A 55,974-nucleotide genomic window follows, 5' to 3' on the forward strand; every position below is an offset into this window, starting at 1 on the left:
GCGGTGCGCACGACGTTGTTGTAGGGGTCCTGCTCCTGCAGGCTCACGCCCGAGGTCTGGCAGTGCGTGCGCAGCATCATCGAGCCGGGTTTCTTCGGCTCGAATTCCGACATGATGCGATGCCACAGCATCCGCGCCGCGCGCAGCTTCGCGACTTCCATGAAGAAGTTCATCCCGATCGCGAAGAAGAACGACAGACGGCCTGCGAACTTGTCGACATCCATCCCCGCCTTGATCGCGGTGCGCACATATTCGCGCCCGTCAGCCAGCGTGTAGGCGAGCTCCTGCACGAGGTTCGCGCCCGCTTCCTGCATGTGGTAGCCCGAGATCGAGATCGAGTTGAACTTCGGCATCTCGTTCGAGGTGTATTCGATGATATCCGCGATGATCCGCATCGAGGGCTCGGGCGGATAGATATAGGTGTTGCGGACCATGAACTCCTTGAGGATGTCGTTCTGGATCGTGCCCGACAGCACCGCGCGATCATGGCCCTGCTCTTCGCCGGTGACGATGAAATTCGCCAGAACCGGGATCACCGCGCCGTTCATCGTCATCGAGACCGACACCTTGTCGAGCGGAATGCCGTCGAACAGGATCTTCATGTCCTCGACGCTGTCGATCGCCACACCGGCCTTGCCGACATCGCCCACCACGCGCGGGTGATCGGAATCGTAGCCGCGGTGCGTCGCGAGGTCGAAGGCCACCGACACGCCCTGCTGACCGGCAGCGAGCGCCTTGCGATAGAAGGCGTTCGACTCCTCGGCCGTCGAAAAGCCCGCATATTGCCGGATCGTCCAGGGGCGACCAGCATACATCGTCGCGCGCGGACCACGGGTGAAGGGCGCAAGCCCCGGCATCGTGCCGAGATGATCGAGCCCGGCCGTGTCCTCTTCGGTATAGAGCGGCTTGACCTCGATCCCCTCCAGCGTCTGCCAGTTGAGATCCTCGAGCGGCTTGCCGCGCAGCTCCTTCTCGGCGAGGTTACGCCATTCCTCTTTCTTGTCCGTCATGGCCTTGTCCTTCTTCCACTCACGCCGCGGCGGGGTGTGCCCCCGCATCTGCGGTCATCTGGTCTCAGTCAACTTGCTCCGCGTGCCCGAAAGGTGCGGAAAATCGCGATAATTCGTGCCGCCCGGCATGGTGCGAGGCCCCGGGCGTGCCTATATTCAGGATCAAAGAGGAGCCGATGACCCCACGTTTGACCCTTGGAATCGCTGCGTTTCTCGCATGGCTGCCCTTTGGCGCCATGGCGCAGGACGCGCCCGTCCCGCTGGCCGCCCCCTTCGCGCCCATCTCGGGTGCCGACGCAGATCTCGATGCGCTGAAATGGCAGGCCCGGCCCATCGTCGTCTTCGCCGACAGCGCGCTCGATCCCGCCTTCAAGGAACAGATGCGATATCTCGAGACGAGCTGGCCCGAGCTGGCCGCACGCGACGTGGTCGTCATCACCGATACCAGCCCCGATCCGGCCAGCGACATCCGCACCAAGCTGCGCCCGCGCGGCTTCTCGCTCGTGATCATCGCCAAGGACGGCACGGTGAACCTGCGCAAACCCGCCCCCTGGGACGCGCGCGAGATCCTGCGCTCGATCGACAAGATGCCGATCCGGCGCGAGGAGATGCGCGAGATGCGCGGCTTCTGAGCACGCCCCATAGGGGCGCGCCCCGCCGTGGCGGGATCGGCCGGTTGCCCGACCTCCCTATGCCACGGCGCGATCGCCACTTATTCGAACTCCATGATGATGTCGTCCACGGCAAGGCTCGCGCCCGCCTCGGCATTGACCTTCTTCACGATGCCCTTCTTCTCGGCGCGCAGGATGTTTTCCATCTTCATCGCCTCGACGGTGGCCAACGCCTGACCTTCCTGCACCTCGTCGCCCTCGGCCACGTTGATCTTCACCACCAGACCCGGCATCGGGCAGAGCAGGAATTTCGACGTATCCGGCGGCAGTTTCACCGGCATCAGCTGCGCAAGCTCGTGCTGGCGCGGGGTGCGGACATGGACCTTGAGATCGGCACCGCGCACGCGGATGCGGAAGCCCATCGGCACCTTGCCGACCTTGAGCACCAGCGGCGCGCCATCGACGCTCAGTTTCGCCAGCGGTTGGCCCGGGGTCCAGTCGCTCTCGACGCGCATCTCGTCACCATCCTCGAAGATGACGGTAGAGCCCTGCTTGTCGGCATTGACGGTGAGCGGGAAGCTCTCGCCCTGAAGCGAAACGACCCAGTTCTTGCCCACCATGCGCTCGTGATTGCCCAGCGTTCCGGAAATCTTCGTGCGGCGGATCTCGGCCACACGCTCCATCGCGGCGGTGGCGGCGGCGACACGGCGCAGCATGTGCTGCGACAGCGTCACGCCCTCGAAGCCCTCGGGATATTCCTCGGCGATGAAGGCGGTGGTGATATTGCCGGTCACGAAGCGGTCGTGATCCATCACCGCGGCGCAGAACGGCAGGTTGTGACCGATCCCCTCCACCTCGAACGTATCGAGCGCGAGACGCATCTCCTCGATCGCCTCTTCGCGGGTCGGAGCCCAGGTGCAGAGCTTGGCGATCATCGGGTCGTAGAACATCGAGATCTCGCCGCCCTCATAGACGCCGGTATCGTTGCGCACGATGCCACCCGTGGACGACTGGCCTTCCACCGGCGGGCGGTAGCGGGTCAGACGACCGATCGAGGGCAGGAAGTTGCGGTAAGGGTCCTCGGCGTAGAGACGGCTCTCGATCGCCCAGCCGTGGATGCCGATATCCTTCTGCTCGAAGGGCAGCTTCTCGCCATCGGCCACGCGGATCATCTGCTCGACAAGGTCGATGCCGGTGATCAGCTCGGTAACGGGGTGTTCCACCTGCAGACGGGTGTTCATCTCGAGGAAGTAGAAGTTCTTCTCGCCATCGACGATGAATTCCACGGTGCCCGCGCTGGTGTAATCCACGGCCTTGGCCAGAGCCACGGCCTGCTCGCCCATCGCCTTGCGGGTCTCGGGGTCGAGGAAGGGCGAGGGCGCCTCTTCGATGACCTTCTGGTTACGGCGCTGGATCGAGCATTCACGCTCGTTCAGGTAGACGCAGTTGCCGTGCTTGTCGGCCAGCACCTGGATCTCGATGTGGCGCGGCTGCGTGACGAATTTCTCGATGAAGATACGATCGTCGCCGAAGCTGTTCGCGGCTTCGTTCTTCGAGGACTGGAAGCCCTCGCGCGCTTCCTCGGCGTTCCACGCGATCCGCATCCCCTTGCCGCCACCACCGGCGGAGGCCTTGATCATCACCGGGTAGCCGATCTGATCCGAGATCTTCACCGCCTCGTCCGCATCCTCGATCAGCCCCATGTAACCGGGAACGGTCGAGACGCCCGCTTCCTGCGCGAGCTTCTTCGAGGTGATCTTGTCGCCCATCGCCTCGATCGCGCCCGAGGGCGGCCCGATGAAGGCAACGCCCTCTTTCTCGAGCGCTTCGGCGAATTTCATGTTCTCCGACAGGAAGCCGTAGCCCGGGTGCACCGCTTCGGCGCCGGTCTGACGGATCGCGTCCATGATCTTGTCGATCACGATATAAGACTGGTTCGCGGGGGGCGGACCGATATGGACGGCCTCGTCGGCCATCTGGACATGCAGCGCCTGCGCATCGGCATCGGAATAGACGGCGACCGTCTTGATGCCCATCTTCTGCGCCGACTTGATGACGCGGCAGGCGATCTCGCCACGGTTGGCGATCAGGATTTTCTTGAACATGTCAGGTCCTTCCCTTCCGGCGCGGGAGGGGCATCCCCCCGCCCCGCTTGTCGTGTTCTTGATGAGAGACAAAAGAAAAACCGCCACCGGGGCAGTCAGCCCCGATGACGGTCGCATTCGTGATCGACGCGGTCAGAGCCGCGCGGTCGAACTCAGTAGCTCGGCGAACAGACGCCGGCGTCGTCGCAATAGGTGCCCGCGAGCGCGCCGAGGGCCGCACCGGCGACGATGTTGTTGTCGGTCGCATCCGCGATGACCGCGCCGCCGGCCGCACCGGCGAGGGCGCGCTGGCCATCGGTTTGCATGCAGCCCGCGAGAGCGAGACCGGCAACGAGAAGAAGGATCGGGGTTTTGCGCATGAGAGACTGCCTCCGTGAGCGATTATCGTTGCGCCGATTTTTATCGCGATCGCGTGAAAAGCCAACGCAAAAGTGACGCGCGAAAGCGTCGCATCGCGCGCATCGGCAGCACACCGCTCATTCCCCGACCGAACAGAGGAAAAAGTCTGCGGCCCGACCATCAGATCAGGCCGCAGATAAAGGGAAGGGGTAGGGATTTTACGCGGTCCACGAATAAAGGGGACAATGTGGCCCGCCCCTTGAACTTGGGCGCTCGGCTCGCGGATTGCAAAGGCGAAATCGCCACAACCCTGAGGGTCGGCGCTTTGCTGCCAATGCGCGTTTTCCACGAGCGGATTCATGCCCAGTCCTCATCCTCGTCTTCATCGAACTCGAATGCGCCCGGATCGGCGAAAACTTCCGGGAAAGAGGCTTCCGCCCGCTTCACGTCGATGCGCAGCAGCGCCTCGTAGCTTTCGGGATCGAACGGGTCTTCGGCCGGGACGACCTCTCGGCCGAACAGCCAGCTGATCCGGCCCGCGTCGAGATTGCCGCGCTCGAACGGCTCTTCGCCGAAATGGGTCCACAGCGCGGCCATGAAGCCCGCATCGGCCTTGCGATCCGCGCTCGCCCGGTCGGCGTAACGCTCACGGCGGATGATCTTCGTCGCGCCCTTCTTGTTGGCGCGGCGAATGGTGAACTGGAAATCGGTCGAGGGCAGACGCCCCGGGAACCCGCGATGCTTCAGCACGATGCACCCTCCCCTGCGGCCCTGCGCAAACCGCAGCGAGCGACGATGCAGCACGCATCGCGCGTCAACGCATAAGCCAATGGATTTTCATGAGATTTGATCCGCCCACGGCGCTTTGCCCGGGCATGGATCGGGTCAGCCGGGGCGAGGTACAGGCGTCCTCGCCCCGTGCTGGGATTACTTGTACTTGCCGGTGTAGACCGGCTCAGCGGTAACCGGGGCCGCGGGCTCGGGCTTGGGCGCACAAGCTGCGACGAAGGCAACGAGAGCCAGCGCGATGAGAGCTTTCGACATGTCGTTCTCCTGTCCGTGGACGCCATGGGACCAAAACCGGCCACCTGTGCGCCCTCAAGTTCCGGGAAGGGAGGATTCCCGTTCCCGAACGACAGGTTAGCCCGCAAAGCGAAATCACGGAAGCGCGATTTCATCGTGAGCGACCCGGCCCTCCCGATGGCGCGCGACGCCACGGCCGACGCGTCTGCGCCCGCTGCGTGATCTGTCCGGCTTTGCGCCATCAGTAGAACTCCCATACGCATTTCCCGTCCTCGACCGAGAAACTGTCGAAATATTGCACCGCCTCGGGAGCGGCTTCTCCGAACGCGACCACCCTGTCCGAGAGGCTCACGATCACCTGTTCGGGCTCGGGCGCGGGGCTGGCCAGTCGCGGCGCGACCCATCCGTTGCACAGCGCCTCGATATCCCCCAGCGCGATCTCGGGCGCGAGCGGGCTCGGCCCTCCGATCTGCGGCGCGAGAAAGCGGAACCGATAGGTCAGACCATTCGTCCCGGCAGCCGTGTGGATCACGTCGACCCACCAGACCTTCTGCCCCGAAGGCACCGGGATCGCCTTGCCCTGCGTGCCGTCGGGCCCGTCGCCGGGTCCCAGATCGTCCGGGTGCATCAACAGCCCGTAATCGGGAACCGGCGAGACCTCGCGCAGCTCCTGCGCCATGGCGGGGCACGCCAGAACCAGCCCGGCCAGAAGACCGGCAATGCCGTTCAAAGTCGCGCGCCTCGCCTCCATTCGCCTCCTCAGAGCGGGATGTTGTCGTGCTTCTTCCACGGGTTGGTGAGCTTCTTCGAACGCAGCGATGCGAAGGCACGTGCCACCCGGCGGCGCGTCGAGCGCGGCTGGATCACCTCGTCGATGAAGCCCTTCTCGGCCGCCACGAACGGGTTCGCGAAACGGTCCTCGTAGTTCTGCGTCCGCGCCGCGATCTTCTCGGCATCGCCCAGTTCAGACCGGTAGAGGATCTCGACCGCACCCTTCGCGCCCATCACAGCGATCTCGGCAGTGGGCCAGGCGTAGTTGAAATCGCCCCGCAGGTGTTTCGAGGCCATGACGTCGTAAGCGCCGCCATAGGCCTTGCGGGTGATCACGGTCACTTTCGGCACCGTGGCCTCGCCATAGGCGAACAGCAGTTTCGCGCCGTGCTTGATGACGCCGTTATATTCCTGGCTGGTGCCCGGCAGGAAGCCCGGCACGTCCACGAGCGTCAGGATCGGAATTTCGAACGCGTCGCAGAAGCGCACGAAGCGTGCAGCCTTGCGGCTCGAATCGATGTCCAGACAGCCCGCCAGCACCATCGGCTGGTTCGCCACGACACCCACGGTCTGACCTTCGAGACGGATGAAACCGGTGATGATATTGCCCGCGTAATCCTTCTGGATCTCGAAGAAATCACCCTCGTCGGCGATCTTCAGGATGAGTTCCTTCATATCGTAGGGCGTGTTCGGGTTCGACGGGATCAACGTGTCGAGCGACGCCTCGATCCGGTCCACCTCGTCGAAGAACGGACGCACCGGCGCCTTTTCACGGTTCGACAGCGGCAGGAAGTCGATCAGGCGACGGGTTTCGAACAGCGCCTCGACATCGTTTTCATAGGCACCGTCGGCGACCGAGCTTTTCTTGGTATGGGTGGAGGCGCCGCCCAACTCCTCGGCGGTGACGACCTCGTTGGTCACCGTCTTCACCACGTCGGGGCCGGTCACGAACATGTAGGACGAATCCTTCACCATGAAGATGAAGTCGGTCATCGCGGGCGAGTAGACGGCGCCGCCCGCACAGGGGCCCATGATCAGCGAGATCTGCGGAACCACGCCCGAGGCCATGATATTGCGCTGGAACACGTCGGCATAACCTGCGAGCGACGCCACGCCTTCCTGAATGCGCGCCCCGCCCGAATCGTTGATCCCGATGACCGGCGCGCCGTTCTGCACCGCCATATCCATGATCTTGCAGATCTTCTCGGCATGGGTTTCCGACAGCGAACCGCCGAACACGGTGAAGTCCTGCGAGAACACGTAGACCATACGGCCGTTCACGGTTCCCCAGCCGGTGACGACGCCGTCGCCATAGGGCTTGCTCTCTTCCATCCCGAAATCGGTGCAGCGATGGGTCTTGAACATGTCGAACTCTTCGAAAGAGCCCTCGTCCAACAGCAACTCGATGCGCTCGCGCGCGGTCAGCTTGCCCTTCTTGTGCTGCGCTTCGATGCGTTTCTCGCCGCCACCAAGGCGGGCTTCGGCGCGACGGTGCTCCAGCTCGTTCAGGATGTCTCTCATGAGGGTCCTCCGAATATTTTCAGGCACCCTATGCCAGACGCAACAATCTTACAAAGGGGATTCGAGAAAATTTGCAAATTATTGGCAGAAGCACGATCGCGAATTGCATAACTGCGAACACGGCCCTTCTTTGTGCCAGACACAATTTCCGCGATGGACAGGTCCTACGCGCGGCCCTAGCGATTTTCCATGACCTATCTCGACCGCCGCTCACCTCCGCATCTGTCGACCCTCGTGCTCGTCTCGGGGATGGCGGCGTTGTCGCTCAATATCTTCCTGCCCTCCCTGCCCGGCATGGCACGTCATTTCGGCGTCGATTACGCGCTGATGCAACTGTCGGTCTCCGCCTACCTCGCGGTCTCGGCGGGTTTCCAGTTCGTGATCGGCCCGGTCTCGGACCGGTTCGGCCGCCGCCCGGTCCTGATCTCGATGCTGGCGCTGTTCGTGGCCGCGACCATCGGGACGCTTCTGGCGTCGAACGCACATGTCTTCCTCGCCTTCCGATTGCTTCAGGCCTGCGTGACGACGGCCTTCGTCCTGTCGCGCGCTGCCGTGCGGGACATGGTGCCGGGGCCGCAGGCCGCCTCGATGATCGGCTATGTCACGATGGGCATGTCGCTGGTGCCGATGATCGGCCCGGTAATCGGCGGGATTTTCGATCAATGGTTCGGATGGCAGGCGAATTTCCTGATGCTGCTGGTCTGCGGGCTGGCGGTGCTCGCGCTGGTCTGGGCCGATATGGGCGAGACCGCAACCGGCAGCGGACTGGGCTTCGCCGATCAGCTGCGTGCCTATCCGACCCTGCTGCGCTCGCAACGCTTCTGGGGCTATTGCCTCTCGGCGGCCTTCGCCTCGGGGCTGTTCTTCGCCTATCTGGGCGGCGCGCCCTTCGTCGGCACGCGGGTCTTCGGGCTGAGTTCGGCACAGGTCGGGCTCTATTTCGCGCTGCCCGCGGTGGGCTATGGGCTGGGCAACTTCCTCTCCGGGCGCTTCGCGGCGCATCTGGGGATGGACCGGATGGTTCTGATCGGAACGTCGGTCTCGACCTCGGCATTGGTCGCGGCGCTTCTGGCCGAACTGACAGGCGCCTCGCACCCTTTGATCTTCTTCGGCGCGGTCGGCGTCACCGGCCTCGGCAACGGGCTTTCGCTTCCCTCGGCCACCGCCGGATTGATGTCCGTGCGCCCGGAACTCGCAGGAACCGCCTCGGGGCTGGGCGCCACGCTGATGATCGGAGGAGGTGCTGCGCTTTCGGCCCTGTCCGGAGCGCTCCTCCATCCCGGATCCGGTGCGCTGCCGCTGATCCTCGTGATGCTCGCCTCCTCAGCCGCCTCGGTGGCGGCCATCCTCTGGGTCCGCGCCCGTCAGGCCAGGCTCGGGCTGTGACGCCGGATTGACCGGCAATCTTTGCAAAGCTATCAATACCTTTGCAAAGGGAAGGCGGCACACATGGCGACACAGAAACTCTATGCTGGGGTGAAGCTGCGCGAGACCCGCACGCGAATCGGGCTCACGCAGAAAGCCTTCGCCGAGCGCCTGGGTGTCTCATTGCCCTATCTCAACCAGATGGAGAACAATCACCGGCCCGTTTCGGCTCAGGTGGTTCTGGCACTGGCGGGAGAGTTCGGCCTCGACGTGACAGAACTCTCGGCGGGCGATGCGGAACGCCTGGTCTCGGACATGCGCGAGGCGCTGGCCGATCCGATCTTTTCAGATGGCGCGCCGCCGCTCGCCGATCTGCGCCTTGCCGCCTCGAACGCGCCGGCCCTCGCGCGCTCTTTCCTTGAATTGCACCGCGCCTATCGCCAGACCCATGAGCGCCTTGCCTCGCTTGACGAAGCCTTGGGCCGCGAAGGTGCGCAAACGGTGGTTTCGCCTTGGGAAGAGGTGCGTGACTTCTTTCACTATTGCGACAATTACATAGACGCGGTGGATCGCGCCGCCGAGCACTATTCCTGTCGCGATGGAAAACGGTTGGACCCGATTCCTCATGCAATCGACACCCTCGCGAAACGGGGCATCGACGTTCAGTTTTCCGACATTTCCCAGCTGCGCGAACGCGAGGGCAACCGGCTCTTGATTAACGCCCATGCGGGCCGCCCGACACAGGCCTTCCAGCTTCTCCATCAAGTCGCGCTCCTGACGCAAAACGACTTGCTGGAGGCCACGCTCGACCTCGCACGCTTCCAGTCCGATACCGCACGCGCCATCGCCAAGATCGGGCTCGCTAATTATTTCGCGGGCGCGGCGCTCCTGCCCTACCGCCCCTTCCTCGAGGCCGCGCAGGATACCCGTCACGATCTCGAACGGCTTTGCGACATCTTCACCGCCTCGACCGAGCAGGTCGCCCACCGGCTCTCGACCCTCCAACGCCCGGGCGCGAAGGGCATTCCCTTCTTCTTCGTGCGCGTCGATCAGGCCGGCACGATCACCAAGCGCCATTCCGCAACGCGCCTGCAATTCGCCCGGTTCGGCGGCGCCTGCCCGCTCTGGAATGTCCATCAGGCCTTTGAAACACCAACGAAATTCCTCCGCCAACTGGCCGAGACCCCCGATGGCGTGCGCTACCTCTGCCTTGCCCGCGACGTGTCGAAATCGGGCGGCAGCTTCACTGCGCCCGTGCGGCGGTATGCAATCTGTCTGGGCTGCGAGGTGAGCCACGCGAAAGGGCTCGTCTATGCCGATGACATGGAGCTTGGAAACCCGAAGGCCTACCAGCCGATCGGTATTTCCTGCCGGATCTGCGAGCGCAAGGACTGCCATCAGCGCTCCGTTCCGCCGCTCGAACGCCGCTTGCGGGTCGATCCAGACCATCGCGGGCTGCTGCCCTACGATATCGCATGAGAAAACGCCCCGGGACCTCAGCCCCGGGGCGCTCCACTCGTGTCCCTCACTCGCACGTCACTCAGGCGGGGGCGGCACTCAACATCCGCGCGATCTCATCCTTGATCGCAGCCCGCTGCTTGCGCAGCTCGGTCTCGGCAAGCGCCTCCATCGGTTCGACATTGGTCTCTGCCCGATGAACGCGGGTATTGAGCGCGTCATACTCATCAAGCAGTTTTGCAAAATGGGCATTCGCGATTTTCAGCTCGTGAATCTGCTCCAGTTGCGTGGGGAATTCTTCTTGCAGCGTGTGCGGCGTGTTGGCCATCTTGCTCCCTTTCTTTGCTGTCGAGGGTAACTTACCCCGCGCCGGAGCAGATCGCATTGATACGGGTCAAATCAGCCCCCCGCACGCCGCCATCCGGCCGCTTTTGCCTCCGCTTCGGTACAAAACCAGCGCTCGCCCTTGCGCGTGCTGATCCGTGTGGCCGCATAAGAGCGCATTCCGGGCAGATGATAGAGCTTCCCCCGGCCCGAAATGTTGCCCTTGATCGTGCATGTTCCCGGCGCCGCCTGCCCGTTCGATTCGGCCCGGACCTGCGCGGGCCGCTCCGCCGCGCCCTGCCAGATCCCGAGGCCCGCGCGCCGCGCACGCTCCTCCTGAACCACGTAATCGCGCGAATATTTCCGATAGGCGAAGGCCGCCCCGCGCGCGACCATCTCCGCATTCACATCGCGCCCGCCCGCTCGGCAGACCGCGATGAGGCGCCCGTAGCGATCCTCTTCGCTTCCCGAGCAGCGCACCCCCTGCCCGACCAGCGCGCGCAATGTGGCCGTCGCCGCCATGCCGCAAGCCCAGGCCGCGCCGGTCGCCGTCTCGCAGCGCTGCTTCGCCTCGGGCGCATCGATCCCGAACAGCCTAACCCGCGTGTTCTGGACCACCAGCGTATCCCCATCGACAATGCGCGGAACGCCGGTGACGGTCGAGGCCGCTGCGGGCAGCGCCATCAGAACAAGAAGTGAACAAATTCTTAACATGCCCCAGATATGGGGCACAGAGCCGGAACGGGCAAGAGATTTTGTGGGGCAAGGTTAGCGGCCAAAGGGCTGCGCCCGACGGTCACGAAACTCTAACCCACCCGATGCGACGAACCCAAGGCAGCGCCGGGCCTCCTCGCGGGAGGGCGCCACTGCACCAATGCCGCGCGCGTCATCGTCAAACGAACATGATACGGTAAATCGCTTCCCACCGGCGAGGCACCGGCGCCCACCCCAGGCCGCGCGCCGCCCTCTTCGCTCGATTCAAAGCGCGAAGCGCTTACCGCTGCGCCACCTGCCAGTTCGGCCCCATCCAGGGCTCGAGATTCTCCCGCGCCAGCGGCGCCTTGCCCAGCAGGTGATCGGCCATCTTCTCGCCGACCATGATCGAAGGCGCATTGAGATTGCCATTGGTGATACGCGGAAAGACCGAACTGTCGGCCACCCGCAGCCCTTCGACCCCGATCACCCGGCCTTCCGGATCGACCACCGCGCCCGGATCATCCGCCGCCCCCATCCGCGCCGTGCCGCAGGGATGGTAAGCGCTCTCGGCATGCTCGCGAATGAAGGCGTCGATCTGCGCGTCGCTCTCCACGCCCGCGCCCGGCTGGATCTCGTGCTTCACATGCGCCGCCATCGGGGCTTGCGCAAAGATCTCCCGCGTCAGCCGCACGCATTTGCGGAACTCGGCCCAATCGTCGGGATGGCTCATATAGTTGAACTTGATCACCGGGGTGTCGGCGGGATCGCCCGAGCGCAGCCGCACCGTCCCGCGCGACTTCGACCGCATCGGCCCCACATGCGCCTGGAACCCGTGCCCCTCGGCCACCGCCTTGCCGTCATAGCGCACCGCGATCGGCAGGAAGTGATACTGGATGTCCGGATAATCGATCCCGGCCTCCGATCGGATGAAGGCGCAGCTTTCGAACTGGTTCGACGCTCCGACCCCGCCCTTCGACAACAGCCATTGCGCGCCCACCCAGGCCTTACCCGCAAGGTTCCAGTACTTGAACAGCGTCACCGGTTCTTTCGCGGCGAATTGCATGTAGATCTCGAGATGATCTTGAAGGTTCGCGCCCACACCGGAGCGATCCGCCAGCACCTCGACCCCCATTTCGCGCAGATGCCCGGCCGGGCCCACGCCCGAGAGCATCAGGAGCTTCGGCGTATTGATCGAGCTGGCCGCCAGAACCACTTCGCGCTCCGCCGCGATCACCTCGATCCGGCCCTTACGCTCGACCTCGACGCCGACCGCGCGCTTGCCTTCGAACACGACGCGCCGCGCGAGCGCCCGCACGATCCGCAGCTTTCCGGTCTTTTGTGCGGGCCGCAGATAGGCGTTGGCCGCAGACCAGCGCCGCCCCTTCCAGATCGTGGCTTCCATCGGCCCGAAGCCTTCCTGCTGCGCGCCGTTATAGTCCTCGGTCACCGGATAGCCCGCCGCCTTGCCCGCCGCGACGAAGGCATCGAAAAGCGGATTGGCCCGCGGGCCTCGCGTCACATGCAGCGGCCCGGACTCCCCGCGCCACTCGCTCTGCCCGCCATGCCAATGCTCCATCCGCTTGAAATAGGGCAGCACATCCGCATAGCCCCAGCCCCGCGCGCCGCTCTCTTCCCAATGGTCGAAATCGCGCGCATGGCCGCGCACATAGACCATGCCGTTGATGCTCGACGAGCCGCCCAGCACCTTGCCGCGCGGCGTCGCCAGACGGCGGCCGCCCAGATGCTCCTCCGGTTCCGACTGAAACCCCCAGTCGTAGATCCCCATGTTCATCGGATAGCTCAGCGCGCCCGGCATCTGGATGAACGGCCCCGCATCCGAGCCGCCATGCTCGATCACCAGAACCTCGCGCCCCGCCTCGGCGAGCCGATAGGCCAGCGCCGAGCCGCCCGAGCCCGCACCCACGATCACAAACTCTGCACTCTGCGCCATGCTCTTCCTCTTGGCGAAAATATCCCGGGGGTCTGGGGGCAGCGCCCCCAGCCTCTCCAAGGTCACATTCAGTAAGGGCTCTCGACCGGGCCCATGCCCACATAGACCGACTTGAGCTGCGTATAATGCTCGACCGCCGCGCGGGAATTCTCGCGCCCGAAGCCCGATTGCTTCACCGCGCCGAAGGGCATCTCGACCGGGGTGAGGTTATAGGCGTTGATCCAGGTCGTGCCCGCCTGAAGCTGACCGACAACGCGGTGCCCGCGCGCCAGATCGCCGGTGAATACGCCCGCCGCGAGGCCGAACTGCGTGTCATTGGCCCGCGCGATCACTTCCTCTTCGCTCTCGAACTCCAGCACCGACATCACCGGGCCGAAGATTTCCTCGCGCGCGATGGTCATCGCGTCGGTCACATCGGCAAAGACCGTGGGCTGCACGAACAGGGGCCCCTCATTGCCCGCAGACCCGCCGCAGACCAGCCGCGCGCCCTCATCCTTGGCGCTGTCGATATAGGACATCACCTTGTCGAACTGTGCCGCCGAAATGAGCGGACCGAACTGCGTCTCATCCTTCAGCGGATCGCCCGCGACGATGGCCTCGGTGCGCTCTTTCAGCTGCGCGAGGAAGGCCTCCTTGATACCCTTCTGCACGAAGACCCGCGTCCCGTTCGAACAGATCTGACCCGAGGAATAGAAATTCCCCAGCATCGCCGCCCCGATCGCGCTTTCCAGATTGGCGTCGTCGAAGACGATCAGCGGGGATTTGCCCCCCAGCTCCATCGTCACATGCTTCATTCCCGCGGCCGCCGCCTGATAGACCCGCGCGCCCGTCGGCACCGAGCCCGTCAGCGACACTTTTGCAATCCGCGGATCGGTCGAGAGCGCCGCCCCCACCGGCCCAAACCCCTGCACCACGTTGAACACGCCCGCAGGCATGCCCGCCTCGATGAAGATCGCGGCAAGCTCCAGCGCACCCAGCGGCGTCATCTCGGAGGGTTTGAACACCATCGCATTGCCGGTCGACAGCGCCGGCGCCGATTTCCAGCAGGCGATCTGGCTGGGATAGTTCCACGCGCCGATCCCCGCGCAGACGCCCAGCGGCTCGCGCAGCGTATAGGCGAAATCGCCCCCCAGCGGGATCGTCTCGCCGGTCAGCGTCGGCGCGAGCCCCGCGAAATATTCCAGCGCATCCGCCCCCGAGGGCCAGTCGGCCGCGCGGGTTTCCTGAATGGGCTTGCCGGTATCGAGGGTTTCGAGCAGCGCCAGTTCCTCGGCTCGTTCGCGGATGATCGCGACGGCCCGCATCAGGATGCGGGCGCGCTCGACCGGGCGCAACGCCGCCCATGCCTTCTGCGCCTCGACCGCCCCTGCAATCGCCGCGTCGATCACCGCAGGGGTCGCCGCATGCAGCTTGGCGATCACCTCGCCCGTGCCGGGATAGGTGACGATCAGTTCGTCGCCCGCCGTGTCTTCCAGCCAGTCGCCATTGACGAAATGACTTGCTTTCGGTTGTGCTCTCATGGCTTGCACTCCAATTCCTTTTCCAGATGCGCCAGCACCAGATCGCAGGCCGCCTGCCGGTCGGGCTCGCCCTCGACAAGAGCGGCGCGGATATAGACCCCGTCGATCAGCGCGCCCAAACCTTCGGCCACGGGCCCGGCGCGCTCGCCCACCAGCGGGCGGAGCCCGTAGAGCAGGTTCGAGCGCATCCGGCGCTGATAGACATGCAGCAGGCGCCGCGCCTCGGCGCTCGACTGCGCCAGCACGTAGAAATTCAGCCAGGCCGCGATGGCTTCGTGCCGGAACGACCCGGCGGCGAAAGAGCCCATCACAACTGCGCGAACCCGGTCGCGCGGATTGCGCGCCGTGGACAGAGCGCCCCGCACCTCCGCGCCGTAGATCGACAGGATCGAGCGCATCGCGGCGAGGAAAATCTGCTCTTTCGAGCCGAAATAATGATGCGCCAGCGCCGAGGACATGCCCGCGCGCCGCGCGATCTGCGCGACCGTCACGTCGAGCGACCCGGCTGCCCCCACTGTCTCAATGGTGGCTTTCACCAGGGCAGCGCGGCGTATAGGCTCTGCTCCAAGCTTGGGCATCTGAACGGCCTCCTCCGGGTGGCTTGCTTGAATGTCGAGCTAGAACATGTTTATTGACTCGTCAATCAACAACCGCATGATGCGGTTCAATGACGCTGTGACAGGGAGAAAAATATGCAGTTTCGTTCCACCCTCCTCGCACTGGGGGCCGCGCTCTCGCTCGGCTTCGCGGCCAGCGCACCGGCGCAGGCTGCCGATTGCTCGAAAGTGACTTTCTCGGATGTCGGCTGGACCGACATCACCTCGACCACTGCGGTCGCGACCACGATCCTCGAAGCGCTCGGCTACGAGACCGACACCAAGGTTCTCTCGGTTCCGGTGACCTATGAGGCGCTGTCGAAAGGCGATGTCGATGTGTTCCTCGGCAACTGGATGCCCTCGATGGCCGCCAATATCGAGCCCTACACCAAGGACGGCACCGTCGAGACGCTCGGCGTGAACCTCACCGGCGCGAAATACACGCTCGCCACCAACCCCGCCGGCGCCAAGCTCGGCATCAAGGACTTCGCGGACATCGCCAAGCACAAGGACGAGCTTGACGGCCAGATCTACGGCATCGAGCCGGGCAATGACGGCAACGCGCTGATCCTCGACATGATCGAAAAGGACGCGTTCGGCCTGAAGGACTTCAATCTGAAGGAAAGCTCCGAACAGGGCATGCTTGCGCAGGTCGCGCGCGCCGACAAGTCGGACGAGCCGATCATCTTCCTCGCCTGGGAACCCCACCCGATGAACTCGAATTTCGAGATCACCTACCTGTCGGGCGGCGATGATTTCTTCGGCCCGGACTACGGCGGCGCCGAGGTCATGACCAACGTGCGCAAGGGCTATGTCGCCGACTGCCCGAACCCCGGCAAGCTGGTGTCGAACCTGACCTTCACCCTGCAGATGGAAAACGAGATCATGGGCAAGATCCTCGACGATGGCGAGGATCCGATGGACGCTGCGAAAGAATGGCTCAAGGCCCATCCCGCGACTTGGGAAGCCTGGCTCGAAGGCGTGACCACGAAAGACGGCGGCGACGCGCGTGAAGCGGTCGAAAAAGCGCTGGACTCGTGAGCGTGACGCCCCTGAAAACCTGCGCGTGGGCCTCTTTGGCCTGCGCGTTTCTCGTTCCGCTCGCGGCCCGTGCGCAAGACACGGCCCAGCCCGCCTGCCCGACCCGCGCCGATCTGATGGCCCATGGCGTGCAGATGACGCGCAGCTCCCCGCACATGGCGATCGCCTACCGCTACGAGGACGGCACGCTCGTCTCCTACCGCGCAGACGACCCGGCCCTGAGTCGCCCGCCGCAGCGCGAAACCTATGCCAACCCGCTGATCGTAACCCGGCAGGAAGGCGGCGGCGCGAGCTTCGAGCTGCGCTATGCCGAGACGCCCGGCATCGAGGAACTGCTCGGCGCCAAGGGCTGGACCGGTTCGGTCGCCCTCGTGATCGACGACGAGGTGAAGGCCACTGGAGACGCCAGCTACAAGGTCATCGGCGAGGGCAAACTCTCCATCGGCGCGTGCACCTATTCGGTCACGCAGGTCTCCGAAGACATCCAGATGGGCAAGCTCACCTCGCATATCCTGAAGGAATACGCGCCCGAACTCGGCCTCGTCATCCGCACCACCAAGATCGACCCCGAGACCGGCAAACCCATCGGCCAGGTCTCCTTTGACGAGATCGTGGCGCGCGCGCCGAAACAAAAACAAGAAGGACAGTGATGGACTGGTTGACCGACACCAAGATCCCCGTGGGCAAGACGGCCAAACTCGTGATCGACTGGCTGCAAGACCACGCCGCCCCCCTGTTTGACGCGCTCTCCGTGGCCCTTCAGGCGCTGATCGACGCGACACTCTGGGTGCTGCAATCCCCGCCCGCGCTGATCGTGATCGCAGCCTTCGCGGCGCTGGCCTACCTGCTGCAACGCAGCTGGAAGATCGCGCTTCTGGTGGTGCTCGGCTTCCTGTTCATCCTCAATCAGGGCTATTGGGAGGAAACCACCGAAAGCCTCACCCTCGTCATTGCCGCCTGCGTCGTGTGCATGGGGCTCGGCGTGCCGATCGGGATCGCCGCCGCGCACCGCCCGCGCCTCTATGCGGTGCTGCAGCCGGTCCTCGACCTGATGCAGACGCTGCCGGCCTTCGTCTACCTGATCCCCGCGATCGTCTTCTTCGGCATCGGCATGGTGCCCGGCCTGATCGCCACGGTGATCTTCGTGCTGCCCGCGCCGATCCGCCTGACCCATCTGGGCGTCTCCTCGACGCCGGACACGCTGACCGAGGCCGCCCAATCCTTCGGGGCCACCAAAAGCCAGCTGCTGTGGAAGGTCGAGCTGCCCTATGCCACCCCGCAGATCATGGCCGGCCTGAACCAGACCATCATGCTCTCGCTCTCGATGGTGGTCGTGGCCGCGCTGGTGGGCGCCGATGGGCTCGGCGTTCCGGTCGTGCGCGCCCTCAATACCGTCAACACCGCGCTCGGGTTCGAATCCGGCTTCGTCATCGTCGTCGTCGCGATCATCCTCGACCGCATTCTGCGCCGGGGAGGCTCGAAATGACCCAGACCGCCCAGAAAACCGCCGTCCGCTTCGACAATGTCTCCATCGTCTTCGGCGACGAGCCGCAAGAAGCCCTGCCGCTGATGGATCAGGGCCTGTCGCGCCCCGAGATCCAGGAGCGCACGGGCCAGGTGCTCGGCGTGCATGACTGCTCGGTCGAGGTGCCCGAGGGCGAGATCCTCGTGCTCATGGGTCTCTCGGGCTCGGGCAAATCCACGCTGCTGCGCGCGGTCAACGGCCTCAACCCGGTCTGCCGCGGCAAGGTCGAGGTGCATGACGGGCAGGGCCTCGTCGATGTCACCCATGCCGACCCGGCCACCCTGCGCCGGATGCGCCTGACCAAGATCGCGATGGTCTTCCAGCAATTCGGCCTGCTGCCCTGGCGCACGGTGCGCGAGAACGTGGGCCTCGGCCTCGAACTCGCGGGCATGAGCAAGGCCGAACGCCGCGAAAAGGTCGATGCGCAACTGGAACTCGTGGGCCTGTCGGACTGGGCCGAACGGCAGGTGGCCGAGCTTTCGGGCGGCATGCAGCAGCGCGTGGGCCTCGCCCGGGCGTTTGCCACCGACGCCCCGATCCTCTTGATGGACGAGCCCTTCTCGGCCCTCGATCCGCTGATCCGCACGAAGCTGCAAGACGAGCTGCTGGAGCTGCAGGCCAAGCTCAAGCGCACGATCATCTTCGTCAGCCACGACCTCGACGAGGCCTTCAAGATCGGCAACCGGATCGCGTTGATGGAGGGCGGCCGCATCGTCCAATGCGGCACCGCGCGCGACATCATCGCCAAGCCCGCAAACGGCTATGTGGCCGATTTCGTGGCCCATATGAACCCGCTCGGCGTGCTCACCGCCGAAGACCTCGCCGACCCGCCCGGCACGCCCATAGGCGCCGCCACCGGTGCGCCGATGCCCGCCGACGCCCCGGTGCGCGAGGTGATGGAGCGGCTGCGTCACGAGGCGGCCGTTCCGCTCAGCGATGGCCGCGTCGTGACCCGCGAAGGCGTGATCACGCGACTCATCGACCCGCAGGGCAGCGCGAGCGTGAACTGAGGGACGCTTCGCGGAGGATATTTTGACCAAGTCGAAGACAAGGCACGCGCCCCCCTTCGACTTGGATCAAATATCCCCGCCGGAGGCATCCTCGCTTTGCCAGAAGAGCGCCCGTCTCAGATCTTGGAGGCCGGGGCCGGCGGCGTGACGCGGCGCTTGAGCTGCGCCTCGCGCCAGGTCATGTAGCTCACGGACGCAATGATGATCGCGCCGCCGAGAATGACGTAGGGGTCCGGTTTCTCGTCGAAAATCGTCCAACCCGCGATCGCGGCCCAGACCAGCTGCAAAAAGATCACCGGCTGCGTCACCGTCACCGGGGCGGCGGCGAAAGCGCGGGTCATGCAGTAATGCCCGCCCGTCGCAAAGACCGCCACCGCACCGAGCCAGAGGGTTTCCGACAGCGAGATCGGCTGCCATTGCCAGATCGCGACCGGCGCAAGCGCCACCGTCACCACCAGCGTCATCATCGCCACCACCGTGCCCGCGGGCACGTAATCGGTAAGCTTCTTCGCCGCGAGATAGGCGCCGCCGAAAAACAGCGCCGCGCCGAGCTGGGCGACATGGCCGGGCTCGATCTCGCGCATCCCGGGCCGCAGGATGATCAGCGCCCCGATCAGCGCCACGATGACGGCCGTGATGCGCCGCCACGCAAGCCCTTCGCCCAGCAAGAGCGCCCCGCCCACAGTGACCACGATCGGGTTGAGATAGTTGATCGCGGTGACATCGGCGATCGGGATATTGCTCATGGCGAAGAACCAAAGCCCCACCGCCACTGCATGGAGCAACCCGCGCAGCCCGAACAGAGCCCAAACCTCGCGGGGGAAGCTCTGGCGCAGGATGCGCATCAGCGCGGGCGCGAAAAACACGATCCCCCAAAGGAAGCGCACGAAGGCCGATTGCGCGGCGGGCACCTGATCGCCCAGCCAGTGCACGATGATGTTCACCGCCACGAAACAGGCCGTGGTGGCAAGCATCCACAGAATGCCGACCAGAGGTTTGTTGGGTTTTTCTTGCGCGCTCATGGCCCCTCTTGGACGCGCTGTCGCGGGTTTGTGCAAGCGGCGTCTTGTATCGGTTATAATGCGCCCGCAGCAAGCTTCCACGCGATCGACCCCATCAGCACCGCGATCAGCGCATCGAGCACGCGCCAGGCGACAGGTTTCGCGAACAGGGGCGCGAGCAGGCGCGCGCCGTAAGCCAAGGAAAAGAAAAACACAAACGAGGCGAGGATCGCGCCTGACGCGAAACCGACCCCCTGTCCCGGGAACTGCGCCGAGACAGCTCCCAGAAGCACCACTGTATCGAGCCAGACATGCGGATTGGCCCAGGTGAAGGCCGCGACCGTAAGAAGTACCGCGCGCAAGGACGGCGCGCTGCCGGAGCTTGCCTCGAGATGCTCGCCGCCCCGGATCGCCGCGATCAGCGAGCGGATCGCATACCAGCCCAGAAACGCGACCCCGCCCCAGCGCAACAGCTCGGGTAGCCACGGCAACGCGGTCGTGGCAGCGGCGAAGCCCGAGACGCCCAGCGCGATCAGCACCGCATCGGAGAGCGCACAGAACAGCGCGACCGCGAAGACATGCTCGCGCCGCAGCCCCTGACGCAGCACGAACGCGTTCTGCGCGCCGATCGCGACGATCAGCCCGAGGCCAAGTTTCAGTCCGGACCAGAATGGCAGCATGTCTCACCTTCGGGCGGTTAAGGGTGGGCTTCTCTGTGGCGCAGCGCCCGGATAAGCTCAACTTATTTAATCTTATTCTGTATAAGCTGAACTTATGCTGGACTATCCCGCCTTAGAGGCCCTCGCCGCCGTCGCCGATACCGGATCATTCGAGATCGCCGCCGCGCGGATCGGGGTTTCGCAACCCGCGATCTCGCAACGCATCCGCTCGCTGGAAGAGCGGATGGGCGCAGTGTTGGTGATCCGCGGCGCGCCCTGCCGGGTAACCGAGGAAGGCGCGCGGCTGATCCGGCACCTGCGCGAGGTGGCGCTGATGGAGGCGGCGCTAAGCCCGACCAATGCGCCGCCCGTTCTTCGCATCGCGGTGAACGCGGACAGTCTCGCGACCTGGGTGCTCCCGGCGCTGGCGGAGATCGAGGGCGCGCTCTTCGATCTGGTGATCGACGATCAGGACCATTCCGCCGACTGGCTGCGGCGCGGCGATGTGGTCGCGGCGATCACCTCCGATCCGGGGCCGGTCGCGGGCTGCGATACGGTGGCGCTGGGGCGGCTGCGCTACATCGCGACGGCGAGCCCCGATTTCATCGCGCGCCATTTCCGCAAAGGGATCAACAGCGAGAGCCTGCGCGCTGCCCCTGCCCTGCAATTCAATGCCAAGGACCGGCTCCAGGATGCCTGGGCCGCCCAGATCGCGGGCGGTCCGATCAGCCTGCGCGCGCATCGCATCGCCTCGACCGAAGGCTTCGTCGAGGCCACGTTGCGGGGCATGGGTTGGGGACTGAACCCGGAGGTGCTGGTGCGCGCGCATCTGGCCTCGGGCGCGCTCGAAGCGCTTGGACCCGCACCGATCGACGTGCCGCTGCATTGGCAGAGCCAGCGGCGCATGAAGGCCCCGCTTGGCTCCCTTGGGCGGGCGGTGCGCCGGGCGGCGAAGGGTGTGTTGCTCGACACCCCTTGACCGGGCGCAAAAAGCGCGTAGATCGCGCTCGCGGGCAGGTTGGTCCCGTGTTTCTTTTCCGAAATCGCGATGCTCCCCGTTCTGATGTCTTCCGGCGATCTGATCGCCGACCGTCGTGCCGATTATGCCGAAGCGCTGTTGCCCGATGATCCGGGGGCTGCGAGCGAGCTTTATGCGCAGGCGCTGGAACTGGCGCCGGGCTGGGCTGCGGGCTGGTTCCGGCTGGGCGAGATCCGGGCCGAGGCGGGGCTGGCGGGCGCGGCGGAGGCGTTCGAGGCCGCGATTGCGGCCGATCCGGCGGACCGGCTGGGCGCGAGCCTGCGGCGCGATCTCCTGCGTGAGCGTTCACTGGCCGATGCGATGCCCTCGGCCTTTGTCGAGACCCTGTTCGACCAATATGCGCCGGGCTTCGAGGAAGCTCTGGTCGAGAAGCTCGATTACCGCGCGCCGCAATTGCTCGCGGCTGAACTGGCGCAGCCCTTCGGGCGGGTGCTCGATCTGGGCTGCGGGACGGGGCTGATGGGGTTGGAGCTGCGCGAGGGCGCCGCGTGGCTGGAAGGCTGGGACATCTCGGCCGAGATGCTGCGCGAGGCCGAGGCGAAGGGGATCTATGACCGGCTGGAAAAGCGCGACCTTTCGGCGCTGGAGCCCGCTTTCGAGGCATGGGACCTGATCACGGCGGCCGATGTCTTCGCCTATCTCGGTGCGCTCGAACAGATCGTAGGTTGGGTCGCCGCAGCGCTGGCGCCCGGCGGACGGTTCGCCTTTACCGTCGAGGCGCATGACGGCGCCGAGGCTTATGTGCTGCGCGAAAGCCGCCGCTATGCCCATGCGGAGACACATCTGAACGCGCTTATGTCCGAGGCCGGGTTCGAGACGCGCATCCGCCGTGCCGTGCTGCGCCGCGACCGGGGCGCGCCGATCGAGGGATTGGTGGTGCAGGCCCGCAAACTGGGAGAGGCGCGCGGGCAGATCTCCGGGGATATGCGCGAACTCGAGGCCTGAGCGGACGCATTGCGTGCACCGGGCGCGCGGCGCATAGTCGCCCCGCAACGCCCCCGCAAGCAGGAGAGACGCCCATGGAGCTACCCGAATTCATCCAGGCCTTCCCCGCCCTCGATCTGCCCTTTCCGGAGGATCAGGTCCGCAGCCACGCGATCCGGTCTGATGCCGGGCTGGTGGTGTTCTTGCACTTCCTGACCGATTTCGAGCTGCCGCCCCATGCCCATAAGGGGCAATGGGGGACCGTGATCGAGGGCGAGGTAGAGCTGACGATCGACGGCGAAACCCGGCTTTACCGCCCCGGCGAGAGCTATGACATTCCCGCAGGCGCGGTGCATTCGGCGCGGCTCAAGGCGGGCACGAAGGCGATCGACGTCTTCGAGGAGGCCGATCGCTATCCGTTGAAAAGCTGAGCCGCCGCGCTCAGGCGCGGATGACCGAGACGCCTTGATTGATCAGCGTGGCAGGCGCCTGCGATTCCATGAAGGCGATGTCATAGGCATCGCGCCCCACCGCGATCAGCGCCATCGACTCGGGCCCGCACATCCCCGTCGCATCGACCAGGTGCCAGCCGCCATCGAGCCAGACCTCTCCCACCGCGTGAAAATCCTGCGGGGTCACGTCGGGCCCGTAGACCGAGGCCATGCGCGCCGGGATTTGCGCCGCACGCACCATCGCGCAGAACAGATGGGCGTAGTCGCGGCACACGCCCTGACGGCCCGCGAAGGTTTCGAGGACATTGGTGTCGCTGTCGGAGGCTCCCGGCACATAAGAGAGGTTCATCTCGATCCAGTCGCGGATCGCGGCCACCTTCGCCCCGCCCTGCAGATCGAAGAAGCGCTTGCCGACGAAAGAGACGAATTTGTCGGACTGGACGTAGCGCGAGGGGCGGATATAGGGCGCGGCCTCGGTCGGCAGCGCATGGAGCGGCGCGGCCTGCATCCCGCTCAGGTCAGGCCCGGGGCGCGCGATGTCGATCTGAGCCTGATAATGCAGCTGCATCTCGGTGCCGACCTGCGCCCAGATTCGCTGGCCCACCCCGCTATCGCCTGCAATCCGCGTCACGCGGGCATCACCGAGATCGAGGCTTTCGCGCACAATTTGCTGGCCCGGCGCATGCGCTGCCTCGAGCACCAGCGCAACCGTATTGGGCTGGGGGAATTGATAGGTCATCTGCACGTCGACAGAAATGCGCATGTCGGCTCCTTTCGCGACTGGGACGGGGCCCGGACGCGAACGCCCGAGCAAAGGCGCTGTGCCGAAGGAAGGCGCGCGAACGTGGTTCGGTTCCCCTGAAGGCGGCGGAACGCGGCAAGCCTCGCCCCCCTCAGGCAAGCGGGGCACGACATGCGGCCCGGAACGCGAAGGGCGGCGGAGCCTCCAAGGCGCCGCCGCCGCTCGATGGCCGCCAAGTCAGGCCGCGGATCAGTCGATCTTCACCAGTTCCACGTCGAAGGTCAGCGCCTTGCCCGCGAGCGGGTGGTTGGCGTCGAGGAACAGCTCTGTCTCGTTCGCATCCGCGATCACGACATTGATCGTCTGACCATCCTGGGTCTGCACCTGAAGCTGGGTGCCCGGTTCGGTCGGGATGTGATCGGGCACGGCGGCACGGTCGACAGCCTGCACGCGCTCGGGGTGATGGGGGCCGTAAGCCTCGTCGGGCTCGCAGCGCACGGTGCGCTTCTCGCCGACTTCCATGCCGGTCACACCCTTGTCGAGACCGGGGATGATCTGCCCCGAGCCAAGCGTGAAGGCGAGCGGCTCGCGGCCTTGGGAGCTGTCGAAAACGGAGCCGTCATCGAGCTTGCCGGTATAGTGAAGATGCAGGGTATCGCCCGGCTTTGCCTGGGTCATGGTGAGATCCTTTCGGGGGGAGAGGGTGAATTTACCGAGGCCGCGTTCAGCGCGGGTGGCTCGTTGTTTCACCCCCCAAGCTGGCAATTCCGGGCGGGAATGTAAACCGGGGGGCGGGAATTGGGCACGAGCAGGCCGGAACAGGCAGCCGGGCGAGACCATGGCAAAACGTAAAAAGGCGCCCCGCGGGGCGCCTTTCTGCATTCGATCGGTGGGGCGCCTTACAGCTGCGCCGCGACGTCCTCGGGCACGTCGAAATTGGCGGTGACCGACTGCACGTCGTCATCGTCTTCGAGCGTGTCGATCAGTTTCATCAGCTTCTGCGCGGTTTCCAGATCGACCTCGGTACGGTTCTGGGGCTTCCAGATCAGCTTGGCTTCATCGGCTTCGCCGAGTTCTGCCTCGAGCGCCTCGGACACTTCCGACAGGCTCTCCATCGGGCAGTAGATCCAGTGGCCTTCCTCGTCGCTTTCCACGTCCTCGGCACCGGCTTCGATCGCGGCCATCAGAACGGTTTCGGCGTCGCCCACCGAGGCCGGATAGGTGATCTCGCCCACGCGGTCGAACATGAAGCTCACCGAGCCGGTGGTGCCGAGGTTGCCGCCGTTCTTGGTGAAGGTCGAGCGCACGTTGGAGGCGGTGCGGTTGAGGTTGTCGGTCATCGCCTCGACGATCACCGCGATGCCGTTCGGGCCGTAGCCTTCGTAACGGATCTCGGTATAGTCGTCGCCCTCGCCCGCCTGCGATTTCTTGATCGCGCGGTCGATCACGTCCTTGGGCATCGACTGCGACTTGGCCGCCTTCACGGCAAGGCGCAGACGCGGGTTCTTCTCGGGATCGGGGTCACCCATCTTCGCGGCAACCGTGATCTCCTTCGAGAGCTTGGAAAACATCTTCGAGCGCGCCGCATCCTGCTTGCCTTTGCGGTGCTGGATATTGGCCCATTTGGAATGGCCTGCCATGGGTATCTCCGTCGGATAATCGCGAAATCGCGCCCGATATAGTGCGGTTTGGGGGGGCGCTGCAAGCGCGATGGGTCAGCCGGGCAGTTTGAGCTGGCCCGCGCCCTGATCCTTGGTGGGGATCGGCTGGGGCGTCTCGAAGCGCCAGCTCATCCCCGTGGGCGTGGTGAGGCGCACCTTGGCATAGGGTTCGAACAGATCACCCAGCCCGCCCGGGGCGGTGGCGAGGTAGCTCGGTTTATAGCCCGTCACCTCGTAGCTCATCGGATAGGGACAGTCGTTCAGCGTGCCGGCAAACGTGCCCTCGATCTCGGCGTGGCAGAGCGTTCCGTCATTGAACGAGACCTCCATCCGCGTCCCCGTGAGATGCACCTTGTCGGGCCAGGACGGCGCGCGCGTTCCGGTCGCACATGCGGCCAGTGCAAGCGGCAGGATCAGCATGAAACGCATCGGCTTTCTCCTCAGAAGGGCCAGATCAGCGGGATCAGCAGGCAGGCGGTGAGGCCGGTCACGATATCCATCGGGATGCCGAAGCGCAGGAAATCGGAGAATTTGTAGCCGCCGGGCCCGTAGACCATCATGTGAGTCTGATAGCCGATCGGGGTGGCGAAAGCCACCGAGGCCGAGAACATCACCGCCACCGCGAAGGGCCGCGGATCGAGCCCGAGCGCCGCCGCGAGCGAGATCGCAATCGGCGTGTAGATCACCGCAACCGCGTTGTTCGACAGCAATTCCGTCATGAAAAGGCCGAGGAAATAGACCACGATCAGCGCGGCCTGCGGGGGCAAGGTCTGGAGCCAGGGCGCGACGCCGCTCACGATGAGTTGTACCGCGCCCGAATGTTCCAGCCCCACGCCCACCACGAGCATCGCGAAGATCAGCGCAAGCAGGCGGCCCTCGATGAAGGTGAAGGCCTCGTCGGTGTCGATGCAGCGCAGGATGAGGATGCCCGCGACCGCGACCATGGCGAGCGCGAGGATGGGCGCCACGCCAAGCGCCGAGAGGATCACCACCGCCGCGAGCGCGCCGATGGCGGCGGGCATATGCGAGCGGCGATAGGCGCGGGCCTGCGGTTTGGATACATCGACGAGATCCATATCCGCGGCAAGGCGCGCGATATCCTCGGGCGCGCCCTCGAGGAGCAGCGTGTCGCCCACCACGACCACGAGATCGTCGAGCTGGCGGCCGATATTCTGGTTCCGGCGATGGGCTGCGAGCACATAGACGCCGTAGCGGCGGCGCAGGCGCATGTCGCCCAGACGCTGCCCGATCATCCGGCAGCCGGGCGAGATCAGCACTTCGACCGTCTCGGTGCGTACCGAGGACAGCTTGTCGACCATGCGCAGGTCGCGGTTCTTCTGCATCCCGAGCAGCTCTTCCATTTCGGAGCGCAGCACGACGCGGTCGCCCGCCTCGAGTTCGACCGAGGGCAGATCGCGCCGGAGCGAGGCATCGCCGCGCAGCACGTCGATCACACGCACGCCCTCGCGTTTGAACGTGTCGGTTTCGAGAACCTTCTCACCGATCAGGCCGCTTTCCTCGGGGATCGCGACCTCGGTGAAATATTTCATCTTCGGGCGATCGCCGAGCAGGAAGGAGAGCGACTGACGCTCGGGGATGAGGCGGCGCGCGAAGAGCATCATGAACGCCCCGCCGACAAGGCAGATGGCGAAGCCGAGCGGCGCGATCTCGAAGATCGAGAAGGGCTCGATCCCGCGGGCGCGTACCACACCGTCGACGAGAATGTTCGTCGAGGTGCCGATCAGGGTGATCATGCCGCCCATCACGGTCACGTAGCTCAGCGGCATCAGGAAGCGCGAGGGCGAGATATTGAGCTTGCGCGCGACCTGGATGAAGACCGGGATCATCACCGCGACGACGGGCGTGTTGTTCATCACCGCGCTGGCCAGCATGGTGATGACGAACATCAGCAGGATCGTGAGCTTGGGGCTGTCGTCAATGCGCGCCTCGGCATAGCGGGTCATCGCGTCGAGCGCGCCGGTGCGCACCAGCGCCCCCATGATCAGGAACATGAAGGCGATGGTCCAGGGCGCGGGGTTCGCCAGCACCGCCGAGGCGCTCTCGTAAGGGGTCAGCCCGAAGACCAGCATCAGGGCCGCGCCCGCGATCGCGGTAACCTCGGGCGGCCAGGTCTCGCGGATGAACATCACGAACATCCAGGCCACGACCAACAGCGCCAGAATGGCCATGCCGGTTTCACTGAAGGGCAGTTGGATCATTTGTGAGGCTCGCGCAGACGCATCGCGCCGATACTACAAGTGCAGCGCGCCCGGGCAAGCGTGGCGTGACAGGCGGGATACGCTTTTGGAGGCAAATGCATGGTTTTCGGGCGATTTGTCGCGCTGGAGATGGGAGCTGGGATCAGAACGGGCTTGCCTGCGCGAGACGCCCGCCGATGCGGACCGCCTCGCAGCGCTTGGCGCGGCCCGAGCGGTCGTCGGTCTCGATATAGAAGCCGCAGATCGTGACATCGCCGCGTGCGGGGCTGAAGCGCTCCTTTGCCATGCCGGTCACGAAACGGCGCATCGGTTCGGCCTTCTCCATGCCGATGACCGAGTTGTAATCGCCGCACATGCCCGCATCCGACAGGAAGGCGGTGCCGCCTTCGAGGATCTGCGCATCGCCGGTGGGCACGTGGGTATGGGTGCCCACGACCACCGAGGCGCGCCCGTCGCACCAATGGCCCATCGCCATCTTCTCCGAGGTCGCCTCGCAATGCATGTCGACCAGCGCCGCCTGCACCGCGCCGCCCAGCGGAAAGCGCTTCAGCTCGGCCTCGATGGCGGAGAAGGGATCGTCGAAGGCGCGTTTCATGAACACATTGCCCAGCACCTGCGCCACCAGCACCTTGCGGCCACGGCGATCGGAGAACACCCGCGCCCCTTTGCCCGGTGCCTCCTTGGCGTAGTTCAGCGGGCGGATGATGCGCGGCTCGCCCTCGATGAAACGCATCATGTCCTTCTGGTCGAACGCATGATCGCCAAGGGTCACCACATCGGCGCCCGCCTGCAACAGGGTCTTCGCATGATCGCCGGTCAGCCCCATGCCGCCCGAGGCGTTCTCGCCATTGACCACGACGAAATCGAGGCCCCAGTCATCGCGCAGTTTCGGAAGGCGATCGGTGATCGCGGCGCGGCCCGCGCGGCCCATCACATCGCCAAGGAAAAGTATCTTCATGGCGCATGGGTTTAGGGCCTGAGCGCGCGCAAGGCAACGGCATTGATGCAGGCGCGGGCGATGGCGGGCTGCTTCGGGTGCAAGATCATCATGACGATTTCTCATGCGCGCGCGTCGGTTGCGGGCTTTGCTCCGGCGCGCGCGCGCCCTAGAACGGGGGCAAGCGAATGCGGGAGCAGGACATGAGTGACGACGTTCAGGTGATCTTTACCCCCTCGGGCAAGCGCGGCCGTGTGGCGCGCGGCACGAAGGTGCTGGCTGCGGCGCGCAAGCTGGGCGTCGATCTGGACTCGGTCTGCGGCGGGCGCGGTGTCTGCTCGAAATGCCAGTGCACGCCGTCGTTCGGCGATTTCCCCAAGCTCGGGTTGCATGTGGACCCCGACGCGGTGAGCCCGCTCAACGCGGTCGAGGAGCGCTATGACCGGGTGCGCGGGCTCAAGCCCGGGCGGCGTCTGGGCTGCCAGACCGAAATCCTGGACGATGTGGTGATCGACGTGCCGCCTGAAAGCCAGGTCCACAAGCAGGTCGTGCGCAAGGCCGCCTCCGAGCGCGTGATGGAAATGGATCCGGCAACCCGGCCCGTCTATGTCGAGGTCGAGGAGCCCGACATGCACCGGCCCGAGGGCGACTTCCAGCGGCTGGCGCAGGCGCTCGAAAAACAGTGGCAGGTCAAGGGCGTGCGCGCCGACCTTGAGGTTTTGCGCGTGCTTCAGCCGCTGCTGCGCAAGGGCGATTGGAAGGTGACCGTCGCGCTGCATGACGCGGGCGACGGACCGCGCGTCACGGGCGTCTTCCCGGGGCTGCGAGAGGCGCCGCTTTACGGGCTGGCGATCGACCTCGGCTCGACCACCATCGCGGGGCATCTGGTCGCGCTCGATGACGGGCGGGTGCTGGCGAGCGCGGGCGTGATGAACCCGCAGATCCGCTTCGGCGAAGATCTGATGAGCCGGGTGAGCTATGCGATGATGAACCCCGGCGGCGATCAGGAAATGACGCAGGCGGTGCGCGACGCGATGGGCGATCTGGCACGCGAGCTTGCAGGCGAGGCGCAGGTCGAAACGTCCGAGATCGTCGAGGCGGTCGTGGTCTGCAACCCGGTGATGCATCACCTGCTGCTCGGCATCGACCCGGTCGAACTGGGTCAGGCGCCCTTCGCGCTTGCGACCTCGGACAGCCTCGACTTCCCCGCCCGCGAGATCGGGATCGAAGCCAGCCCCGGCGCGCGCGTCTATATCCTGCCGCTGATCGCGGGCCATGTGGGCGCGGATGCGGCCGCGGTGGCGCTGTCGGAAGCCCCGCAGCGCCGCAAGGATCTCTCGCTGATCGTCGATGTCGGCACCAATGCCGAGATCCTTCTGGGCAACGAGAGCCGCGTGCTCGCCTGCTCCTCGCCCACCGGTCCGGCCTTCGAGGGCGCGCAGATCTCGAGCGGGCAGCGTGCCGCTCCCGGCGCGATCGAGCGCATCGAGATCGACCCCGCGACCAAGGAGCCGCGCTTCAAGATCATCGGCAACGAGCACTGGTCGACCGATCCCGAGTTCGGCACGCCGCGCATCACCGGCATCTGCGGCTCGGGCATCATCGAGGCGGTGGCGGAGATGCGCATGGCCGGGATCGTCGATGCCTCGGGGCTGATCGGTTCGGCCGAACAGGTCGGCACGCCGCGCTGCGTACCCAATGGGCGCACCCATGAATACGTGATCTTCGATGGCGGCAGCGAGGGCCCGCGCGTCACCGTCACCCAAGGCGATATCCGCGCGATCCAGCTGGCGAAATCCGCGCTTTATGCGGGCGCACGTCTGCTGATGGACGAGATGGGCGTGGACACGGTGGACCGGGTGGTGCTCGCGGGCGCGTTCGGGGCGCATATCTCGCCCAAGCACGCGATGGTGCTCGGGATGATCCCCGATGCGCCTCTGGACCATGTCACCTCTGCGGGCAACGCGGCGGGCACGGGCGCGCATATGGCGCTGTGTTCGGTGAAGGCGCGGCGCGAGATCGAGGATCAGGTGAAGAAGATCACCAAGGTCGAGACCGCGATCGAGCCGCGCTTTCAGGAGCATTTCGTGGCTGCCAACGCCCTGCCCCACGCAACCGCCCCCTTCCCCGAGCTGCGCAAGGTGGCGACGCTTCCCGATGTCAGCTTCAACACCGGCGGATCGGGCGAGGATGGCGGCGGGCGCAGGCGGCGGCGTCGGGGCTGAAGCGACGGGCGGGCAAGGTCAGGGATCGGCACGGGCGCTATCGCGCGTTGGTGCACTACCACCTGCCCGCGTCCTCCTGCACGACCATTTTCAGGGCCGGGCGGCAATTGCGGCAATGCGCAGCCGGAGGCAGGCTCAGAGAGCCGCCAGCAGCATCCCCACCATCGCGAGCATCGCGAGGATCTGCGCGAAGTAGAAAGCGAAGCGCACGAAAATCACGGTATCGCTCTGCTCCAGCACGATATGGACGGTGCTTTGCAGGATACGCGCACCCAGAACGATCAGCGCCAGCGCATCGAGGGCGGGGCTCTCCAGGCCAACCCGGTCGATCACGTAGACGATCGTGCCGAAGACGGGAAGGTTCTCGATACAGTTCATATGCGCGCGCATCGCCCTCGGGTAGAGACCGGCGCCAGCGTTCGGATCGGCCGTCCAGTGGCTCGCGCGCGTGCGACCGCTGAGAATGCGCACCCAGCGATAGGGGCCGACGAAGGCAAAGAGAATGAGAAGAGTCCAGAGCGCGAAGCCAAGGAGTGCCAGAAGGGGGATTGTCATCTTCGTCCTTTCCTGTGCGCGAAAACCCGAGCCAGTGTCGTCCGCGACTTGGCCTCGGGCGCGGGTCGCGTCACTATTGGACCGCCCCTCCCCCGGAGGCCAAGCGACAACCTTTCCAGAGCGGAAACGTCAGGAAGTGACAGATGACCCGGAACCGAGCCGAGACGATCTACGACACCCCTCTCCCCGAGGAGTTGCGCCTTGCGGTGCGCGCGCAGACGCAGGCGCAGATCATCGAATGCCTCAACCGGTTCTACATGCTCGAGACCGAGATGTGGGGCAAACCGGTGGATGCGCTGATCGTGCGGATGGTGGTGCAGGGGCGGCTTCAGGGGCGGCTTTATGATCTCAGCGCGCTCTCGGCCGCGCTCGGGCTTCCGATCGCCACGCTGCATCGCAAGGTCGCGGATCTTGTCGAAGGCGGGCATCTGCGCCGGGAGCGGCGGGGAAAATCCGTTTACCTCGTGCCGACCGACGAAACCTGCGGGGCGCTCGATGAATCCTTCGAGGCCATGGTTGCGGCGCTGCGCCGCCTCTATCGCGGGGGCGTGCTGAAGGAGGGCGAAGGGGACGGGCCTTTCTGTCCGCCCTGACGATCGCGACAGAGACCGGGGCGGGCGAAGAGGCGTCACGGATTTGCGTGCCCCGAGAGACGGCGGACGCGCCCGCTGCCCTCGATCGAACGGGGCGAGGTAGCTACGTGCGCCGACTGCGTTCGAGCCCCCCCGCGAAAAGCGGGAGGCTGGTCTGGTTTCGGGCAGGCCACGGCCCTATCGCTTTGCCGGTCCTGCTTGCGCCCTCAGGCGTTGAGAATGACTTTCATCGCCTTCTCGCGCGCGGCATTCGAGAACACCTCATAGGCGTCGAGGATCTCATCGAGCTTGAAGCGGTGTGTCACGAGCTTGGCCGGGTCGACCTTGCCCGAACCCAGCGTCTTGAGAAGCATGGGCGTCGTGTTGGTGCTGACCAGCCCCATCGAGATGTTGATGTTCTTGATCCAGAGCTCTTCGATATGCAGCTCGACCGGCTTGCCATGCACGCCGACATTGGCGATCGAGCCACCGGCGGAGACGATCTTCTGACAGGTATCGAAGGTCGCTGGCACGCCCACCGCCTCGATGGCGACATCCACGCCAAGCCCTCCGGTCATCTCCATGATCCGTGCGACGACATCATCCGCCCCCACCTGAAGCGTGTCGGTCGCGCCGAATTGCTTCGCGAGTTCAAGACGCGCCGGGTCCATGTCGATCATCACGATCCGGCCCGGGGAATAGAACTGCGCGGTCAGGAGAACCGACATCCCCACCGGCCCCGCGCCGATGATGGCAATCGTATCACCCGGTTTGACGCGGCCGTATTGCACACCGATCTCAAGCCCGGTCGGCATGATGTCGGAAAGCATCACCAGCGCCTCTTCATCGGCACCTTCCGGGATCGGATAAAGCGAGTTGTCGCCATGCGGGATGCGGACATATTCCGCCTGCGTGCCGTCGATCAGGTGCCCGAGGATCCAGCCGCCATCGGAGCAATGGGCATAGAGCTGACGCTTGCAATTCGCGCATTTCCCGCAAGAGGTCACGCAGGAGATCAGCACCGGATCGCCGGGCTTGAAATTCGCCACGGCATCGCCGACCGCCTCGACGATACCGACGCCTTCGTGGCCCAGGGTGCGCCCGGGCGTGACCGCGGGCACATCGCCCTTGAGAATGTGAAGATCCGTGCCGCAGATCGTCGTCTTGGTGATCCGCACGATCACGTCGGTCGGTTTCTCGATTTCGGGTTTTTCCTTTTCGACCCAGCTTTTCTGCCCCGGTCCGTTGTAAACAAGCGCCTTCATGACACGCCTCCCAGCCTGTGTTCGCGGGCCGGTTCACCGGCCCCGGATGCGACCCTAGCGGCACCAGCGGCAGCGCGCCTGTCCGGTTTTCGGACAGCCCGTGCGAGAGCCGTCGGACACCAAAAAGCGCCGCGCATCCTGAAGATGCGCGGCGCCAGTCTCGGGGCGCCCGATCAGGCGGCCCGCTCGGGGATCTTGAGGCCCAGCCAGTCGGTGTAGAAGGCGTCGATATCGGGCTCGAAATCATGGATCACCGGATACCAGGGCGTCGGCGCCTCGACATCGAGCAGATCGCCCGATTTCGGACAGTAATATTCCCGGATCACCTGCCAGTCCGAAGAAGGCGCCATCAGCTTGGGATAGAGCTCTTCCATTTCCTCGGGGGTTTCTCGGACGCGCATCACCGCGTGCAGCTTCCAGTTCTCGCGCCAGTCGCAGAATTCGTGACCGGCCTGCGATTTGACCACCCATTTCTTGTCCGAGGCCCGCTGTACGATATAGAGCTTGGGCCCGAGCGGCAGAATGATCCTGTCATCCCACGGGACCTGCTCTTGCAGGATCTCGAGATATTTGACGAAGCGATCCGCATCCTTGGGCGTGGAGAGCATCGTCTGCAGGGTGTCGCGGTCGATCTTGCCATCGACCAGATCTTTGATCTTCGCTTTCGTGTAAGCCATTGCTTTTCTCCTGAGTTTCTCGGGGCGCCGTGCGGGGAGGCGGATACGGCGCCCCGCGGGATCATTCCTCGACGAACTTGACGGTCTTCACGTCCGGCAGATCGGAGAGGTCCATGGAATATTCGCGACCATAGGAGGGGATCGGCAGATCCTCTTCCTTCAGTTGCCACTCCTCGGGCAGATCCCAGAACTTGCGGAACCCTTCCTCCCATTTCGGGCCGAGCTTGAAGCTCGCCGCGAACATCTGCTGGACATGGGTGCCTGCGTCCTTCGCGAGGATGCGTTCGCGTTCCCTAGCCATCCACTCGCGGGTCGGCTGGGCCTTGGCCAGACGGTCCTTGCGGATTTGCGCGCGCAACGCCTCGGTGCCCGCCTCATCCGCCGCGAACAGGCCATCGGCCCCTTTCGCGAGCACGACGCCGTAGACCGTCTCGGCGAAGCGTTCGAGCAGGTAGCCGCCATTCACATCCTCGGCCACCGACTGCGCCTCGCGATCAAGCGGATCGCCGAAGCCCGGACCACCACGCATGTAGTTGAGGTAGAGGTCGTAATCCTTGAACATCTCCTCGGTGGTGATCGCCTGCTTGTCGCGCTTGATGCCCTCGGGGTTCACCATCGCGTCATAGGTCGGGTGTTCGGGATCGGTATCGCCGCCGAAGGGAATGGGATCACCGTTGGCGATCTTTTCCTTCAGCCCCGTGTCATGGGCCGCGAAGCGATAGCCCGAAGCCGCCGGATAGCCGCCCATCAGCCCCCAGTCGGAGCTGATATGGCCGTTGCCCATGAAGAACATCGTCCAGTCCTTCGCATTCCAGACCATGCGCAGGGATTCAAAGCCGCAGCCGCCGCGATACTTGCCCGCGCCGCCCGAACTGGCCTTGATCTGGCGACCCAGATAGACCAGCGGTTCGGCCAGCTCCCAGATCTCCATATCGCCCATGTCGCCTTCGGGGTTCCAGATCGCCGCCGCGTGGCTGATGCCGTCGGCGATGGCGCTGGCGCCGACCCCGTTGGCCGCGCATTCGAAGGAGTTCACCGCATGGATCTCGTCATACTGGTTGAACCCGCCGCCCTGCAGCCAGTTCGAGGTATTGGCGTTGCCCGCGTTCACCTCTTCGAGATAGCCGCGCCCGAAATAGCTGCGCGAGAGCCCGCGCCAGAGCGCCGTCCAGCTTGAGACCAGGAAGTGCCAGCTATAGGCGAAGGCCACGCGCCGGTCGTCGGGGTTCATCCAGGTGCCCTTGGGCAGGCGAAACTCGGTCCCGTAGGCGGCCCCGTCATTGATCATCTCGGTCGGGATCAGGGTCTGGGTCATCATCACCCAGATACCCGAGGTGAACGAGACCGAATGGGCGTTGTAGGTGTGCCAGCCCCAGCGTGACGAGCCCTCGAAATCGAGCCGCCAAGTCCCGTCCTTGCGGATCGTCATCTCGGAGGGAGTGTGCATGATCGTGTCGACCTTGGCGAAATCCGAAGGCACGCGCACGTCTTCATGGTTGTAGGGCACGTCGACGAAGCCGACCTGACGATAGGTGCCCGGGATGGTCATCGCCTTGATCCGGTTCTGCAGACCGATCCGGCCATGCTCGACCGCCTCATAGGCGAATTTCCAATAGGCCTCGATCCCCTCCTCGGCGATCACCTCCTCGACCAGCTTGCGGATCATGTGGCAGCCGGCGACGCGGGTGCGTTCGTCTAGCATCCAGTAGCGCGTGGTGCGCACCGCGCGCTGGCTCTCATGCAGCCAGTCGCGTTTCAGCTCGTCATTCTCGCCGATCTTGCGGCAGGTCACCGAATAGCCGTCGCCGAAGCGCTGCACCTGACCCGTCGTCATCGAGCCCGGGCCGACCGCGCCGGTGTCGATCACATGGGTCACGCCGCCGACCCAGCCGATCAGCTCGCCCTCGTGGAAGATCGGCACGATGGTGTGGATGTCGCACGGATGGACATTGCCGATCAGGCTGTCATTGTTGCAGAAGATATCCTTGTCCTTGATCCCCGGATTACTCTCCCAGTCGTTCTCGATCATGTATTTGATCGCGGCGCCCATGGTGCCGACATGGATGATGATCCCGGTCGAGGTCAGGATGGAATCCCCGGCCGCGTTATAGAGGGTGAAGCACAGCTCGCCCTCCTGCTCCACGATCGGGGACGCGGCGATCTTCTTCGCGGTTTCGCGCGCATCGACAACGCCGGCCCGCAAGCGCGAGAACAGCTTGTTGTAGAGGATCGGGCTTTCCTTGTGCAGCGCCCGTTCCGTGAGCCCGGCATAATGCCCGGTGCCCTTGGTCTTGGCCATGATCTCGTCGCGGTGCTGCTTGAGCGTTTGACCGCCACGGACGATGCCCTTGATGTCAGTTTGCATATTCATTGGTTCTTCCTCCCTTGGCCGTCACACTTCTTTCAGATGGAACAGGCGGTGACCGTCGAGCCATGTCTCGAACCCTCCCGGCACGACGAAGGTCGTGGCGTCGGATTCGATGATCGCGGGACCGGTGACCCGGTTGCCGGGCACGAGCCTTTCCATCTGGTAGAGCTGCGCATCGACCCATTTGCCCTTGCGATAGAATTTGCGGGTGCCGAGCTTGGCCTCGTCCGGCGGGGTCGGGCTACCTTCTTCCTCCTTGGGGATGTTGGGTTTCGGGATCGGCACGGTGCCGCGCATGATCGCGCCGGTGATCGAATAGCCCAGCTCGGGCGAACGCGCCGAGGCGGCATAGACCCGCCCGTAAGTGTCGTTGAACGCATCGACGAGCTTGTCCCAGTCCGCCGCCGTCTTTGCCGACTCGATCGGGCTTTCGATCTCGAGATCGTTGAGCTGGCCGCGATACTGCATCCGGTAGCCGGGTTGCAGCGTGACCTGATCGCGCGAATAGCCGTTGAGTTCGAACTCCTCGAGCACGCGCTCAGCCAGTTCGTGCCAGGCGTCGTTCAGGGTCTTCGCCTCGATCTCCTTGGCATCGTCCGACGCCTCTTCGGCGATGTTCACGTCGAGCGACTTGTCGTAGCGATATTCGAAATCCGCCGCGGCGCAGCCGAAGGCCGAGAAGCCCGCAGCCCAGGCCGGAACGATCACGTCCTCGAAGCCCAGGCCTTCGGTATAGCCATAGGTATGGACCGGACCGGCCCCGCCATAGCTGAAGCAGGTGAAGGAGGACGGCGAATAGCCCTTGCCCGAGATCATCGAGCGCAGATAATCGCGCAGGTCGCTGTCCAGAAGCTCGATGACGCCCGCCGCCGCTTCCTCGACCGTCAACCCGAGCGGATCGGCGATCTGTTCCTTCATGGCATCATAGGCGCGCTGCCGGTCGAGCTTGACCTGACCGCCGAGGAAGTTGTCGGGGTTCAGGTAACCCAGAATGACGTGGCAATCCGAGATCGTCACCGTGTCGATGCCGCTATCGGCCCAGCACACGCCGACCCGATAGCCCGCGCTGTCGGGACCAAGCTTGATCGCCTTGGTATACGGATCGAGGCGGATGAAGCTGCCCGCTCCTGCGCCCACGGAATCAAGCCCCACGAGCGGCAGCGACAGCACCAGCCGCGCCATGTCGGGGTCGTTCTGGATCGTCAGTTCGCCTTGCGTGATCAGCGCCACGTCGAAGGAGGTCCCGCCGATATCCGAGCAGGCGATGTTCTTGTAGCCCAGAACCTCGCCGAGATATTTCGCGCCGATCACGCCGCCGATCGGCCCCGAGACGATGGTGCGCGCCAGCTCCTTCGCCTTCCAGCTGATCGTGCCGCCATGCGTGGCCATCACCCGGAAATCGAATTTCGAGCCATTGTCCTTGAACGCGGCCGAGATCTTCTTGAGCGTCTGGCGCGAGGGCTCGGCGGCGAAGGCCTCGAGCACGGTGGTATTGGTGCGGTGGGTCTCCTTGCGCACCGGGTAGTAATCGGTCGAGGCGAAGACCGGGATCTGCTTGCCCGATTTCTCGACCTCCTCGGCCACGATATCGCGCACCCGGCGCTCATGCGCGGGGTTCTTGTAGCTGTGCAGAAGCGAGATCACGATGCCCTCGACATCCTGCGCGATCAGCTCCTGCGCCGCGCTGCGCGCCGTGTCCTCGCGCAGCGGAATGACCACGTCGCCGAACATGTCCACGCGCTCCATCACGCCGCGCGTCAGGTGACGCGGCACGAGCGGATCGTCATAGTAATGGGTGTTGAGGTGGATGCGGTCCTCGTAGGCCATCCCCAGATAGGCCTGACAGGCGCGACCCATGCGGTGGAAATCCTCCATCCCCGCATTGACGATCAGCCCGGTCTTGAGCCCCTTGCGCTGCACCACGCGATTGAGCATCGCGGTGCCGGAATAAACCCCGGTCTGGATCGAGCCCAGCGCCTCCTCCAGCGACAAGCCCCAGTGCTCCAGCCCTTCGCGGCTCGACTCGATGAGGCCGCGCGCTTCGTTATCCGGCGTCGATTGCGCCTTGCCGACGACGAATTCCCCATCCGCATCGACAAAAAACGTGTCAGTCATCGTCCCGCCCGCGTCGATGCCCAGCACCTGCACGGAACGGCTGTTTTTCTTGTCCAGTGGCACGAAAAACTCCTCCCTTAGCCAAAGCCGGCCCGACCTGGGCGCGGCTGAGTCACAGGATGGCGGCGTGATTTCAGGTCGCGGTGTCCGATTTTCGACGGGTCTGACGGACACGCTGCGGACACGAAATCGCGGCGAAGGTCGGCCCGATACGGCCATATCGAGGGCCACCCGGGAAGAGCTGTCGAAACGTTCAGCTCGGAATGTCTTCAATGATAGGAAAATCCCGTGAGTGATCGTCACTCACGGGTCGCAGGGGGATTGCCGCCCCATAGGCCTTCAGACCTTTTGCGATCGCGCGATCCCGAAACTGTCGAGCTTGAGATAGAGCGTCGAGCGCGCGATCCCGAGGCGGCGCGCGACCTGAGAGAGATTGCCGTTCTCGGCAGCGATCGCGCTGATGATTTCGGCCCGTTCCAGATCACGCAAAGTCGTCTCCGCCCCGTTTCGCGTGTCGCGCTGACGGAACTCCGGCGGGAGCGTCCGGTCATCAATGAGCCCGGTCGGGGACAAGGCGTCGAGTGTTGCGACAAGGTTGCGCATCTCGCGGATATTGCCGGGCCAGGCATAGGCTTTCAGAGCATCCATCGCACCGGACGTGAAGCGAATTTCGCGACCGCATTGCCTTGCGCTGTGACAACGGACGAGCTGCTGGAGAAGCGGCGCGATCTCTTCGGGGCGCTCACGCAGAGGCGGAATGTGGAGCCGCACCCCGGCGATCCGATAGTAGAGATCGCTTCGGAAAGCCCCTTTGCGCATTTCGTCATAGAGCGAACGCTGCGACAGGGAGATGATACGCATTCCACGCAAGGAGGCCTGCTCGACCGCCGCCAGCAAGAGCTTCTGAACGGGCGCGATCGCGGCGCCCGGGCTGTTGAGGCACAGCACCCCGACTTCCAATCCGTAGCGAGCCTCGGCGAGATCCTCGCGAAGCCCCGCTTCCGTCAGTTGCGGGCAATCGATGAGGGTGAAGGGACCCTCGGCTTCGGTGCTCGCGTGATGAATGGCTTCCGCCAGATAGGTCTTCCCGGTTCCCGTCTCGCCTTCGATGAGGATCGGGATCGTGGTCTGCGCGAGCTTTCGGGCCTGAGCGCAAAGCCGCGCGCTCGCCTCTCCGAGCTTGCTTGCCTGATCCAGCTGCGCCGACATATCGAGGGCCTTCGCGCGGCGTTGCCGCATGCAGAGCATGACACCGATCGCCTCGCCCTGATCCTCGATCACCTCCAGATCCGCGCCATGCAGGCAATCGGAAAGAGTTTCGGCGATCGTGTCCGGGGTCTGGTCGATGATTTGGGGCACCTGACCGCGCAGCCATGTGAGCGCTTCATCATCCTCGCAGAACCGCGCGAAATCCTCGGTCGCGAAGACATCCGCGCCGCTGCGATCCATGATCAGCAACGGATCATTCCCCCGACGCAGACGCCGCAAGTGGATGCGTTCGGCCAGAGTTTCGCGTTCACGCGAAACCATGCGGGTCAGTTCCGTCTCCACCTGCAATGCCAGCGCGGCGGACAAGGCGGCCGCGCTGGTCTGATGAAGAGCTTCCGGCCAGGAGATATCGACCACCCCGAGGAGCCGGCCGGTCCCCGGCTCGGCGATCGGCGTCGCGACACAGTTCCATCTCTGGATCGCTTCGCAGAAATGTTCCGCCTCGCGGATCATGACCGGAAGCCCCAGCTTGATCGACGTTCCGATCGCGTTGGTCCCGATGGCCTCCTCGGTCCATTGCCCGCCAAGGTTCAGATGGTTTTCGCTGCCGCGCGCGAGTGTCCGGCTGTCGCCGACGGCGTCGAGCACCACCCCCGCATCATCGCAGAGCAACAGGATCTCGCCGCTTTTGTTCAGCAGTCGCCCGGCGCGCTGCAGCGCCGTGTGCGCGCCGCGGCGCAACCGGCGCGCAGATGTTCGCTGCGCCGCCAATTCATCTTCCGTCAGGGTCGGCGCAAATCTGAGATGGGAAAAGGAATGGCGCGCGGAACGCTTCCAGCTCTCGAGAACCTCAAGGCGGATCTGGCGTGGAACCCGCCCTACGGCCATGAAGTCTTCCCAATCTCCCTTCTGTACTGTCTGCTCCATCTTCTCCTCCCCGAAAAGACAGGTCATCAGAGCAAGCCAACGGACCTTCTCGCTCCGGAAAGCCTCCGCACTGATTCAGAATACACGAATCATGCGGCCGTGGATGCTGGACACTTTCATAGCAAAGACGATGAAATCCGAGTGTCCGATTTTCGGACGCCCGCAGCATCCCCCCAAATGACGGCTGTCGGCCGGAGCGTCTTCTTCCGCCACCTTTTTTCGCGGTGCACCTGCGTCGCGTCTGACGCCCCGTCACGGCCGCGCGATGGCCGCGCTCCGTGCGCGCCGAAAGGGAGCCCCGCCCCCTCTGCGACGAAGCCCCCGAGAGGTCTGACACTGGTATTGGATCTGCGCTCACGCCTTCGTGATCGCGCCCGAGTGATCGCTATCCCGCCTCTCCTGCGTAGCCCTTGCACCAGACGGAAACACTCCGTCACATCACAGGGAGAACCACTATGTCTTTGAACTTCCGCGCATTTGTCGCGTCGATTTCGGCTGCCGCAACGCTTGCTGTCGCGGGCCCTGCCCTTGCGGACGATCACATGAACCCGATGGTCGGCGGCGCCAAGATGTACGAGAGCAAGCCGATCGCGGCCAATGCCTCGGCGGCGCCGAACCTGACCACGCTCGTCGCGGCCGTGAAAGCTGCGGGCCTCGTCGAGACCCTGTCCGGCCCCGGCCCCTTCACCGTCTTCGCGCCGACCAATGACGCGTTCGACAAGCTGCCCGCGGGCACCGTCGAGACGCTGGTCAAGCCCGAGAACAAGGAGACGCTGACGAAGATCCTGACCTGCCATGTGGCATCGGGCGTGATCACCGCCGAGAACATCGTGGCGACGATCGAAAAGGGCAAAGGCATGGCCAAGATCGAGACGCTTGGCGGGTGCGAGCTGACGGCCACGATGAAGGATGGCATGGTGATGCTCACCGCTCCCAAGGGCGATGTCGCGACCGTCGAGACGGCCGATGTGCGCCAGTCGAACGGCATGGTCCACGTGATCTCGACCGTGATGCTGCCGAAGATGTAAGCCCGCTCCCTTAGGGTTTGCGAGAAACGCCCGGTCGGCCTCTGGCCTTCCGGGCGTTTTGCTGCGCGATCCCTCTTGACCGGGCGCGGCGCCTGACTTACCTCTGCGCTCGCACCATGCGGGTATGATGTAATGGTAGCCTGTCAGCTTCCCAAGCTGAACGCGCGGGTTCGATTCCCGCTACCCGCTCCAAGCTCCCCTCAGTTCGGAACCAGCCGGTAGAGCGTGCCGTCATCGGCGTCTTCGATGATCCAGACCTGCCCCTGTGGACCGACCGCAACATCGCGCACGCGCATCTCGAGATCCCAGCGCGCAAGCTGGTCCGAGCCATCTCCAGCGATCAGCGCCACGCCGCTCCCCGCCAATCCACCGATCAGCATATCGCCTTGCCATTGCGGGAAGTCGCCGCCCTCGTAGACCGCCATCCCGGAGGGTGCGATAACCGGCGTCCACCACAGCTTCGGCGGCTCGAACTCGGGCCGGGTATTGTGATCGGGGATCGGCAGACCCGAATAGTGCGTCCCGTTGGAGACTTCGTTCCATCCGTAATTCTTCCCCGGCTCGATCAGGTTCAGCTCGTCGCCGCCGCGCGGGCCCATCTCATGCTCCCAAAGCTTGCCATCGGGGGTGAAGGCAAGGCCGTAGGCATTGCGATGCCCCTCGGTCCAGGTCTCGGCGCGAACGCCGCCTTTGTCGTAGTTCGGATTGCCCGGCGCGGCTTTGCCGTCGCGGGTGAGCCTCAGGATCTTGCCGCGCGGATTGTCGGGATCTTGCGCGGTGTCGGGCTGCATCCGGTCGCCCACGCTGAGATAGAGCATCCCGTCCGGCCCGAAAGCGATGATCCCGCCGGGCTGACCGCGTCCTCCGGGCGTCTGCTGCCAGAGCGTCTTCAGGCCCGCGATCCGGTCGCCGTCGAGCGTCCCGCGCGCCAGAACAAGCGCGTTCCCGCGCGAGACATAGGTCAGATAGACTTCGCGCGTCGCATCGAAATCAGGCGGCACCGCCACGTCGAGCAAGCCGTTCTGGCCGCGATACTGGACCTTCGGCAGGCCCGACAACTCCCGCGCCCCCGAAGGGCCGACATGCCACATCCGCCCCGCCTTGCCCGTGACCAGCACCGAAGCATCGGGCAGCGCCGCGATCGCCCAGGGGTTCTGCAATTCGGCCACGGCTTTGAGCGTAAAGGGCCAGTCGCGCGTAGCCGGTTTCTCGCCCACGTTTTGCGCGAAAGCGGGTGCGGCCAGCGCAAGGCTCAGTAACAAACTCGAGAAACGGGTCATCGGCACACCTCCTGTCCCTTCAAAGATGGGACCGATCTTCCTGAGGAAAACCCCTTGCTTCTTCTTGAATTAAATATCTCGGGGGGCTGCCGCCAGGCAGCGGGGGCGGCGCCCCCTGCCCGGTCACAATTTGTCGCCCTCCGGCGACGGGGGCAGCGCCCCCTGCCCGCTTCCCCGCTCCTGCGCGCTGTGGCAGAATTGCAAGGTATGCCGATGCATGCCCCCAAAGCCTTGATCGCGGCGGGTTTTCGCAGCAGGCAAAGGTGTAACAGCCGCGTGATCGGGAACCGCCGCAGATGAGCCAAAGACCAGACCATCCCCAGCGCTATGCGCTCGTCAACGAACTTCATGCCCGGCCCTACCCGAAGCTGGGCGTGCCGGGCCATGCAGTCTATCTCGCTTTCAAGGAGCCCCGCGACGCGGCGAACCGGGATCGTTCGAAGGACCAGGCGCATCTGGCCGAGCTGCTCACGCTCAACGGCGCGGCCCAGCCCGAAGCCGGGATTACCCATTACACCGGCAAGATCGGGCGGCACGAGCTGAAATGGGAGAGCCATACCGAGTTCACCACCTATCTCGCCTTCGGCAAGGGCGTGTCCTCGCGCGCCTTCGACCCGGCCGAGACAGAGATCTTCCCCGACGCCTGGATCGAGAAAGGCCCCGGCGGACGCATCGCCGCGGTACAGATCCGCATCGTGGACCTGCCCGAAAACCCCGACGATATCGCGCCGATGCTCGAACAGTGGTTCGTGGCCGAAAGCCTCGTCTGCACCTGGGTGCTGGATGGCGCGGCGGTGGTCGCGGGCGATTTCCGGATCGACCCGAACGGGCAGATGCGCTTTGCGATCTTCGCGCGGCCCGGCACCGGACCGGGGCGGATCGGGCGCACGGTGCAGCGGCTGTGCGAGCTGGAAACCTACCGCGCCATGTCGATGCTGGGGCTTGCGCGCGCGCGTGATCTGTCGAAGCGGCTCAACGCGCTCGACCCGCGCCTGACCGAGATCGTCGAGGGGATGGGCGACGATGCCAATTCCGCCGAAGAGACCCTGCACGAGCTGCTGGAAATCTCGGCCGAGCTGGAAAGCCTCGCGGTGCAGCATTCCTTCCGCTTCTCCGCCACAGGCGCCTATGAGGCGATCGTGCGCGAGCGGGTCGAGAGCTTGCGCGAAAGCCGGTTCGAGGGGCGCCAGAAACTCAGCGAGTTCATGGCACGACGTTACGATCCGGCGGTGCGCACAGTGAAATCGGCGGAAACACGGCTGCGCCAGATGGTGACACGGGCGGCGCGCGCGGGCGAGCTCTTGCGCACGCGGGTCGATGTCGAACGCTCGGCGCAGAACCAGAAACTGCTCGAAAGCATGGACCGCCGGTCCGACCTGCAACTACGCCTGCAACACACGGTCGAAGGGCTCTCGGTCGTCGCGATCAGCTATTACGCGATCTCGGTCGCGGGCTATCTCGCCTATCCGGTCTCGAAGAAGATCGGGCTGACGAAAGAGATCATGATGGCGGGGCTGACCCCGATCGTGATCCTCGCGGTCTGGCTGATGATCCGGCGCATCCGCAAGGGTGTGGGCGGTCACTGATCGGCGATCAGCGGCTTGGCCTCTGCCTTGGCGGCGCTGAGCGCGTCGGCGGGCGCAAGTTCGATCATCAACCCGCGTTTGCCGCCATTGACGATGATCCGCTCAACCCCGAGCGCACTCTGTTCAAACGCCACCGGGCTTGCGCGTTTCTGGCCGAACGGGCTGATGCCCCCGGTGTGGAACCCGGTCAGTTTCTCGGCCTTCGCGGACTCCATCATCTTCGCGGATTTACCCCCGAAGGCCGCCGCCACCTTCTTCATCGAGAGCGACGCATCCGACGGGATCACCGCGCAGGCGGGCTTGCCATCCACCTCGACCATCAGGGTCTTTAGAACCCGCGCGGGCTCGGCCCCGATCGCCTCGGCCGCATGAAGGCCGATCTGCGCCAGACCGGCCTCATAGGCATATTCGTGCAGATCGAAGGCGAGCTTGGCGCGGCTGAGCGCCTGTGTCGCCGGGGTGGCATGGCCCATCGGCTCCTCTCAGAACTTGGCGGTGGCCGGGTCCGGCCCGATCCGGCCCTCGGCGCTGTCGAGACCCTTGATCTGCGCCATCTCCGCCTCGGTCAACTCGAAATCGAAGATCGAGATATTCTCGCGCATCCGGTCATGGTTCGCCGATTTCGGGATCGTCACGAGGCCCAGCTGCACCTGCCAGCGCAGGATCACCTGCGCCGCCGACTTGCCGTAGCGGCTCGCGATCTCGGTCAGGATCGGGTCCGAGAGCGCCTCGCCCTGACCCAGCGGCGACCAGCATTCGGTGGCGATCCCGAGTTTCGCATGCACCTCGCGCTGCTTGGACTGCTGGAAATAGGGATGCAGCTCGATCTGGTTGATCGCGGGCGCCTCGCCGGTCTCCTCGATAAGCCGCTCCAGATGATCGGGCAGGAAATTCGACACGCCGATCGCGCGGATACGGCCCTCCTCCCGCAACCGGATCAACGCCTTCCAGCTGTCGACATACTGATCCTGCGCCGGCATCGGCCAGTGGATCAGGTAAAGATCGAGAGTGTCGAAGCCGAGCTTGTCCATCGTCTCGTCAAAAGCTCGCAGCGCCGCGTCATATCCCTGCCGGTCGTTCCAGAGCTTCGAGGTCACGAAAATCTCTTCGCGTGGCACGTCGCTTTCCGCGATACCCCGCCCGACGCCCGCCTCGTTGCCATAGGCGGCGGCGGTGTCGATATGACGATAGCCCGCGTTGAGCGCGCTGAGGATGATGCCGGGGGCCTCGTCATCGGGCATCTTCCAGACGCCAAGGCCAAGTTGCGGGATCTTCGTTCCGTCGTTGAGGGTGAGGATGGGAGTGCTCATGGTCGTCTCCTTTTGCCTGAGGGCTGTGCATCAGACTAGGGCGCGGCGGACCGGAGGAAAGGCGTTCAAAAACTCTTGAAAGCAATGGCCCGCGACCGGGCGGTCAGTGCGAACTTCATCTCGCCAGAGCGAAGATCGCGCACCCCTCGCGAAATGGGTTTCGGCCTCACTCTGTGCGCGGGAAACGTTTGCGCTCTTCGAGGTCGTTCAGGTCCATGTGGTTGCGCATATATTGCTCGGAGGCGCGCTTGAGCGGCTGGTAGTCCCACGGGTAATAGCCGCCCTGCCGCAGGGCCTCATAGACCACCCAGCGCCGTGCCTGAGAGGCGCGCACATCGGCGTCGAACCGCTCCAGATCCCAGCGCTCGCGCGCCTCGGCCTTCAATGCAGCCAGTGTCTCGGCATGGGCCGGATCGCCCGCGAGGTTCGTCAGCTCATGGGGGTCGGCCGCAAGGTCGAAAAGCTGATCTGGATCGAGCGCGCAGAGGTTCAGCTTCCAGCGACCCTTGCGCAGCGAGACGAGCGGCGCGTAGGAGGCCTCGGCGGCATATTCCATCGCCACGGGCTCGGCGCGCGGAATGCCTTTTGCCGTCGGCAGAAGACTTTGCCCGTCAATCCAGGGCGCGATTTCGTCGAGCGAGATCCCCGCCAGATCGCACAGCGTCGGCGTCACGTCGATGGTCGAGACCGGATCGGTCACGACACCCGGTTCAAGACCGGGGCCCGCGATCATCATCGGCACGCGCGACGAGCCCTCGTAGAAGCTCATCTTGAACCAAAGCCCGCGCTCGCCCAGCATGTCGCCGTGATCGGATACGAACAGGATCGTGGCCTCCTGCCGGGTGTCCTCGAGTACCTGCAACAGCGCGCCGATCTTGTCATCGAGATAGGACAGGTTCGAGAAATAGGCGCGGCGCGAGCGGCGGATGTCTTCCGTGGTGATGTCGTATTCACGCCAGTCATTGGCGTCGAAAATGCGTTTGGAATGCGCATCCTGCTCGTCATATGGGATCGCGTCGATCTCGGGGTCCAGATGCGCGCAATCCTCGTAGAGATCCCAGTATTTCTTGCGCGCGACGTAGGGATCATGCGGATGGGTGAAGCTCACCGTCAGCATCCACGGGCGCGCATCATTGCCGCGCGCCAGATCGTAGAGCTTCATCTTCGCCTCATGGGCGACGTTGTCGTCATACTCCATCTGGTTCGAGATCTCGGCCACCCCCGCCCCGGTCACCGAGCCCATGTTGTGATACCACCAGTCGATCCGCTCGCCGAGCTTGCGATAGTCCGGCGTCCAGCCGAAATCGGCGGGATAGATATCGGTGGTCAGGCGCTCCTCGAACCCGTGGAGCTGGTCGGGGCCCACGAAATGCATCTTTCCCGACAGGCAGGTCTGATAACCCGCACGGCGCAGGTGGTGAGCATAGGTGGGAATGTCCGAGCGAAACTCGGCCGCGTTGTCATAGACGCCGTTGCGCGAGGGGAGCTGACCCGACATGAAGGCGGCACGCCCCGGCGCGCAGAGCGGCGAGCCGGTATAGGCGTTCTGGAACCGCACCGATTTCGCGGCGAGCTTCTTCAGATTTGGTACATGCAGCCATTCGGCCGGGCCATCGGGAAAAAGCGTCCCATTGAGCTGATCGACCATCAGGACGAGAAAATTGGGTCGGCGCATCGCGGGGCTCCTTCACGTCACGGGGGCTGGGCTCCCGGTGTAGCGAGGAGCGGAGCAGGGAAGCAACCCCGGCCCCGCAGCGCACGGATCACGCCGCAGCGATGATACGCGCCTCATGGCGCTTCAGGCTGGGCCGTGCCGCAGGGTAACTGCCTTCGGCATCGGCAAGCTCGGGGAAGAGCGCGAGGATCTCGTCGCGCTGCGCGCGGCCCATCTCGGAGAGCGTGGCGCGACCGGGCTGGAAGCTCTCGGTCCAGAGCCCGTCCGAGAAGACGATCTCATGCATGTCGAACATGATGTGGATATAGGTGACCTCTTCGGCGGCGCGATCGACCTCGATTCCCGGGAGGCCTTCAAGATGGCGTGCCGCTGCCAACGCCTCGGGCTCGCCCGAGATCAGCTCGGCACGCACCCCGCTCAACAGCACCCTGTGCTGCGGCGAGACGCGCATCTCGCGCTCGGGCTGGTTCGAGCCGAGCGCGCCGGGCGCGATGCGAACGGGACAGAACTCGGGGCGCTCGTCCAGTTCAGCGCGGGTGAGGCTGCGCCGCCCGATCCAGCGGATCGGCTGATAGCCATTGTCGCGGGTAAGAACCCGGTCGCCCAGACACAGATCCTCCACCGCGATCTCGCCGTGCAGTGTCGCGACCCGGGTTCCCGGGGTGAAACAGGGGATGACCTTTTCGATATTGGTGTAGGTCATCGTGCCCACGACAGCGCCGGTGCCGTCGAGGAAGTTGATCGTGCCGTTCTCGGGGTTGGCCGTGTCGCGATTGACGACGACATTGCTCCAGCCCCAGTCGCTGAGGTCGAGCACGTCGTAATCCGCCCCGCCCTCGCCGCCGTCGATGACCGCGCCATCGGTGAGATTGACGAACGTATCCTGATCGTCGCCACCGATCAGGGTATCGGCCCCGCCACCGCCGGTGAGCGTGTCATTGCCGGTGCCGCCCTCGACGAGGTCGTTGCCCGCGCCACCGTCGAGGCTGTCATTCCCCTCGTCGCCCGCGACATAATCATTGCCCGCCCCGCCCAGCACCGTGTCATTGCCGGTGCCGCCGTAGAGGCTGTCATCCGCGCCCAGACCGTCGATGTAATCGTCGCCGCCGTTGCCATAGATGACGTTGGTATACCCGTCGACCGGATCGGAGGAGAAACCATCGAAACCGATCAGCGTGTCGTTGAACTCCGAGCCGATGATCCCGTCAACGCCGCTGAGCACGTCGCCCGCCGCATCCCCGCCCGAGGCAGTGCCGTTGCTCAGGTTGATCGAGACGCCCGACCCGCTGTCGCTATAGGAGACGTAATCCATCCCCGTTCCGCCCGAAAGCGTATCCGCCCCGGCCCCGCCATGCAGCGTGTCGTTGCCGCCGTTGCCGATGAGCGAGTCATTGCCGGAGCCGCCGTCGAGACTGTCATTGCCAAGCCCGCCATCGAGCGTGTCGTTCTCGGTCCCGCCGAGCAGCGTGTCGTCCCCCGCACCGCCGAGCAGGCTGTCGAAGCCCGCGCCGCCGACGAGCAGATCGTTGCCCGCGCCGCCATTGAGCGTGTCGTTGCCGGTATTGCCGATCAGCGTGTCGTTGCCGTCCTCGCCCAGAAGCGAGTCGTTGCCCGAGCCCCCATCGACGTAATCGTTGCCGGTGCCGGCCGTGACCGTGTCGTTGCCGAGCCCCGCGAACACGGTGTCGTTGCCGTCGCCCGCGCGGATGTAGTCGTCATTGCCGCTGGTTCCGGCGAGACCGGCATCATTGTTGTCGACCTTGTCCGAGCCATTCGCGATAGGCTCGACATAGTTGTTGTCGATCAGGTCGTCGCCTGCGGTGCCGTCGACATAGCCGTCATCGAACCCGGTCACCCAGCGGTCGGCGGCCATGTTGGTATTGGTCGCGTTGCTGACGCTGTTGAGCCGGATCGACTGGATCGGCTTGGCCTCATAGGCCGTGGTGTCGGCATTTGCCGTGATCTCCGGCGCGAGGAAGACGCTGCCATCGGTGGTCTGCACGATCACCGCGGTCACATTAGCGGTGGTGCCATCGACATAGGTGATCGTGGCGTTGTAGACGGCCAGACCATCATAGGTGAGCGTCGTCGGACCCGAGCCGATATCGGTGACGATCTGGTCGTTCGAGACGTTGTTATTGGTGTCGAGCGCGCCAACCGTGCCGCCGTTGTCGATCGTGGTGGCCGAAACGATATTCTGGAACAGCGGATTCGTGGTGGAGCCTGCGGTCGCGCCGACAAAGCGGCTCGCATTCTCCATATCGGAATTTCCCTCGTTCGGGTCGAGCATCGTGCTCGAATATCCGAGGTAGATCCAATTAAACGTCGTCGCCATTCGTTACTCGTCCTTGCACACAACACGCCCCGGCGACAAACAAGCGGCTCGCCCCCATCGCGATAGGGACGATACGGGCATCACACACACCCGGAGCTCTGAAGTTGTCGCCAAGAAACTCAGCTGCTCGTCTACACGTTTTTTTTCAACGGTTAACGCTCCTGCTCACTGAAATGCAATGGTGATTTCAGTTGGGCAGCTTTGTGACGAAGCTGTGAACTTCTCATGTGTGGGACAAAGATCACACGCTTGCGCGCGCACCCGCAAAATCCCGGGCGACGCACCGCCGGATTGCAGGCTTTTGCGGCCCCGCCTGACGAGCGGTGTTCCTCTAGACCCGCTCTTCGAACGGTTCGGGCTGGCGCCAGGTCTCGCGGTGATAGGCGCTGTCCCAGAACCGCCATTCGTGCCAGCAACTGCGTGCGAAGGCCCGATGCATCCGGGCGCGGACCGCGTCATCGGCCGCCGCGCCCAGCCGGTCGGTGAGGTCCAGCATTCGGGCTACGCTCTGGTCGAAGGCATCGCCCGAATAGGTCGCGATCCAGGCCGCATAGGGGTTTTCCGAGCCGCTGTGCTGCGCGATCTCGTGACCGATATCGCGATAGATCCAGAAGCACGGCAAAAGGGCCGCTACCGCTTCGGGAAAATCCCCGATGGTGGCAGAGCGCAGCAGGAAAGAGACATAGTGATCGCAGGCGGCCGAGGGCGCGATGGCGGCGAAATCGTCCGCGGACACGCCGAATAACCCCATGTAATGGTTGTGCAATTCTCGCTCGACCGCGATCGCGCCCGCCGCCGATCCCGCAAGCTGCGCCACGCTCGGCGCATCGGGGGCCTTGGATGCGGCCAAAGCGAGGGCGCGGGCAAAACCTTCGAGGTAATGCGCGTCCTGAATGATGTACCCCTGGAAGATCGCCGGATCGAGCTGCCCCTCGGCCAGCTCCCGATTGAAGGGCATCGCGTGGATCTGGCGGCGCAGCGAGGCCGTCTCGCGTGCGAGGTCTCGGGTGAAGCTCATTGGTCGTCCTCGTGATATGCGTGGAAATGATGCACCGGCCCATGCCCCGACCCGACCGAGAGACGGTCGGCGGCGGCGAGTGCTCCGCTCAGATAGGCTTTGGCGCGCCGCGTCGCCTCGGGCAGAGGCAACCCCATGCCAAGCCCCGTCGCGAGCGCGGAGGACAGGGTGCAGCCTGTGCCATGGGTATTGCGCGTGGCGATCCGGGGCGCGTCGAAGCGGAGTTCATCGTGCCTGGTGACCAGCATGTCGGGGCTCTGATCGCCTTTCAGATGTCCCCCCTTCATCAGAACCGCACGCGGGCCGAGCGCCAGCAGCGCATGGGCCTGCTCGCGCATCTGTTCGAGGGTTTCCGCCTCGTCGCAGCCCAGCAGGTCGGCGGCCTCGGGCAGGTTCGGGGTGATCAGATCGGCGCGCGGCAGAAGGGTTCGCAACGCGCTCACGGCCGCCTCCTCCAGAAGACGGTCGCCACCCTTGGCCACCATCACCGGGTCGAGCACTACCGGGCAGTCGAGCCCGTCGATCCCCCCGGCCACGCACTCGATGATCGCGGCGTCTCCCAGCATCCCGATCTTGATCGCGTCGATCCGGATGTCGTCGCGCAGAGCTGCGATCTGCGCCGCAATCAGATCCGTGTCGCAAAGGCTGACCGCCCGCACTCCGCGCGTGTTCTGTGCGGTCAGAGCGGTGAGCACGCTCATCGCATAGCCGCCATTGGCCGAGATCGCCTTGATATCGGCCTGGATACCGGCGCCGCCGGAGGGATCGGAACCGGCGATGGAAAGAATGTTGGGGATCATGTGTCGCTCCATGCGTTGCACAGGGTTCTGGCGGCAAGCGCCATGTCGGGGGCACGCGAGATCGCCGAGATCACCGCCATCCCGGCACCGCCAGCCGCGCGTATCGCGGCGGCGTCGGCTTTGGTGATGCCGCCGATCGCGAGGCAAGGGAGCTCCGTACGCGCGACGATCGCCGCGAAGCCCTCATGCCCGATCGGCGGGGCGTGATCGGGCTTCGATCCCGTGGCATGGACCGGCCCAACGCCGAGATAGTCCACGCCCGCAGGCACGGCGGAGATTTGCGCCTCGGCCTCGATCGAGAGACCAAGGATCATCTCCGGCCCGATCCGGCTGCGGATCGCCGCCGGATCGCCGTCGCTCTGGCCGATATGGAGCCCCGGCGCACCGACGGAGATCGCAATCTCCACCCGATCATTGACGATGAGTGGCACCTCATGAGGCGCAAGCGCTGCGATCAGCGCCCGGGCGAGCGCCGCGAACTCCGTATCCGGCAGGGTCTTGTCGCGCAGCTGCACCCAGCCCGCACCGCCCTCGGCCGCGGCGAGGGCCTGAGCGATCACCGGCTGCGGCGCGACCGGATCGGTGACGAAACAAAGCGGCGGGATCATGCGAGTTCGATCCTCGCACCGGCGTTCAGAGCTGCCGGATCAATTGCATGGAGCGCATCCAGGAAAGCCGGCTGGAAGGTTCCGGGGCCCTCGCTCGCGGCCCCCGCGCGTTCCCCCGCAAGGCCGTAATAGGCCAGCGCCGCGACCGTCGCCTCGAAGGGCGACTGACCTGCGGCAAACGCGGCCACCACCCCGGTCAGCGAACACCCCAGGGCCGTCACGCGCGGCATCATCGCATCGCCATTCGCGATCCGCACCGCACGCGTGCCATCGGTCACGAAATCGACCGCACCCGTCACCGCGACCACCGCGCCGCCATGCCGGGCGAGCGCGCGCGCGGCGTTCTCTGCGGTCTCGACGCTTTCGCCCGCATCCACCCCTTTGCCTGCCGAGACCGCCCCCGCGAGCGCGAGGATCTCTGACGCATTCCCACGGATCACCGTGGGGCGGAGCGCCAGGAGCCGCGCGCCTAGCGCGCGCCGATACCCCGTCGCGCCGACCGCGACCGGGTCAAGCACCCAAGGCACATCCTTTTCGCCCGCGACCGTTGCCGCCGCCTCCATCGCCTCGGCCCAGGGCGGCGAGACCGTCCCGATATTGACACTCAGCGCCTGCGCGATGCCCGCGAACTCGGCCGCCTCCTCGCGGGCATGGATCATCGCGGGCGAAGCCCCCGCCGCGAGCAGAACATTCGCCATCACGTTCATCGCGACGTAATTGGTGATGTTGTGAACGAGCGGCGCGGTCTGTCGCATCATCGCGAGATATTGGCCGGGATCTTCCATCGCACTCTCCTTGAGCATTTGGCGTCAGGAAGGGTGCGAGAGGGAAGGCGGGAACGCGCCGGACCGTCTCGTGCGCCTCCCTCCGCCGGCATTATCCGGTTCAGGTTCTAAGGGTTCGTCTCAGCCCGGTTGCCCGAGCGCCCCTGTCGCTTCGCGCTCAGAGGTGACATTCTCGCGCGCGCCCGTCAAGCGGGTGTGCCGGGTCAGGCGTCGCGCGGCGCCGAAAAAGTGGCTGGAATGGTCATGAAAGGCGCTTCCGCCTCCCGAAAACTTGCGGGCCAGCCGATCCCCCGTTCGCAGTCGCACAGGCGAGGTCTCGCAGGTTCAACCGATCCGGCGCAGCAGATAGATATCCATCACCCAGCCGTTTTCCGCCCGCAGGGTCTCCCGGACCTTTACGATCTCCGCAGCGACATCGGACAGAACTCCGGCGACAAGGCGCTCTTGCGGCATCGCCACGCACCCACCCCACCAAATCCGGAATCCCTCGGGATCGAGCGACCGGAACGAGCACTCTCCATCGAGCATCACGACGATGGTTTCCGCATCACCCGGCCAACCGTGGTCGCGCAGCTGCCGCCCCGTCGTGATCATGACCGGCGCCCCCACCTCGTTGAGCGGAATGGCATGGGCTGCGCAAAGCGCCTGTATCGCGGTGATGCCGGGAATGACGCGCGGTCTCAGCGGAATGCGACGCCCCAATATCCCGGCGATACGCAGGCTGCTGTCGTAGAGCATCGGATCGCCCCAGACCAGCAGGGCGACCCTGCCGGGGGTTCCGGGGTCGAGCGTGTCGACGATCACCGTCTCCCAGGCCTCGGCAATCGCGCCATGCCAATCCGCGACGGTCGCGCCATAGCTGGTCGTAACCACGTCGCGCACCGGCAGGTCGAACTCGACCACGCGCGTTTCGGGATTTTTCAGATGCGTCGCGAGCAATGTCCGGCGCAGTTCGGCCAGTTCGGTTTTCTCGGGGCCTTTGACCGGGATCATGATGAGGTCCGCAGCGTTCATCGCCTCGATCGCCTGCAAGGTGACGTGATCAGGGTTTCCGGTGCCGATACCGATCAGGGCAAGTTCGATCATGCGTCTCTCCAGGGGAAAGGGGGCCATTGGCGGCCCCCTTTCGTCGTCGTTCAGCGGACGTCGCTCAGGCGTAGAGGCGCGGCGTGACGAAGCCGCTGCCGCGCAGGGCGGACGCACGCTTCGCAAGCGCCAGCACCGCCAGATCGACAAGCGGCTCGAGAAGGATCACCGACATATAGGCCGCCCCGAAGGTCAGCACCTGCCCCACCTCGGCAAACCCCTGACCGTAGAGCGCCCAGAACGCGACCCATGCCACGATCCCGCCCTGATAGGCCGTCGAAAGCGCCAGAGCCTGACCGTATTTCAGGTCGACGTAAGCCGTGCCCGGCGCGATCAGACGCTTGGCAAGAAGTTGCAGCCCGAAGAGCGGCACGAGAAGCGTCGTCACGTTCATCCCGTATTGCGGCAGGTCGAAGGGCGCGAAGAACAGGCCCTGAATGAGAAGCCCCAGCGCCAGCCCGATCGCCGCAGGCGCGGCACCAAGCAGTAGAAACAGCGTCGAACCGAGGATCAAATGCACCTCGGAAACGCCAACCGCATGATGCGGCAATATCTGGAAGAAGGTGAAGACCGCGCCGGTGGCGATGGCGGCGCGGGCGATCAGTGAAACGGGGCCCTGTTCGCGTACGGCCTGCGCGGCGATCTTGAGGGTATAAAGACCGGCGGTGGCCGCCGTGGCATAGCTCAGGACGATCTTGGCACCGGTGACGATGCCGGGTTCGATATGCATATCGCGTTCTCCTTGCCGTCACACCCGACGGCGGTTGATGTGGCTGCTGGCCGGTTTCCTGGCTCGCGGGTCGAAGCGCCACTCCACCTTCCCGGGGGCAATCCCCAGTGGTCTTGTCGGAGCGCGCTCACCGCATACAGTCGCGGGGGCGGCCGGGGCTTCGGGTGCCGCAATTTGGTCCACCCTTCCCCGTTCCCGATTGAGCCCTGCGCTTTGCGCATCTGCGGGCACCAAACAGGGTTTCAGGTAAACGCGACCCGCCGGGCCGCGTCAAGTTTCGATCACTCTTCATGCGCGCTTTTCGCGCCTCCATCAGGGGCAAGCGGGCCGTAAAGGATCAGCGCGGGCTGGTCGGATCGGCTTTGTGCCAATCGCTCCGCCAGTTCAGACACGGTGGTGCGGATGAGGTGCTGCTGCGGGTGCCCCACGGCCTCGGCCAGAAGCGCGGGCGTCTCGCCCGGCAGGCCGTGATCGCGCAGGCTCGCGGCGAGGCGCGGGAAGGTGCGCTTGCCCATGAAGACGACCGTCGTCGCCCCCGGATCGGCCAGCGCGGACCAGTTCAACGCCTCGGGCAGATCCCCGGTGATATCGGCCCCGGTCACGAACTGCACCCTGCGCGCCGTCAGCCGCCGCGTGAGCGGCAGACCCGCCGCCGCCGCCGCCGCGCAGGCCGAGGGCACGCCGGGAATGATCTCGTATTCGATCCCCGCCGCATCAAGTGCGCGAAGTTCTTCCTCGAGGCGACCGAAAATCCCGCTATCGCCCGATTTGAGCCGCACGATGCGGGGCGCGGCGCGCGCGTGATCGACCAGAAGCCGGCTGACATGATCCTGTTTCGGCGAGGGCCGCCCCGCCCGTTTGCCGACCGCGATCAGCTCGGCCCGAGCGCTCGCATGTGCGAGGATGGGGCCCGAGGCGAGATCGTCGAACAGGATCACATCGGCGCGCTGGAGCCGATCGACCGCTTTGAGGGTCAGAAGCTCGGGATCGCCCGGCCCCGCCGAGACGAAGGAAACAAAACCGCTCATGCGCTGGCCTCCGCAATGAGGTGAAAGAAAGTGCCGGTGACGCGCCCGCCGCCCGGCATCTCGCACAGCGATCCGGTTTCGGGCACCGCGTCGCCATTGGGATCGAAGACACGGGCGAGCGGCGCATCGGGCTGCGACAGGATCGAGGCATAGTGAAACTCGTGGCCACGCAATGCCGACCCCGCGCGATGGCCCGGCAGCGGCGCGATCAGCTCGGCGCGGCGATAGCCCAGATGCATCTTGCGTTTGGCAAAGCTGGTCGCGAGCCCCAGAAGCCCCAGCATCTCGTGGC

52 protein-coding genes, 1 tRNA gene and 2 riboswitches (2 of these 55 running past the window's edge) are annotated in these 55,974 nt (G+C 65.0%); of the genes, 15 read left to right on the forward strand and 38 right to left on the reverse strand.

From position 1 onward, the window contains the following. A protein-coding gene (gene scpA / locus BMG00_RS03730; RefSeq protein WP_078528854.1) for a methylmalonyl-CoA mutase crosses the window boundary here: on the reverse strand, positions 1 to 1,010 show its start. It extends 1,120 nt beyond the left edge of the window; only the first 1,010 of its 2,130 coding nucleotides appear in the window; it begins with the start codon at positions 1,008 to 1,010; its stop codon lies beyond the left edge, outside the window. Positions 1,011 to 1,186: 176 nt separating this feature from the next. Between scpA and BMG00_RS03735 the strand changes: the two genes are divergently transcribed. Further along, positions 1,187 to 1,642 carry a DUF4174 domain-containing protein gene (locus tag BMG00_RS03735; protein ID WP_078528856.1) on the forward strand — a complete coding sequence of 152 codons (456 nt, stop codon included), beginning with the start codon at positions 1,187 to 1,189 and terminating at the stop codon, positions 1,640 to 1,642. Between the two features lie 80 nt (positions 1,643 to 1,722). Here BMG00_RS03735 and BMG00_RS03740 read toward each other — a convergent pair whose 3' ends face one another. From BMG00_RS03740 to BMG00_RS03760, 5 genes are all read right to left on the reverse strand, one after another. Then, positions 1,723 to 3,726, reverse strand: a complete 2,004-nt coding sequence (locus BMG00_RS03740; protein ID WP_078528858.1) for an acetyl-CoA carboxylase biotin carboxylase subunit — start codon at positions 3,724 to 3,726, stop codon at positions 1,723 to 1,725. Between the two features lie 152 nt (positions 3,727 to 3,878). After that, on the reverse strand, positions 3,879 to 4,085 hold the full coding sequence (locus BMG00_RS03745) for a hypothetical protein (RefSeq protein ID WP_038072482.1): 207 nt from the start codon (positions 4,083 to 4,085) through the stop codon (positions 3,879 to 3,881). 337 nt (positions 4,086 to 4,422) lie between these two features. Then, on the reverse strand, positions 4,423 to 4,815 hold the full coding sequence (locus BMG00_RS03750; RefSeq protein ID WP_078573420.1) for a hypothetical protein: 393 nt from the start codon (positions 4,813 to 4,815) through the stop codon (positions 4,423 to 4,425). 514 nt (positions 4,816 to 5,329) lie between these two features. Further along, a complete protein-coding gene (locus BMG00_RS03755) occupies positions 5,330 to 5,839 on the reverse strand; it encodes a DUF6497 family protein (RefSeq protein ID WP_245794943.1) in 510 nt (169 codons plus the stop codon). A gap of 8 nt (positions 5,840 to 5,847) precedes the next feature. Beyond that, on the reverse strand, positions 5,848 to 7,380 hold the full coding sequence (locus BMG00_RS03760) for an acyl-CoA carboxylase subunit beta (protein ID WP_078573421.1): 1,533 nt from the start codon (positions 7,378 to 7,380) through the stop codon (positions 5,848 to 5,850). A gap of 189 nt (positions 7,381 to 7,569) precedes the next feature. On the opposite strand from BMG00_RS03760, the gene BMG00_RS03765 reads away from it, so the two are divergent. Both BMG00_RS03765 and BMG00_RS03770 read left to right on the forward strand, forming a co-directional pair. Continuing rightward, entirely contained in the window at positions 7,570 to 8,766 is a 1,197-nt protein-coding gene (locus tag BMG00_RS03765) for a multidrug effflux MFS transporter (RefSeq protein ID WP_078573422.1), read from the forward strand. A gap of 63 nt (positions 8,767 to 8,829) precedes the next feature. After that, complete coding sequence (locus tag BMG00_RS03770; protein WP_078528864.1) at positions 8,830 to 10,224, forward strand: helix-turn-helix domain-containing protein; 1,395 nt, start codon at positions 8,830 to 8,832, stop codon at positions 10,222 to 10,224. A gap of 61 nt (positions 10,225 to 10,285) precedes the next feature. Here BMG00_RS03770 and BMG00_RS03775 read toward each other — a convergent pair whose 3' ends face one another. The 5 genes from BMG00_RS03775 to betI all read right to left on the reverse strand — a co-directional run bounded on the left by BMG00_RS03775 (position 10,286) and on the right by betI (position 15,272). Beyond that, complete coding sequence (locus tag BMG00_RS03775) at positions 10,286 to 10,531, reverse strand: HP1242/YdcH family protein (protein WP_078528866.1); 246 nt, start codon at positions 10,529 to 10,531, stop codon at positions 10,286 to 10,288. A gap of 71 nt (positions 10,532 to 10,602) precedes the next feature. Further along, positions 10,603 to 11,211 carry a thermonuclease family protein gene (locus BMG00_RS03780; RefSeq protein ID WP_245794944.1) on the reverse strand — a complete coding sequence of 203 codons (609 nt, stop codon included), beginning with the start codon at positions 11,209 to 11,211 and terminating at the stop codon, positions 10,603 to 10,605. A 310-nt stretch (positions 11,212 to 11,521) separates the two neighbouring features. Continuing rightward, complete coding sequence (gene betA, locus BMG00_RS03785) at positions 11,522 to 13,174, reverse strand: choline dehydrogenase (RefSeq protein WP_078573423.1); 1,653 nt, start codon at positions 13,172 to 13,174, stop codon at positions 11,522 to 11,524. 68 nt (positions 13,175 to 13,242) lie between these two features. Next, entirely contained in the window at positions 13,243 to 14,694 is a 1,452-nt protein-coding gene (gene betB / locus BMG00_RS03790) for a betaine-aldehyde dehydrogenase (protein WP_078573424.1), read from the reverse strand. Continuing rightward, a complete protein-coding gene (betI, locus tag BMG00_RS03795) occupies positions 14,691 to 15,272 on the reverse strand; it encodes a choline-binding transcriptional repressor BetI (protein WP_078573425.1) in 582 nt (193 codons plus the stop codon). Before betI ends, betB begins: the two co-directional genes overlap by 4 nt. A 114-nt stretch (positions 15,273 to 15,386) precedes the next feature. Here betI and BMG00_RS03800 point away from each other — a divergent pair, with 114 nt between their 5' ends. The 4 genes from BMG00_RS03800 to choV are packed head-to-tail and all read left to right on the forward strand — an operon-like array spanning position 15,387 to position 18,866. Further along, a complete protein-coding gene (locus tag BMG00_RS03800) occupies positions 15,387 to 16,331 on the forward strand; it encodes a choline ABC transporter substrate-binding protein (RefSeq protein ID WP_078528879.1) in 945 nt (314 codons plus the stop codon). After that, positions 16,328 to 16,981 carry a hypothetical protein gene (locus BMG00_RS03805; RefSeq protein WP_078573426.1) on the forward strand — a complete coding sequence of 218 codons (654 nt, stop codon included), beginning with the start codon at positions 16,328 to 16,330 and terminating at the stop codon, positions 16,979 to 16,981. The genes BMG00_RS03800 and BMG00_RS03805 overlap by 4 nt, the downstream gene beginning before the upstream one ends. Beyond that, positions 16,981 to 17,817, forward strand: a complete 837-nt coding sequence (choW, locus tag BMG00_RS03810; RefSeq protein ID WP_078528881.1) for a choline ABC transporter permease subunit — start codon at positions 16,981 to 16,983, stop codon at positions 17,815 to 17,817. The genes BMG00_RS03805 and choW overlap by 1 nt, the downstream gene beginning before the upstream one ends. Continuing rightward, the gene (gene choV, locus BMG00_RS03815; protein WP_078528883.1) at positions 17,814 to 18,866 is read left to right on the forward strand and encodes a choline ABC transporter ATP-binding protein; all 1,053 of its coding nucleotides are present in this window, start codon (positions 17,814 to 17,816) and stop codon (positions 18,864 to 18,866) included. The genes choW and choV overlap by 4 nt, the downstream gene beginning before the upstream one ends. 116 nt (positions 18,867 to 18,982) lie before the next feature. On the opposite strand, the gene BMG00_RS03820 is transcribed toward choV, so the two are convergent. Both BMG00_RS03820 and BMG00_RS03825 read right to left on the reverse strand, forming a co-directional pair. Further along, positions 18,983 to 19,888 carry a DMT family transporter gene (locus BMG00_RS03820; protein ID WP_245794945.1) on the reverse strand — a complete coding sequence of 302 codons (906 nt, stop codon included), beginning with the start codon at positions 19,886 to 19,888 and terminating at the stop codon, positions 18,983 to 18,985. Positions 19,889 to 19,941: 53 nt separating this feature from the next. Further along, complete coding sequence (locus tag BMG00_RS03825; RefSeq protein ID WP_078528885.1) at positions 19,942 to 20,547, reverse strand: LysE/ArgO family amino acid transporter; 606 nt, start codon at positions 20,545 to 20,547, stop codon at positions 19,942 to 19,944. Positions 20,548 to 20,641: 94 nt separating this feature from the next. On the opposite strand from BMG00_RS03825, the gene BMG00_RS03830 reads away from it, so the two are divergent. From BMG00_RS03830 to BMG00_RS03840, 3 genes are all read left to right on the forward strand, one after another. Next, on the forward strand, positions 20,642 to 21,505 hold the full coding sequence (locus BMG00_RS03830) for a LysR family transcriptional regulator ArgP (RefSeq protein ID WP_078573427.1): 864 nt from the start codon (positions 20,642 to 20,644) through the stop codon (positions 21,503 to 21,505). A 69-nt stretch (positions 21,506 to 21,574) separates the two neighbouring features. Next, positions 21,575 to 22,510, forward strand: coding sequence for a class I SAM-dependent DNA methyltransferase (locus BMG00_RS03835; RefSeq protein WP_078528896.1), 936 nt, complete (start codon positions 21,575 to 21,577; stop codon positions 22,508 to 22,510). A gap of 74 nt (positions 22,511 to 22,584) precedes the next feature. Continuing rightward, positions 22,585 to 22,920: a cupin domain-containing protein gene (locus BMG00_RS03840; protein ID WP_078528898.1), complete on the forward strand. Its 336-nt coding sequence runs from the start codon at positions 22,585 to 22,587 to the stop codon at positions 22,918 to 22,920. Between the two features lie 10 nt (positions 22,921 to 22,930). Here BMG00_RS03840 and BMG00_RS03845 read toward each other — a convergent pair whose 3' ends face one another. The 6 genes from BMG00_RS03845 to BMG00_RS03870 form a co-directional block, all read right to left on the reverse strand. Then, the gene (locus tag BMG00_RS03845; protein WP_078573428.1) at positions 22,931 to 23,704 is read right to left on the reverse strand and encodes a transglutaminase-like domain-containing protein; all 774 of its coding nucleotides are present in this window, start codon (positions 23,702 to 23,704) and stop codon (positions 22,931 to 22,933) included. A 228-nt stretch (positions 23,705 to 23,932) separates the two neighbouring features. Continuing rightward, on the reverse strand, positions 23,933 to 24,361 hold the full coding sequence (locus tag BMG00_RS03850) for an FKBP-type peptidyl-prolyl cis-trans isomerase (protein WP_078528903.1): 429 nt from the start codon (positions 24,359 to 24,361) through the stop codon (positions 23,933 to 23,935). Between the two features lie 221 nt (positions 24,362 to 24,582). Further along, entirely contained in the window at positions 24,583 to 25,323 is a 741-nt protein-coding gene (locus tag BMG00_RS03855; RefSeq protein WP_078573429.1) for a YebC/PmpR family DNA-binding transcriptional regulator, read from the reverse strand. 75 nt (positions 25,324 to 25,398) lie between these two features. Then, positions 25,399 to 25,773: a hypothetical protein gene (locus tag BMG00_RS03860; RefSeq protein ID WP_078528909.1), complete on the reverse strand. Its 375-nt coding sequence runs from the start codon at positions 25,771 to 25,773 to the stop codon at positions 25,399 to 25,401. An 11-nt stretch (positions 25,774 to 25,784) separates the two neighbouring features. Next, entirely contained in the window at positions 25,785 to 27,563 is a 1,779-nt protein-coding gene (locus BMG00_RS03865) for an SLC13 family permease (RefSeq protein WP_078528911.1), read from the reverse strand. Between the two features lie 142 nt (positions 27,564 to 27,705). Then, a complete protein-coding gene (locus BMG00_RS03870; protein ID WP_078528913.1) occupies positions 27,706 to 28,521 on the reverse strand; it encodes a TIGR00282 family metallophosphoesterase in 816 nt (271 codons plus the stop codon). Positions 28,522 to 28,703: 182 nt separating this feature from the next. Here BMG00_RS03870 and BMG00_RS03875 point away from each other — a divergent pair, with 182 nt between their 5' ends. Continuing rightward, positions 28,704 to 30,725, forward strand: coding sequence for an ASKHA domain-containing protein (locus BMG00_RS03875; protein WP_078573430.1), 2,022 nt, complete (start codon positions 28,704 to 28,706; stop codon positions 30,723 to 30,725). Between the two features lie 135 nt (positions 30,726 to 30,860). Here BMG00_RS03875 and BMG00_RS03880 read toward each other — a convergent pair whose 3' ends face one another. Continuing rightward, positions 30,861 to 31,280, reverse strand: coding sequence for an MAPEG family protein (locus BMG00_RS03880; RefSeq protein WP_078528917.1), 420 nt, complete (start codon positions 31,278 to 31,280; stop codon positions 30,861 to 30,863). Between the two features lie 143 nt (positions 31,281 to 31,423). On the opposite strand from BMG00_RS03880, the gene BMG00_RS03885 reads away from it, so the two are divergent. After that, a complete protein-coding gene (locus BMG00_RS03885) occupies positions 31,424 to 31,873 on the forward strand; it encodes a hypothetical protein (RefSeq protein ID WP_078573431.1) in 450 nt (149 codons plus the stop codon). A gap of 206 nt (positions 31,874 to 32,079) precedes the next feature. On the opposite strand, the gene BMG00_RS03890 is transcribed toward BMG00_RS03885, so the two are convergent. The 5 genes from BMG00_RS03890 to BMG00_RS03910 all read right to left on the reverse strand — a co-directional run bounded on the left by BMG00_RS03890 (position 32,080) and on the right by BMG00_RS03910 (position 40,413). Continuing rightward, positions 32,080 to 33,117, reverse strand: coding sequence for a zinc-dependent alcohol dehydrogenase family protein (locus BMG00_RS03890; RefSeq protein WP_078573432.1), 1,038 nt, complete (start codon positions 33,115 to 33,117; stop codon positions 32,080 to 32,082). Positions 33,118 to 33,290: 173 nt separating this feature from the next. Beyond that, positions 33,291 to 33,794, reverse strand: coding sequence for an acetone carboxylase subunit gamma (locus tag BMG00_RS03895; protein WP_078528923.1), 504 nt, complete (start codon positions 33,792 to 33,794; stop codon positions 33,291 to 33,293). A gap of 61 nt (positions 33,795 to 33,855) precedes the next feature. Beyond that, positions 33,856 to 36,165, reverse strand: a complete 2,310-nt coding sequence (locus BMG00_RS03900; protein WP_078528925.1) for a hydantoinase B/oxoprolinase family protein — start codon at positions 36,163 to 36,165, stop codon at positions 33,856 to 33,858. Between the two features lie 21 nt (positions 36,166 to 36,186). Continuing rightward, a complete protein-coding gene (locus BMG00_RS03905; RefSeq protein ID WP_245794946.1) occupies positions 36,187 to 38,340 on the reverse strand; it encodes a hydantoinase/oxoprolinase family protein in 2,154 nt (717 codons plus the stop codon). A gap of 276 nt (positions 38,341 to 38,616) precedes the next feature. Then, positions 38,617 to 40,413 carry a sigma-54-dependent Fis family transcriptional regulator gene (locus tag BMG00_RS03910; RefSeq protein WP_078574243.1) on the reverse strand — a complete coding sequence of 599 codons (1,797 nt, stop codon included), beginning with the start codon at positions 40,411 to 40,413 and terminating at the stop codon, positions 38,617 to 38,619. A gap of 455 nt (positions 40,414 to 40,868) precedes the next feature. Between BMG00_RS03910 and BMG00_RS03915 the strand changes: the two genes are divergently transcribed. Next, a complete protein-coding gene (locus BMG00_RS03915) occupies positions 40,869 to 41,441 on the forward strand; it encodes a fasciclin domain-containing protein (RefSeq protein WP_078573433.1) in 573 nt (190 codons plus the stop codon). 118 nt (positions 41,442 to 41,559) lie between these two features. Beyond that, positions 41,560 to 41,633 (forward strand) — tRNA-Gly (locus tag BMG00_RS03920). Between the two features lie 8 nt (positions 41,634 to 41,641). Here the strand turns inward: BMG00_RS03920 and BMG00_RS03925 are convergent. After that, entirely contained in the window at positions 41,642 to 42,721 is a 1,080-nt protein-coding gene (locus tag BMG00_RS03925; protein ID WP_078573434.1) for a PQQ-dependent sugar dehydrogenase, read from the reverse strand. 296 nt (positions 42,722 to 43,017) lie between these two features. On the opposite strand from BMG00_RS03925, the gene BMG00_RS03930 reads away from it, so the two are divergent. After that, entirely contained in the window at positions 43,018 to 44,307 is a 1,290-nt protein-coding gene (locus BMG00_RS03930) for a DUF3422 family protein (protein ID WP_078573435.1), read from the forward strand. Here the strand turns inward: BMG00_RS03930 and ybaK are convergent. The 12 genes from ybaK to BMG00_RS03990 form a co-directional block, all read right to left on the reverse strand. After that, positions 44,301 to 44,780, reverse strand: a complete 480-nt coding sequence (ybaK, locus tag BMG00_RS03935) for a Cys-tRNA(Pro) deacylase (protein WP_078573436.1) — start codon at positions 44,778 to 44,780, stop codon at positions 44,301 to 44,303. The genes BMG00_RS03930 and ybaK overlap by 7 nt on opposite strands. A 9-nt stretch (positions 44,781 to 44,789) precedes the next feature. Beyond that, positions 44,790 to 45,617 (reverse strand): aldo/keto reductase, encoded by an 828-nt coding sequence (locus tag BMG00_RS03940; RefSeq protein ID WP_078573437.1) that lies wholly within the window; start codon positions 45,615 to 45,617, stop codon positions 44,790 to 44,792. Positions 45,618 to 45,783: 166 nt separating this feature from the next. After that, complete coding sequence (gene betC / locus BMG00_RS03945) at positions 45,784 to 47,292, reverse strand: choline-sulfatase (protein ID WP_078573438.1); 1,509 nt, start codon at positions 47,290 to 47,292, stop codon at positions 45,784 to 45,786. 88 nt (positions 47,293 to 47,380) lie between these two features. Further along, entirely contained in the window at positions 47,381 to 49,627 is a 2,247-nt protein-coding gene (locus tag BMG00_RS03950) for a Hint domain-containing protein (RefSeq protein ID WP_078528938.1), read from the reverse strand. 331 nt (positions 49,628 to 49,958) lie between these two features. Beyond that, positions 49,959 to 50,645: a thiaminase II gene (tenA, locus tag BMG00_RS03955; RefSeq protein ID WP_078573439.1), complete on the reverse strand. Its 687-nt coding sequence runs from the start codon at positions 50,643 to 50,645 to the stop codon at positions 49,959 to 49,961. Next, entirely contained in the window at positions 50,642 to 51,445 is an 804-nt protein-coding gene (gene thiD, locus BMG00_RS03960) for a bifunctional hydroxymethylpyrimidine kinase/phosphomethylpyrimidine kinase (RefSeq protein ID WP_078573440.1), read from the reverse strand. Before thiD ends, tenA begins: the two co-directional genes overlap by 4 nt. Next, positions 51,442 to 52,053 carry a thiamine phosphate synthase gene (gene thiE, locus BMG00_RS03965; protein ID WP_078573441.1) on the reverse strand — a complete coding sequence of 204 codons (612 nt, stop codon included), beginning with the start codon at positions 52,051 to 52,053 and terminating at the stop codon, positions 51,442 to 51,444. The genes thiD and thiE overlap by 4 nt, the downstream gene beginning before the upstream one ends. Further along, complete coding sequence (gene thiM / locus BMG00_RS03970; protein ID WP_078528947.1) at positions 52,050 to 52,838, reverse strand: hydroxyethylthiazole kinase; 789 nt, start codon at positions 52,836 to 52,838, stop codon at positions 52,050 to 52,052. The genes thiE and thiM overlap by 4 nt, the downstream gene beginning before the upstream one ends. A 60-nt stretch (positions 52,839 to 52,898) precedes the next feature. Continuing rightward, a riboswitch (TPP riboswitch) is annotated at positions 52,899 to 52,993 on the reverse strand. A 169-nt stretch (positions 52,994 to 53,162) separates the two neighbouring features. Beyond that, positions 53,163 to 53,924, reverse strand: a complete 762-nt coding sequence (gene cobF / locus BMG00_RS03975) for a precorrin-6A synthase (deacetylating) (RefSeq protein ID WP_078528949.1) — start codon at positions 53,922 to 53,924, stop codon at positions 53,163 to 53,165. A gap of 64 nt (positions 53,925 to 53,988) precedes the next feature. Next, positions 53,989 to 54,654, reverse strand: a complete 666-nt coding sequence (locus BMG00_RS03980; protein WP_078528951.1) for an energy-coupling factor ABC transporter permease — start codon at positions 54,652 to 54,654, stop codon at positions 53,989 to 53,991. Positions 54,655 to 54,685: 31 nt separating this feature from the next. Beyond that, positions 54,686 to 54,905: riboswitch (cobalamin riboswitch) on the reverse strand. Between the two features lie 30 nt (positions 54,906 to 54,935). Then, on the reverse strand, positions 54,936 to 55,682 hold the full coding sequence (gene cobA / locus BMG00_RS03985) for a uroporphyrinogen-III C-methyltransferase (RefSeq protein ID WP_078528953.1): 747 nt from the start codon (positions 55,680 to 55,682) through the stop codon (positions 54,936 to 54,938). Then, positions 55,679 to 55,974 carry the 3' end of a cobyrinic acid a,c-diamide synthase CobB gene (locus tag BMG00_RS03990; RefSeq protein ID WP_078573442.1) on the reverse strand. It continues 1,024 nt past the right edge of the window, so the window shows 296 of its 1,320 coding nt (coding positions 1,025-1,320); its start codon lies off the right edge, out of view — the gene reads right to left on this strand; its stop codon occupies positions 55,679 to 55,681. The genes cobA and BMG00_RS03990 overlap by 4 nt, the downstream gene beginning before the upstream one ends.

Source organism: Thioclava marina (assembly GCF_002020135.1).
GTDB classification, from domain to species: Bacteria; Pseudomonadota; Alphaproteobacteria; order Rhodobacterales; family Rhodobacteraceae; genus Thioclava; species Thioclava marina.

What these genes read in the sequence shown, in the direction of transcription:
- BMG00_RS03735 (WP_078528856.1), top strand. Translation starts at nt 1,187, where the DNA reads ATGACCCCACGTTTGACCCTTGGAATCGCTGCGTTTCTCGCATGGCTG.
- BMG00_RS03740 (WP_078528858.1), bottom strand. Translation starts at nt 3,726, where the DNA reads ATGTTCAAGAAAATCCTGATCGCCAACCGTGGCGAGATCGCCTGCCGC.
- BMG00_RS03745 (WP_038072482.1), bottom strand. Translation starts at nt 4,085, where the DNA reads ATGCGCAAAACCCCGATCCTTCTTCTCGTTGCCGGTCTCGCTCTCGCG.
- BMG00_RS03755 (WP_245794943.1), bottom strand. Translation starts at nt 5,839, where the DNA reads ATGGAGGCGAGGCGCGCGACTTTGAACGGCATTGCCGGTCTTCTGGCC.
- BMG00_RS03760 (WP_078573421.1), bottom strand. Translation starts at nt 7,380, where the DNA reads ATGAGAGACATCCTGAACGAGCTGGAGCACCGTCGCGCCGAAGCCCGC.
- BMG00_RS03765 (WP_078573422.1), top strand. Translation starts at nt 7,570, where the DNA reads ATGACCTATCTCGACCGCCGCTCACCTCCGCATCTGTCGACCCTCGTG.
- BMG00_RS03770 (WP_078528864.1), top strand. Translation starts at nt 8,830, where the DNA reads ATGGCGACACAGAAACTCTATGCTGGGGTGAAGCTGCGCGAGACCCGC.
- BMG00_RS03775 (WP_078528866.1), bottom strand. Translation starts at nt 10,531, where the DNA reads ATGGCCAACACGCCGCACACGCTGCAAGAAGAATTCCCCACGCAACTG.
- BMG00_RS03780 (WP_245794944.1), bottom strand. Translation starts at nt 11,211, where the DNA reads ATGGCGCTGCCCGCAGCGGCCTCGACCGTCACCGGCGTTCCGCGCATT.
- betA (WP_078573423.1), bottom strand. Translation starts at nt 13,174, where the DNA reads ATGGCGCAGAGTGCAGAGTTTGTGATCGTGGGTGCGGGCTCGGGCGGC.
- betB (WP_078573424.1), bottom strand. Translation starts at nt 14,694, where the DNA reads ATGAGAGCACAACCGAAAGCAAGTCATTTCGTCAATGGCGACTGGCTG.
- betI (WP_078573425.1), bottom strand. Translation starts at nt 15,272, where the DNA reads ATGCCCAAGCTTGGAGCAGAGCCTATACGCCGCGCTGCCCTGGTGAAA.
- BMG00_RS03800 (WP_078528879.1), top strand. Translation starts at nt 15,387, where the DNA reads ATGCAGTTTCGTTCCACCCTCCTCGCACTGGGGGCCGCGCTCTCGCTC.
- choW (WP_078528881.1), top strand. Translation starts at nt 16,981, where the DNA reads ATGGACTGGTTGACCGACACCAAGATCCCCGTGGGCAAGACGGCCAAA.
- choV (WP_078528883.1), top strand. Translation starts at nt 17,814, where the DNA reads ATGACCCAGACCGCCCAGAAAACCGCCGTCCGCTTCGACAATGTCTCC.
- BMG00_RS03820 (WP_245794945.1), bottom strand. Translation starts at nt 19,888, where the DNA reads ATGAGCGCGCAAGAAAAACCCAACAAACCTCTGGTCGGCATTCTGTGG.
- BMG00_RS03825 (WP_078528885.1), bottom strand. Translation starts at nt 20,547, where the DNA reads ATGCTGCCATTCTGGTCCGGACTGAAACTTGGCCTCGGGCTGATCGTC.
- BMG00_RS03830 (WP_078573427.1), top strand. Translation starts at nt 20,642, where the DNA reads ATGCTGGACTATCCCGCCTTAGAGGCCCTCGCCGCCGTCGCCGATACC.
- BMG00_RS03835 (WP_078528896.1), top strand. Translation starts at nt 21,575, where the DNA reads ATGCTCCCCGTTCTGATGTCTTCCGGCGATCTGATCGCCGACCGTCGT.
- BMG00_RS03840 (WP_078528898.1), top strand. Translation starts at nt 22,585, where the DNA reads ATGGAGCTACCCGAATTCATCCAGGCCTTCCCCGCCCTCGATCTGCCC.
- BMG00_RS03845 (WP_078573428.1), bottom strand. Translation starts at nt 23,704, where the DNA reads ATGCGCATTTCTGTCGACGTGCAGATGACCTATCAATTCCCCCAGCCC.
- BMG00_RS03850 (WP_078528903.1), bottom strand. Translation starts at nt 24,361, where the DNA reads ATGACCCAGGCAAAGCCGGGCGATACCCTGCATCTTCACTATACCGGC.
- BMG00_RS03855 (WP_078573429.1), bottom strand. Translation starts at nt 25,323, where the DNA reads ATGGCAGGCCATTCCAAATGGGCCAATATCCAGCACCGCAAAGGCAAG.
- BMG00_RS03860 (WP_078528909.1), bottom strand. Translation starts at nt 25,773, where the DNA reads ATGCGTTTCATGCTGATCCTGCCGCTTGCACTGGCCGCATGTGCGACC.
- BMG00_RS03865 (WP_078528911.1), bottom strand. Translation starts at nt 27,563, where the DNA reads ATGATCCAACTGCCCTTCAGTGAAACCGGCATGGCCATTCTGGCGCTG.
- BMG00_RS03870 (WP_078528913.1), bottom strand. Translation starts at nt 28,521, where the DNA reads ATGAAGATACTTTTCCTTGGCGATGTGATGGGCCGCGCGGGCCGCGCC.
- BMG00_RS03875 (WP_078573430.1), top strand. Translation starts at nt 28,704, where the DNA reads ATGAGTGACGACGTTCAGGTGATCTTTACCCCCTCGGGCAAGCGCGGC.
- BMG00_RS03880 (WP_078528917.1), bottom strand. Translation starts at nt 31,280, where the DNA reads ATGACAATCCCCCTTCTGGCACTCCTTGGCTTCGCGCTCTGGACTCTT.
- BMG00_RS03885 (WP_078573431.1), top strand. Translation starts at nt 31,424, where the DNA reads ATGACCCGGAACCGAGCCGAGACGATCTACGACACCCCTCTCCCCGAG.
- BMG00_RS03890 (WP_078573432.1), bottom strand. Translation starts at nt 33,117, where the DNA reads ATGAAGGCGCTTGTTTACAACGGACCGGGGCAGAAAAGCTGGGTCGAA.
- BMG00_RS03895 (WP_078528923.1), bottom strand. Translation starts at nt 33,794, where the DNA reads ATGGCTTACACGAAAGCGAAGATCAAAGATCTGGTCGATGGCAAGATC.
- BMG00_RS03900 (WP_078528925.1), bottom strand. Translation starts at nt 36,165, where the DNA reads ATGAATATGCAAACTGACATCAAGGGCATCGTCCGTGGCGGTCAAACG.
- BMG00_RS03910 (WP_078574243.1), bottom strand. Translation starts at nt 40,413, where the DNA reads ATGGAGCAGACAGTACAGAAGGGAGATTGGGAAGACTTCATGGCCGTA.
- BMG00_RS03915 (WP_078573433.1), top strand. Translation starts at nt 40,869, where the DNA reads ATGTCTTTGAACTTCCGCGCATTTGTCGCGTCGATTTCGGCTGCCGCA.
- BMG00_RS03925 (WP_078573434.1), bottom strand. Translation starts at nt 42,721, where the DNA reads ATGACCCGTTTCTCGAGTTTGTTACTGAGCCTTGCGCTGGCCGCACCC.
- BMG00_RS03930 (WP_078573435.1), top strand. Translation starts at nt 43,018, where the DNA reads ATGAGCCAAAGACCAGACCATCCCCAGCGCTATGCGCTCGTCAACGAA.
- ybaK (WP_078573436.1), bottom strand. Translation starts at nt 44,780, where the DNA reads ATGGGCCATGCCACCCCGGCGACACAGGCGCTCAGCCGCGCCAAGCTC.
- BMG00_RS03940 (WP_078573437.1), bottom strand. Translation starts at nt 45,617, where the DNA reads ATGAGCACTCCCATCCTCACCCTCAACGACGGAACGAAGATCCCGCAA.
- betC (WP_078573438.1), bottom strand. Translation starts at nt 47,292, where the DNA reads ATGCGCCGACCCAATTTTCTCGTCCTGATGGTCGATCAGCTCAATGGG.
- BMG00_RS03950 (WP_078528938.1), bottom strand. Translation starts at nt 49,627, where the DNA reads ATGGCGACGACGTTTAATTGGATCTACCTCGGATATTCGAGCACGATG.
- tenA (WP_078573439.1), bottom strand. Translation starts at nt 50,645, where the DNA reads ATGAGCTTCACCCGAGACCTCGCACGCGAGACGGCCTCGCTGCGCCGC.
- thiD (WP_078573440.1), bottom strand. Translation starts at nt 51,445, where the DNA reads ATGATCCCCAACATTCTTTCCATCGCCGGTTCCGATCCCTCCGGCGGC.
- thiE (WP_078573441.1), bottom strand. Translation starts at nt 52,053, where the DNA reads ATGATCCCGCCGCTTTGTTTCGTCACCGATCCGGTCGCGCCGCAGCCG.
- thiM (WP_078528947.1), bottom strand. Translation starts at nt 52,838, where the DNA reads ATGGAAGATCCCGGCCAATATCTCGCGATGATGCGACAGACCGCGCCG.
- cobF (WP_078528949.1), bottom strand. Translation starts at nt 53,924, where the DNA reads ATGATCGAACTTGCCCTGATCGGTATCGGCACCGGAAACCCTGATCAC.
- BMG00_RS03980 (WP_078528951.1), bottom strand. Translation starts at nt 54,654, where the DNA reads ATGCATATCGAACCCGGCATCGTCACCGGTGCCAAGATCGTCCTGAGC.
- cobA (WP_078528953.1), bottom strand. Translation starts at nt 55,682, where the DNA reads ATGAGCGGTTTTGTTTCCTTCGTCTCGGCGGGGCCGGGCGATCCCGAG.